The following is a 55,826-nucleotide window of genomic DNA, read 5'->3' as shown; positions in this document are numbered from 1 at the left end:
CAGCGCGTCGGCGACCGGGTCGTGGATGCCGGAATAATTCGCCGAACCCTTGGTGCCGGCGGCGGCGGAGCCGAAATAGCCGCGCAACTCAGTGCCGGGCGGGGTGAAGAAGGCGAGGTTGACGATGATCGCGTCGAAATCGAACTCGTCCAGCCGGGCCTGATACTGGGCGGTGTCGACAAGGCGCAAGGACGCGTCGATGCCGACGCGGCGCAGCGTCTCGACATAGGGCTGGATGACGCGGGTCAGCGCCCCGGTGCCGTCGAGGAACTCAATGGCCATCGCCTCGCCGGTCTTCACATTGGTCAGCTTGCCGTTGCGGACCTCCCAGCCGGCCGCTTTGAACAGGCGCGTCGCCTCGCGCACCTGGGCGCGGTTGTTGCCGCTGCCGTCGCTGGTGGGTAGCGTGAAGGGCTGGGTCAGCAACCGCTCGGACAGCTGCGCCTTGTAGGGGTCCAGCAGCGCCAGCTCCGCCGGGCCGGGTGGTCCCTTCGCCCCGAAATCGGAGTTGGGGAAGTTGCTGAGCGTACGCTTGTACTGGCCGTACAGGATGTTCTTCTGGATCCAGTCGAAGTCGAACAGCAGGGTCAGCGCCTCGCGCACCTGCGGATCGGCGAACTTGGCGCGCCGGGTGTTCAGGCGGAATCCCTGGGCGCCGAGCGGCAGTTCGCTCGGCACCTCCAGCGTCTTCACCCGGCCGTCCTTGACGGCGGGGAAGTCGTAGCCGGTGGTCCAGCGCTGCGCCCGGTATTCGCCGCGGAAATCATAGGCGCCGGCCTTGAACGCCTCGAACATCACGTCGTCGTCGCGGTAGAAGTCGTCCTTCACCGTGTCGAAATTGTAGAAGCCGCGGGCGGTCGGTTGATCCTTCGCCCACCAGTCGGCGACCCGTTCGTAGGTGATGGAGCGGCCGGGATCGACGGTCTTGATCCGGTAGGGGCCGCTGCCCAGCACCGGTTCCAGCGTCGTCTTGGAGATGTCGCGGCCATTGGCGGTCCACCAATGCTTGGGCTGCGGCGAGAAGGTCGTGGCGAAGTCGATGATCGGCTTGATCTCGCCCGTGCCGGTCAGGGTGATCTTGAAGCGGCGGTCGTCCAGCGCCTCCACCTTGGCGATGTGGTCGAGGAAGGACTTGATGAAGGGCGCGCCGTGGGCCTGGATCGCATCCCAGGTGAAGACCACGTCGGCGCTGGTGATCGGCGTGCCGTCATGCCAGTGGGCACCCTGGCGCAGCGTGAAGGTGGCCCAACCATAGTCGTCCGGCACCTCGACGCTTTCCGCCAGATGGGCATAGGCGGCGTCCAGTTCCCAGCCGGACCCGACCATCAGCGTGTCGGAGATCAGCCCCAGCGTGCGCGGCCGCACCCCGCGTAGGATCAGCGTGTTCAGGCTGTCGTAGGTGCCCGGCTGCGATTCGGCCAGCCCGATCGACCCGCCCTTGGGCACATCGGGATTGACGTGGGGGAAATGGGTGAAGCCGGGCTTGAACTGCGGCTCCCCGAACTGCTTCAGCGCGGTGACGGTCCTGGTGGTTGCCTGCGTCGCGGCCTGCGCCGGGGTCAGGGCGGCCGGCGCGGCAAGGGTCAGGATCGTGGCGGCAACGGCGAGAAGGCGGCGCATCGGCGGTCCTGTGTGGGGAGCGGACGTTCTGGTTAGATTGCCACGCCCGCGCCCCCGTCAAGCGCAAATCCAAGCGCAATTCCGGTTCAGCGTCAGCGGCTTTGCGAGCTTCGCCAGTGGTCGGCCATGCGGTCCATCAACTGGCGATAGCGGCGGTCGTCCCGCATCAGCCGGCGCACCGACTTCCCGTTGCGCGGGTCGGCCAGCATCCAGGCTTCCGCCGCCGCCTGATGCTCGGGATGGATCGACAGCAGGTAGATGGCCGCCTGTTCCGGGGACGCAATGGCCGTTTCCTTCAGCCCTTCCAGGATGGCGCCGACATAGAGCGGCAGGACCTTGCGGAAATCCTCCGGCCCGCCCTCCGCGTCGGCGGCATCGGACGGGACGCCGTCATCGGCCATCAGCGCGCGGCGTTCGGCCGCCGGCAGGGCGAAGAAGGCGTCCAGCCCCAGCAGCAGGTCGCAGACGGTCTTCTTGCGCACCATCCAATTCGACCCGCCCGACACCCGCGCGGCCAGGCCTTCCAGAAAGGGCCGCAGCTTTTCAGGGGACGTTTCGAAGACGGAACGGGCAGGCGGTTCGATGGAGGTCATCGTCGGGGCGGTCATCTCGGTGTCCTTAGCCGGCCAGCGCCTTCATGGCCTCCCGGTGGGTCAGAGGGTCGCCGGCGGCGATTACCCGGCCGCTGGACTTGGCATCGAGCGGCTTGCCCTCCCAATCCGTCATCAGCCCGCTGGCCCCGGTCACCACCGGCACCAGCGCCGCGAAGTCGTAAAGCTTCAGCCCCGACTCGACGACGAGGTCGTAATAGCCGGACGCCAGCAGGCCGTAGGTGTAGCAGTCGCCGCCATAGGCCGCCGTCTTCACCTTGGCGGCGACGCGGCGATAGGCGTCGTAATCGCTGCCGGGGAACAGGTCGGGCGAGGTGGTGCCGAACATGGCGGCGGCCAGCCCGCCGGGGCAGGGGCGGACGCGCACCGGCTGGCCGTTGTGGGTTGTCGGCCGGCCCTCCACGCCGATCCAGCGGTCGCCGACGATGGGCTGGTCGATGATGCCCATCACCGGGCGGCCATTGTGCAGCAAGGCGATCAGCGTGCCGAAGATCGGCCGGCCGGTGATGAAGGATTTGGTGCCGTCGATGGGGTCGATCACCCACACCCATTCGGCGTCCAGGTTCTTGGTGCCGTGCTCCTCGCCATAGATGCCGTCGTCGGGGCGCTGGCTTTCGATGATGGTGCGGATGACATGCTCCGCCTCGCGGTCGGCGATGGTGACCGGCGACGCGTCGGCCTTGTCGTCGATGGTGACGGGGGTGCGGAAATAGCGGCGGACGACGCTGCCGCTGGAGTCGGCCAACCGCTGGGCGAGCGCCACCATCGGGGCGGGGCAGGGTTCGGTCATGGTCGCTCCTTGAATCTGTCAGACTGGTTGCCGCATCCTACCGGTGCCCGCCCGCCCCGGAAACCCGAAAGCGCCCTGTGCAGGCTTTAGGCTTCGGGCTTCGTGTGGGGCGGTGCCTGCCGTCGCAGGACAGCCAAGCCACCGGGAGGGCTTTTCGCCCGGCACGGCTTGTGGCAGCCTCCATCAGCCATGACGAACCGACCCAACATCTATGCCGCCGCGCCGGTCGACCGCGCCTCCCTCCGCCGCAAGGACGAGGATTGGCTGACGGAGGCCTGGCTCGCCCCCGCATCCCGCGTCCTGCCGGTCTGGCAGACCAAGAGTTTCGTTGCCGGTCCACTGGATGCGCCGCGCGCCGTCCTGTTGCCGGCGGAAGGGCTGGATGCGGTGCCGATCTTCCTCGGGCTGATGGAGGATGGCGCCCCGCTCTTCACCGTCGACCTGTCGATGGTGGAGGAGCCGGACGTACTGCCGGCATTGCAAGGCCACGGCCGGTTCGAGGATCTGCGCGTGACCGGACCGCTGATGCCGGAAGGGGAGGCGGCGCTGTGCGCCTATGCCCGCGGCATGGTGTGGTGGAACGCCCGCCACCGCTTCTGCGGGGTCTGCGGCTCCCCGGCCGCGTCGGCGGAAGGCGGCCATGTGCGGCTCTGCACCAATCCCGACTGCGCCACCCACCATTTCCCGCGCACCGACCCGGCCGTCATCATGCTGGTCCATGACGGCGGCGACCGCATCGTGCTGGGCCGCCAGAGCCGTTTCCCGCCGGGCATGCATTCGGTGCTGGCTGGCTTCCTCGAACCGGGCGAAAGCCTGGAGGACACAGTCGCCCGCGAGGTGTTCGAGGAGGTCGGGCTGACGGTGACCGACATCCAATACCGCTCGTCGCAGCCCTGGCCCTTCCCGTCGTCGCTGATGCTGGGCTTCACGGCGCGGGCCACCAGCATCGACATCGACACCGGCAACGACGAGCTGGAAAGCGCCCGCTGGTTCGACCGCGACTTCCTGCGCACCCACACCCCGGACGAGACCTTCCGCCTCGCCCGCGCCGACTCGATCGCCCACCGCCTGATCCGGGAGTGGTTGGCGGAGGGGTGAAGGACCCGAGTTTGAGGCGAGTATAAGAAAAGGCCGGCATTGGGTGGGCCTTTTCATCTTCTCTGCCGTTGAACCTGTTCCGCGCTGCAATCCAAAGAATGAGTTCGGCGAGTGCCGGTTGCTGATGCAGCTCTGATTCCTGCCGTTTACAGCGCCAGTCTGTTTTCCCCGATCCAATTCTGATCGCTGCTGAGCTGTGAAATACAGATACAGAAAGCGGCCAAGGCGGAAAATATTGTATTTTGCGCAAATGTTTTTATTCGCAACCCCTTGAGTAATGGGAAGTCACGTCAATTCATATGTACAGAAATGAAGCGCGTTTAAAAGTAATACGTATGAATGAAGCGATGTGCTCAATGTTTATTTTGTTGATGGCGGGTATGTTGCCGATTAAATTGGTGCAAATCCAATTACTGCCGACAAGCAGTCCTATTCGAATTTGTTTTGATGGAGAAATAGAATGGCCTCTATTCTCGGTGTTCATAGCAATGTCTCTGGCGATAAGAATGGGTTAATCGCTGGTCACGCCTGGATTTCGGTGACAATAGACAAGAAAACAACAAATTATGGACTGTGGCCGGACGATAACGGTGAAGTTATGAAGAGAAAAGAAGGAGATCCAAATAAATCAGATGTTCGTGTGGGATACGAAGACTCTTATGTTGCGGTGTCGAGCAGATACTATCAGCTTTCTGTCCAGCAAGAAGCAAAGCTTAGCCTTATACTTTCTAAAGCGTCAACCTGGGCCACAACGAATAACTGTTCTTCTTGGGCGCATGATGTAATAATGGAGGTTGTAAAAGAAGATGTCGATGCCGATGATTGGCTTGGTATCGAAACGCCTCGTGAGCTCGGCAGAAATATTGATATTCTTGAATTGAAAGATCCGACATCAATCAGCAAGCCGAAAATATCTTTCCGATACACCAACATGGAGGTTTATGTACACCAGTCCGGTTATATGAGAGGATATAACCATGCGAAAGGTAAAGCGTTCGTTTCGTGAGGTAAAAGCAAATGGTTAAAATGCTGCTTCTTCACATTTTGTTTGATGGTTGGAAGTTAGCTCTGTCGCTGCTGTTGTGGATTATCGCTTCATATATAAGAGATGAGATTGGAATGCGCCTGCCGAGCGGCGGGCAGCAGAATTCCTTTCCATATGTCTCTGTGATTATTACGCTAACCAATGTCATTATAGCATGGATTCTGGTGTCTTTCTTTCTAGAGCTGATTTACGACATTTACACAAAGAGGTAGGATTATTCGCCGCGCAAGTTTTTTGCGTGGACCGTTGATGAAAACACCCTGACCAATTAAGATGCCGGTCAGTTGGAAATGTCGCTGCACATGATCGTTGGCACCCGCGATGTCTTTATCAGGGGTGCCAACGACCAACAATCCAACGGTGGTTTGTTTGGGAGCCGCCGGATTCGACGGTGTTAACCTTCCGGTGCAATGTTCCCTCAATGCCGCCGTTGCGACCCTGCCGCGCGGGCTGGGGAGCAGCGGCGGTCGAAGGGGTTGGGGTGGCGGGTGCAGGTGTCGTTGTAGAGCGTCATCAGCGAGGCCGCTTCTGCCGGACGGCGTCGATCGGCGCTGCAAAGATTGTCCCACACCATCTGGCGGACGGCGGCGTCGCCCCAGGGCTCGTGCAGAAGCGAGGCGCCCTTTTCCAGGGCGGTCATGAAGGGGAGATGTTCGTGGGCGGCGATCTGCGCCACTTCCTCCGCCTCCAGATTAGCCAATCCCAGGCAATCGTCCATCGTGAGCATGGCAACCTCCATCCGTGGCGCCATGGCCGTCGGCGGGGTTTCACCCGTCAGCCGCCGTGGTGTCTTGTTGTATTCGTAGGCTTATGACTCCGGTCCTTGCCGGTCTTTACTGTATAACAACTTTCGCTAATCATGCCCAGCACCTGCCGGACGCGGCCACGGCTAAGTCACGTCACTGCGGCGGAATGACGCGCGACTTGACCGCGGTTGCGAAAAGACTTGCGGCGTTGCGGGAGAGAGACGCGGCGAGGGTATCAGTCCTCGCCGACGCGCTGGCTTTCCTGATAGCGGAACGGGTTGGCCGGATAGACGCCGAGGATCTTCACCTCGCGGGCGAAGAAATCCAGCTCCTCCAGGGCGAGGCGCAGCGGGCGCTCGTCGGGATGGCCCTCCACGTCGGCATAGAACTGGGTCTGGGTGAAATGGCCGCCGACCATGTAGCTTTCCAGCTTGGTCATGTTGACGCCGTTGGTGGCGAAGCCGCCCAGCGCCTTGTACAGCGCGGCCGGCACGCTGCGGACGCGGAAGACGAAGGTGGTGATCGTCTTGCAGGAGCCCAGCGCCGGCAGCTTCGGCTCGCGCGCCAGGATCAGGAAGCGGGTGGTGTTGTGGGCGGCGTCCTCGATCCCGCTCTTCAGGATGTCCAGCCCGTAGATTTCCGCGGCCAGTGACGAGGCGATGGCGGCATGGCGCGGGTCGTTCATCGCCGCGATCTCTTTCGCCGCCCCCGCCGTGTCGGCATGGTTGATCGCCTGCAGCCCCAGCTCGCGGATGGCGGTCTGGCACTGGGACAGCGCCTGGATGTGGCTGCGCACGGTCTGGATGCTGTCCAGCGTGGCGCCCTTCGGCGCCAGCAGCTGGTGGTTCACCCGCTGGAAATGCTCGCCGATGATGTGCAGTCCGCCTTCCGGCAGCAGGTAATGGTTGTCGGCGACGCGGCCGGCGATGGAGTTCTCCACCGGAATCATCGCAAGCGAGGCCCGACCCTCGCGCACCGCCGAGAAGGCGTCCTCGAAGGTGGCGCAGGGCATCGTCGTCATGGTCGGCCGCGCATTGCGGCAGGCCAGATCGGAATAGGCGCCGGGGAAGCCCTGGAAGGCGATGATGTTGGACGTGGGCATGGACGAAGTTCCCCCGGCGAATCTTTATTGAGGCTGGTTGGTCAGGCTATCGGCCAGCCTTGCGGCCGGAAACATCAGGTTTCAGCCGCCCTTGCGGGCGGAGAGGAGGGCGCAGGCGCGCTCCAGGTCGGCGGGAGTATCGACACCCAGCGGAACCGCGTCAACGACCGCCGCGTCGATGCGCATGCCGTTCGACAGGGCGCGCAGCTGCTCCAGCCGCTCGCGCTGTTCCAGCACCGAGGGCGGCAGCGACACGAAACGTTCCAGCGCCGCCCGGCGATAGGCGTAGAGGCCGATGTGGTGATAGAGCGGCCCGTCGCCGGTCGGCGCGGTGGCGCGGGTGAAATAGAGCGCGCGGCCCTGGCGGGCGCCGGGCGGCAGTTCCAGCACCGCCTTGACCACGTTGGGGTCGCTGATCTCCTCCTCCCGCGTGATCTCGACGACCAGCGTGGCAATGTCGACCTCCGGATCGGCCAGCGGGGCGAAGGCGGCGCGCACGCTCTCCGGCTCGATGGTCGGCAGGTCGCCCTGCACATTGACCACTGCGTCGTGCCGCCCCTCCGGGTCGATCAGCCGCAGCGCCTCGAAGATGCGGTCGGAGCCCGAGGGATGATCGGGGCGCGTCAGCACGGCGGTGCCGCCGGCGGCCTCGACGGCGCGGGCGATCTCCGGCTCGGCACAGGCGACCACCACCGGGCCGATGGCGGCCTCCATGGCGCGGCGCAGCACATGGACGATCATCGGCGCCCCCAGGATGTCGGCCAGCGGCTTGCCGGGCAGCCGGGTGGAGGCCATGCGCGCCGGGATCACCACGATCGGGTTGACGGGACGGGTGGGGCTGGAAGCGGTCGGCATGGCGCGGAAGCTCCGGTGGTAAAGGCATCAGGTCCGCCAGAGCGGGCCAGAGGGCATTGGCGCGGGTGAAACATGGACGCCGGTGCGGCGTCAAGTGCCGGTATGACCCGAATGGAGGGCGTTTTGCAGTGCAGCGTGATGCGCAAGCAAATTAAGAGGTTGGTGACTGCGACAAATTTGTATGCGACCTTTTTTCGCGGTCCGCCGGGCTATGACAAGCTTCGGACCGCGGGCTATGGTAACCGCGGCGCGTTCGGCCGCGGGCGGGAGAAACGCCGAGTGTACTGAAATAGGGAAAAAAGGGGCTCTCAATGAGCATGGAGTGGAACAAGGTTTTCGGCGCCGTGCTGCTGGCCGGGCTGATCGCGATGCTGGCCGGATTCGCGTCCAAGGTGCTGGTTCATTCGAAGCCGCTCGAACAGAGCGTCTATGTCATCGCGACGCCCGAGGGGGCCAGCGCGCCCGCCGACAAGGGTGCCGCTCCCACCGGTCCGGCGCCGATCGCGCCGCTGCTCGCCGCCGCCAGCCCGGAAGCCGGCCAGAAGGTCGCCAAGGCCTGCGCCGCCTGCCACGGCTTCGACAAGGGCGGTTCGGCCAAGGTCGGCCCGAACCTGTACGGCGTCGTCGGCGGTCCGAAGGGCCACATGCAGGGCTTCAGCTATTCCGATGCCCTGGTCAAGACCGGCGGCACCTGGACCTATGACGAGCTGAACAAGTTCCTCTACGACCCGAAGGCCTATGCTCCGGGCACCAAGATGACCTTCGCCGGCCTGAAGAAGGACGACGACCGCGCCGCCGTCATCGCCTACCTGCGCTCGCTGGCCGACAGCCCGCAGCCGCTGCCGCAATAAGGCTGCCGCAGTCAGGGTAAAGACACCGGGCGCCGCCGCGGCCGGAAGAAAACGGCCCCGCTCTCGCAAGAGGGCGGGGCCTTTTGTTCGACCGGAGTCGGGCCTATCGCCGCAGGCCGCAGGCGATCTCCAGATAGTCGGGGTCGTTCTCCGGGGTCAGCCAGCCGTGGCGGACCAGGAAATCGATCACCACGAGGTTGACGTTGAACTTCCAGTCGCCGGTGCCGCGCACCGAGTCGGCCACCTTGTCCAGCGGCCAGAGTTCGAAGCACTCCACCTCGCCGTCGGTGTTGACCGGGGTGACGCCGGGCGGAAGCTCCAGGTCGTAGACGAACAGGCGGTCGCGCTTCAGACCGGCCGGCGTCTCCATGGTGTAGCTGATGGCGCCGACCGGCACGGCGCGCCGCGCGGTCTCGGCGTCGAGCCCGGCCTCCTCCGCCGCCTCCTTCTCCAGATTCTCGGCCAGCGTCAGGCCGATGGGCTGGCCGCCGGCGATCAGGTTGTCGAACTGGCCCGGCGCCACCTCGCGGTCGCGGGCGCGGCGGCCGACCCACAGCAGCAGGCCGCCGGCCCCATTCCCGCCGGCCTCGTCGCGGACAAAGCCGTTGATGTGCAGGCCATAGGCCTCGATGCCGAAGGCGCCGACCGCGGCGCGGTCCAGTCGGGCCAGCGGCTCCGCCCCCCAGCGCGGCAGGATGGGGTAATATTCGCCGCGCAACGCCTTGACCGTACCCCGCTCCACCAGATAGGCGGCGGCATGGTCGAGCAGGGTGGAGCGCGCTTCGAAGTCCCGGATCTCGGGCGCGATGGTCAACCGGTCGGCGGTGACGACGAATCCGGGATCGACGCCGGGCAGCGCGTCGGCCAGGGCGTGGCGCACCCAGCCCACGGTGTGGCCGTCCAGCTCGAAGGGGCGGAAGCCGGACAGGTCGTGCGCGTTGCACGCGCGGATGTGATCGAGGAAGCTCATGTGTCCCATCTAAGCGGGGCCGGTGGACCGGCGCAACCGCTCATCCAGGGCAGTCCGCCCCTCTTGTTTTTGGATATCTTGCGCGGCCCTGGTTGCCATCGTACACAGGTTCAGTCACGAAATGACCCCCGGTGCCAGTCCGCCGCGGGTGGTTCAAGCGAAAGGGCGGGCGTGGTGGCTGACCGATCGGCTGAGGATGCTGCTGAAGGCGCTGGGGCAGGCGGGACGGAGACGCCGTTCGGCGCCCTGTCGGTCCTGGTGATCGAGGACGAGTCCTTCACCCGCATGGTGTTGGCGAAGATGCTGGGCACGCTGGGCGTCAAGGCGGTGCACCAGGCCGCCGACGGCGAGTCGGGCCTCGCCGCCGTTGCCGCCCACTCTCCCGATCTGGTGCTGTGCGACGTGGAAATGCAGCCGATGGACGGCCTCGGTTTCGTCCGCGCGCTCCGCGCCGGCGGCGAGCCGTACCGGCAGGCCCTGCCGGTGGTGTTGATGAGCGGCCGTGTCGACGGCGACCGCGAGGCCCAGGCGCGCGACGGCGGCGCCGACGCGGTGCTGGCCAAGCCGGTCACCCCCGCCAGCCTGCGCGAGGTCCTGGCCATGGGGCTGGGGACCAGCCTTCCGGCCTGAGCGGGCCTTGGCCGAAAGTCTCGTCTACCGCCTGTGATTGTCGCTCCCCACGGCGGCGGCCGGCCGGGCGCGACCCCCTCCGTAAAATTTCCCACCCCGTGGCAAGCTTGCCAAGTTGTTGAAACAATTCGGTAATCCAGCGGTAGTCCCCCACCGCGCCGCATGGGCGCCGCATCCTCACCCAATTTCCGCCTTGTTGATGGGGACGATTGGGACGCAACATGATCTCAAAGAGGTATTGGGGCGAAGTGCTGCGGAGCACCGGCCATGCGATACGGCCAGCCGCAATGTCGCTTGCGAGATTTTGTTAAGGTTTGGAGTTCAGCATCGACGGTAAATCCCTGCGCCGTGCTTGGTCGAGGCGGCGCGCTTGCTTGAGGAGGCCGATGGCGTGATCAAGAGGGCCCGATCGAACCGCAATGGATCGACCAGCACTGGGCAACTCTCCCCGACCGGACGGGCAACGACGACTGCCGCCGGATACACGCCGTCTCTCTTCAATACCGTCACAGTCCAATCGCCGAACCTTCCGCCGCACGCGCGGCCAACACGCGCGTTGGTTGAGCAGGTGCGCTCGTCGCACCCACACTGGCCGTGGGACCTAGGTCCTATGGCTGAGGACGGCTTCACGGCGGGCTTTCCGGCTATGGAGCCTGAGTGCCTGGAAAGCTCTAGGTGGAGCATTACATTCAAAAATGACTCGTTCGGGGGTTGCCGCGTCGCAGGACGGACGGCTCCCGGCCTTCACAGGACCGTTCCTTACACCAGACCGCTGGCTTCTACCGCTGAGCGGGGAGGCTGTGGACCCGACGAGGTCCGCGTCTTCCCTGGAGTGCCCCATGGATCGCGGCATGCGCCGCGGCCTGCCGCCGCAGCCACCGGCGGCGCCCCGGCGCATCGGACCAGATAAGACGGAGCGACGAATGTTCCCGGCCGACGAACTGTTCACGCGCTACACGCAGAATTACGAGACCCGCCGCGAGACCGAGATGTCCCTGATGGACTATCTCCAGCTGTGCCGCGACGACCCCATGTCCTACGCCTCGGCCTCCGAACGCATCCTGGCCGCCATCGGCGAACCGGAGGTGGTCGACACGGCCCGCGACCCGCGGCTTGGCCGCATCTTCATGAACCGGACCATCAAGGTCTATCCCGCCTTCTCCGAGTTCTACGGCATGGAAGAGACGATCGAACGGATCGTCGGATTCTTCCGGCACGCAGCCCAGGGCCTGGAAGAGCGCAAGCAGATCCTCTACCTGCTGGGCCCGGTCGGCGGCGGCAAGTCGTCGCTGGCGGAGCGGCTGAAATCGCTGGTGGAGAAGTGCCCGATCTATGTCCTGAAGGCCGGCAAGGAGATCAGCCCGATCTTCGAAAGCCCGCTCGGCCTGTTCAACCCGGACGAGATCGGCGACGAACTCGAGGAACGCTTCGGCATCCCGAAGCGCCGCCTGACCGGGCTGATGAGCCCGTGGGCGGTCAAGCGCCTCGACGAATTCGGCGGCGACATCAACCGCTTCAAGGTGGTGAAGCTGCATCCCAGCAAGCTGCGCCAGATCGGCGTGACCAAGACCGAGCCGGGCGACGAGAACAACCAGGACATCTCGTCGCTGGTCGGCAAGGTCGACATCCGCAAGCTGGAGATCTACAGCCAGAACGATCCCGACGCCTACAGCTTCTCCGGCGGCCTGAACCGGGCGACCCAGGGCATGCTGGAATTCGTCGAGATGTTCAAGGCCCCGATCAAGATGCTGCACCCCCTGCTGACCGCGACGCAGGAGAGCAATTATGTCGGGTCCGAGAATATCGGCGCCATCCCCTTCCAGGGCGTGATCCTGGCCCACTCCAACGAGGCGGAGTGGCAGACCTTCAAGAACAACAAGAACAACGAAGCCTTCATCGACCGCATCTGCGTCATCAAGGTCCCCTACTGCCTGCGGGTGGCGGAGGAGCAGAAGATCTACGAGAAGCTGGTCCGCAGTTCCGATCTGGCGACGGCCCCCTGCGCCCCGGCGACGCTGGAGATGCTGGCCCGCTTCTCGGTGCTGTCGCGCCTGCGCGAGCATCCGAACAGCAGCTTCTACAGCAAGATGCGGGTCTATGACGGCGAAAGCGTCAAGGAAACCGATCCCAAAGCCAAGTCGATGCAGGAGTACAAGGATCAGGCCGGCGTCGACGAGGGCATGGGCGGCATTTCCACCCGCTTCGCCTTCAAGGTGCTGGCTTCGACCTTCAACTACGACTCCACCGAGATCTCGGCCGATCCGGTCCATCTGATGTATGTGCTGGAACAGGCGATCCGGCGCGAACAGTTCCCGGAGGAGACGGAGAAGAAGTACGTCGAGTTCATCAAGGCCGAACTCGCCCCGCGCTATGCCGAGTTCATCGGCAACGAGATCCAGAAGGCCTATCTGGAATCCTACTCCGACTACGGCCAGAACCTGTTCGACCGCTACGTGGACTATGCCGACGCCTGGATCGAGGATCAGGACTTCAAGGATCCCGACACCGGCCAGCTGATGAACCGGGAGCTGCTGAACCAGGAGCTGACCAAGATCGAGAAGCCGGCGGGCATCGCCAACCCGAAGGACTTCCGCAACGAGGTGGTGAAGTTCGCCCTGCGCGCCCGGGCGGCGAATGCCGGACGCAACCCGTCCTGGACCTCTTACGAGAAGATCCGCGAGGTCATCGAGAAGCGGATGTTCAGCCAGGTCGAGGACCTGCTGCCGGTCATCAGCTTCGGCTCGAAGAAGGACGGCGAGACCGAGAAGAAGCACACCGAGTTCGTCTCGCGCATGATGACGCGCGGCTACACCGAGCGGCAGGTCCGCCGGCTGGTCGAGTGGTACATGCGGGTGAAGCAGGCGGGCTGAGTTCAGTAGACTGCGGGGGTGCATAATTGCCGCGGGGCGGGGTGTTGCAACGCCCTGCGGCGACCCCACTGTCATAGAATGCTGTCAGAGTTCGAAGGCCGCGTGACGAAACGGGTGGGAGGGCCAGCCCCTTGATGAACATCATCGACCGTCGCCTGAACCCGCAGGGCAAGAGCCTGGCCAACCGCCAGCGCTTCCTTCGCCGTGCCAAGGAACAGGTGGTCAAGGCGGTCCGCGACGCCTCGGGCAAACGGGGCATCCAGGATATCGAGAACGGCGAGAAGGTGACGATCGCTGCCGGCGGGGTGCGCGAACCGTCCTTCCACCGCGCTGCCCAAGGCGGGGTGCGCGACTATGTCGTGCCCGGCAACAAGGAATATGTGGAAGGCGACACCATCCAGCGCCCGGACGGCGGCGGTGGCGGCCGTGGAAGCGAAGGCAGCGCCGACGGCGAGGGCGAGGACGAGTTCCGCTTCGTCCTGTCGCGCGACGAATTCCTCGACATCTTCCTGGAGGATCTGGAGCTTCCCGATCTGGTGAAGCAGAAGGTCAAGCAGTCCGAATCGCACACGCTGACGCGGGCCGGCTATTCGGTGTCGGGATCGCCCGCCAACCTCAATCTTGTCCGCACCATGCGGAACAGCCTGTCGCGCCGCATCGCGCTGAAGCGCCCCAAGCGCGACGAGATCCGCGAGCTGGAGGAGATGCTGCGCGAGGCCGAGGAGGCCGGCGAGGATGCCGACCAGATCCAGGCGCTGCGCGAACAGCTGGAACACATCGTCCTGCGATCCAAGCGCATTCCCTTCATCGATCCGATCGACGTCCGCTACAACCGGTTCGAATCGGTGCCGAAGCCGATCGCCCAGGCGGTGATGTTCTGCCTGATGGACGTGTCCGGTTCGATGACCGAGCACATGAAGGATCTGGCCAAGCGCTTCTTCATGCTGCTGTACCTGTTCCTGCGGCGGCGCTACCGCGCGGTCGACATCGTCTTCATCCGCCACACCCACGAGGCCAAGGAGGTCGACGAGGAAACCTTCTTCTACTCCACCGAAACCGGCGGCACCGTGGTCTCGACCGCGCTGGAGGAGATGCAGAAGGTCGTGCAGGACCGCTATCCGCACAATGAATGGAACATCTACGCCGCCCAGGCGTCGGACGGCGACAACATGTCGTCGGACAACGCCAAGTCGTCGACCCTGCTGCGCGACGTGATCCTGCCGATGTGCCAGTATTTCGCCTATATCGAGGTGGCGGCGGAACACAACATGGGCCTGTCGGCGCTGGGCCGCGAAACCGAGTTGTGGCGTACCTACAAGCAGGTGCAGAGCCCGGAACGCCCGCTGGCGATGCGCCGTGTCCGCTCCCGCCGGGAGATCTTCCCGGTCTTCCGCGAGCTGTTCGCCCGCGAAAAGGCGGGGGCGTAAGGGGACAAAGGGAAATCACCGCCCCATCCCGTTTTGGGGGGCCGGGGCGGTAGGGGGAGATCGAGAATGACGGCTGTGATCACCAGACCCGACGCGCTGCTGTATGACGGCGTCGAGTGGGATTACGACAAGATCAAGCGCGTCTACGACGCCGTCGAGCACATCGCGCTGAAGGAGATGGGCCTCGACGTCTATCCCAACCAGATCGAGGTCATCACCGCCGAGCAGATGCTCGACGCCTATTCGTCGATCGGCATGCCGCTGATGTACCGGCACTGGTCCTTCGGCAAGCATTTCGCCCGCGACGAGATGATGTACCGCAAGGGCTACCGCGGCCTGGCCTACGAGATCGTTATCAACTCCAGCCCCTGCATCAGCTACATCATGGAAGAAAACACCATGACGATGCAGACGCTGGTGATCGCCCACGCCGCCTTCGGCCACAACCATTTCTTCAAGAACAACCAGCTGTTCCAGCAATGGACCGATGCCCAGGGCATCCTGGACTATCTGGAATTCGCCAAGACCTACATCACCCATTGCGAGGAACGCTACGGCCACGCCGCGGTGGAGCGGGTGCTGGACGCCGCCCATGCGCTGATGAGCCAGGGCGTGCACAAGTATCCGAAGAAGCGCTCCGACCTGCGGACCGAGCAGCGGCGCGAGCGCGAGCGGCAGGAATACCAGGACCAGACCTTCAACGATCTGTGGCGCACGGTGCCGAAGCCGGCCGCCGGCCAGCGTCCGGCCAAGTCGGTGTCGGAGCGCAAGAAGCTGCTCGGCCTGCCGGAAGAGAACATCCTCTATTTCCTGGAGAAGAAGGCGCCGCGGCTGGAGCATTGGCAGCGCGAGATCCTGCGCATCGTCCGCCACATCTCCCAGTATTTCTACCCGCAGAAACAGACGAAGGTGATGAACGAGGGCTGCGCCACCTACGTCCATTACCAGATCATGAGCCGCCTGCACGAGACCGGCCAGATCAGCGAAGGCGCCTTCCTGGAGTTCCTGCACTCGCATACGTCGGTGGTGTTCCAGCCGGAGTTCGACGACAAGCGCTTCTCCGGCCTGAACCCCTATGCGATCGGCTTCGCCATGATGCAGGACATCGCCCGCATCGCCGAGAAGCCGACCGACGAGGACCGCCAGTGGTTCCCCGACCTCGCCGGCCGCGGCGACGGCATGGCGGCGGTGCGCGAGGCCTGGGCCAACTTCCGCGACGAAAGCTTCATCCTGCAATATCTCAGCCCGCATCTGATGCGGAAGCTGAAGCTGTTCAGCGTGCGCGACGACGCGGAGGACCCCTATCTGCTGGTCGATCACATCCACAACGAGCGCGGCTATCGCGACATCCGCAAGAAGCTGGCCCGCCAGTACGACCTGGGCTACCTGGAACCGGACATCCAGATCGTCGACGTCGACCTTGCCGGCGACCGCAAGCTGATCCTGCAGCACCGCGTCACCAACGGCGTGCTGCTGGACGAGAGCGACGCCAAGGCGGTGCTGCGCCACATCGCCAACCTGTGGGGCTACGAGGTGCAACTGATCGAGGTGTCGGCGATCTCCGAAGCGATCCTGAAGGAACATGCCGTGACGGCGCCCAGCGGGATCGGCGTGATGTGACGTGTGGGACCGGCTCCGCTACACTTCCGCCGGCAATGCAGCCAATGGGCAATGCAGGGGGGAGCGATGGCGGAGGATCTGTTGGGCGGTGCGGGGCCGGTCGGGCTGGTCAGGGCGAGGCATGGCCTGATGATGTACCGGCGCACCGACAGCGTCGTCGGCCGGTCGCTGGACTATTACGGCGAGTATTTCGAGCAGGAGGTCGCGCTGTTCCGCCAGTGCGTCCGGGCGGGGGACCGGGTGATCGACGTCGGCGCCAACATCGGCGCCCACACGGTGGCGCTGGCCCGTCTGGTCGGCCCCACCGGCCGGGTCCTGGCGCTGGAGCCCATCGACGCCAACCATCGGCTGCTGTGCGGCAATCTGGCGCTGAACGGGCTGGACTGGGCGGACGGCATGTTGGCCGCCGCCGGGGCCGCCGACGGGGTGCTGCATCTTGCCGGCGTGGCGATGGATGCGGAGGGCAATTACGGCGCGCTGTCGCTGGATGCCCTGCACGGCGACCGGCCGGTGCCGGTTCACCGATTGGATGGTCTGGCTCCTGACGGGGCAGGCCGCATCCGTCTGATCAAGATCGATGTCGAGGGGATGGAGGCCGAGGTTCTGGCGGGCGCGCGCGGCCTGATCGCCCGCGACCGTCCGGTCCTCTATGTGGAGAATGACCGGCCGGACAAGTCGGCGGCCCTGATCCGCCTGCTGGGGGAACTGGGCTATGCCTGTTATTGGTATCTGCCCGCCTTCCACAATCCCGCCAACTTCGCCGGCCGGTCCGAGGCGATCTTCGGCCATGGGCTGGTCGACAACGGCACGGAGATCCACGGGCTTGGCATGGGGATCAACCTGTTCTGCCTGCCGGCCGAGGCGGGCGCGCGCATCAGCGGCCTGCTCCCCGTCGCCGATCCGGACGAACATCCGCTGCGCCGTGGCCATAACGGGCGCTTTATTGGTGGTTGAGGGCGGTGGTTGAGGGCAGCGGTGGACGGCGCGGTGCAGGCCTGAGGACGTCAGCGCTCCGGTTCGGGCTTGATGCCGGCCTCCTTCATGGCGTGTATCAGGTCCAGCATCACGGTGCTGATGTCGGGGAAGGACAGGGCCACCGCGCGGCGGTCGGGGTCGAGGCGCACCACATGGGCGATCTGCCGGCCGCCGACGCGATGGCTGATCTTATCGGGACCGACGGTCTCCGGAATCTCGGGGCAATACAGCTCCAGCCGCAGCTTGCCGCCGACGGCGTGGGCGAACTCCTCCGGCGGCAGATCGACCAGCAGGCCGCGGGTCGACCAGTTGATCGTGGTGCAGCGCCGCCCCTCCGCCTCCACCGCCAGGACCGGATCCATGTAGCGGATGGCGCGGCGGCGCTCGAAGCCGTTGGGCGGCTTGGCGCCGACGTCGTGCTGGTCCAGCTTGTGCTTGGCCGCCTGCTTGGTGCGGTCGTCCACACCGTCCTTGCTGGTCATCAGCGTCGCCTGCACGCGCCGCTCGACACCGTGGCGGAATTCGTCGTCGGCGCCGAAGCGCAGGGCCTTGGCGAAATGGTCCTTGGCCTGGGTCAGCAGCGCGTTGCGTCCCTTTTCGTCGCCCCGATGGCCGCAGCGTTCGGCCTGGATCAGCAGCGAATCGACGCTGCGCTGATAGGCGCCGCGCTGGATGGCGCGGGTCAGCTCGCGGAACTCGGCGGCGCGCAGACTGGGGAATTCCCGGGTCTTCAGCAGCCCGGCCATTCCCTCCGCCAAGGAGTCGACGCGGGCGGGGTCGCCGGTCTCCGCCTCCCGGCGCAGGGTCCGTATCGCTTCCTCCGCCTTGCGAAGCAGCTGGTCTTCCAGTTTGCGGCGCTGGTCGGCGTCCATCACAGGCATGGCACGGCCCTCCATGGGGGCGGTTTCATAAGGATACAGCAGGCCGGCATCGGGTGACAGCTGACAGTTGTGGTTAACGGCCCACCTGCGGGGCGCCCCAGTAGGAGCGGACCCGATTTTCCTTTGCCTTGTGAGTGCCTTCTTATCTGTGGTGACAAACAGGACGGGTAGCGGGAGTGGGCGAGCAATGGACAAGAACAAAATGGCGGGCGCGGATACCGAACTGGGCCTGCTGACCGCCGCCCTGACCGGCCTGCTGGGGGAAGAGGGCGCAAGCCCCGCTCCGGCCGCGACCGCCATTGTCGCCTTCGTCCGTGGCCGGGGGGCCGATGCGGAGCCGGTCCGCACGCTGGTGCTGCGGCGGAAGCCCGTGCGCGGTGCGTCGGCGGCTGATCCGGCCGACCGGCGCGCCCTGGTCTACAGCCTGACCAAGACCATTCTTGCCGCCGCCGTGCTGCGGCTGGCCGCGCGCGGCGTGGTCGATCTCGACGGGCCGGCGGAGCGCTGGCTGCCGGAACTGGCCGGGCGGCCCGTGTCGGTCAGCGTGGCGCAGATCCTGACCCACCGCGCCGGCCTGCCCGAGTATGGCGGCCGGGCCGACTACCATGCCGCCGTCGCGGCCGGCGCGGAGCCCTGGAGCGGCGACGAGTTCCTGGCGCGCTGCGGGGTGGCGCAGGGCGAAGGACCGCCGGTCGGCGGCTTCGCCTATTCCAACATCGGCTATCTGCTGATCGGCCGGCTGTTGGAGCGGGCGGGCGGCGCCCCGCTGGCGGAGTTGCTGGCGCGCGAGGTCTTCGGCCCGCTCGGCCTGTCCAGCGCGTCGCTTCTGCGCGACCGGTCCGACCTTGACGGGCTGTTCTTCGGACCGAGCCCGAACTTCGGCGGGGCTCCGGTGGCGGAGGCCTATCATCCCGGCTGGGTGTCGCATGGGGTGGCGGCGATGACGGCGGCGGATGCCTGCCGCCTCATCCACGGCCTGACGGAGGACTATCTGCCTGACGCGCTGCTGCGGCGGATGCGGGACGGGCTTCCGGTCGGCGGGCCGATGGGCGGGCGGCCCTGGGTCGAGCCGTCCTATGGGCTCGGCATGATGGTGGAGCTGGACCCGGTGGCCGGACCCTATTGGGGCCACACCGGCGGTGGGCCGGGGGTCACGCCCGCGGCCTTCCATGCGCCGGGGCCGGTCCCGGTCTCCGTCGCGGTCTTCCTGGATGGCGAGGACGGAAACCTCGCCGAATGGATGGCGGTGGAGGTGCTGCACCGGCTGCGCGGCGTGCGATAGGGCAGCACACCTCCTGCTTGTGCAAGATGGCTGCTTGTTCCGGATGGCGGCGATCCCATCTCCTCTCCAGGGGACAATCCCCCGCTTCCCGGCGTAGACTCAGGGCGGCGGCGGTGCCGGGCGAAACCGGCCACCGGGACCAGGAATTCAGGGGAGGAACCGCGCATGGGAGACGCTGCCCGCAAGCTGCCCGATTATCCATGGCTGGCCTCATACCCGCCGACGGTGGATTGGGCGATGCCCATCCCGGCCCGGCCGCTGACCGAGTTGCTGGAAGGCGCGGTTGACCGCCACGGCGACAAGCCCTGCCTGAACTTCCTGGGCAAGCGCACCAGCTATCGCGAGCTTGGGCGGCTGGTCGATCGCGCCGCCCGCGGCTTCCAGGCGATCGGGGTGGGGAAGGGCACGCGGGTCGGGCTGTTCCTGCCCAACACGCCCTATTACGTCATCGCCTTCTTCGCCATCCTGAAGGCCGGCGGCACGGTGGTGAACTTCAACCCCCTCTATGCCGAGCGCGAACTGGTCCACCAGATCGGCGACAGCGACATCGACCTGATGGTCACACTGGACCTGAAGCTGCTCTACGGCAAGATGGCGCGGATGCTGGAGGAGACCGGGCTGAAGCGGCTGGTCATCTGCCGCATGGCCGACATCCTGCCCTTCCCGAAGAACTGGCTGTTCCCCATCGCCAAGAAGGCGGAGATCGCGGCGATCCCGCGCGACGACTGCCACATCCCCTTCGCCAGACTGATCGCCAACGACGGCCGGCCGACTCCGGTCGCCCTCGATGCGCAGGAGGATGTCGCGGTGCTGCAATATACCGGCGGCACCACCGGCGTGCCGAAGGGCGCGATGCTGACCCACGCCAACCTCTACGCCAACACCATCCAGTGCGCGACCTGGTACGCGGCGAAGGAGCGCAAGCCGGGGGAGGGCGGAACCGAGGATGCGCAGGAGCGCATGCTTGGCGTGCTGCCGCTGTTCCACGTTTTCGCCATGACCGCGGTGATGAATTTCGGCCTGCATCTGGGGGCGGAGATCGTCTTGCTGCCGCGCTTCGAGCTGGAGCAGGTGATGCGCACCCTGCAGAAGGAACGCATCACCCTGTTCCCCGCCGTGCCGACCATCTACACCGCGATCAACCACCATAAACATCTGGAGAAGTTCGATCTTTCGTCGATCCGCTTCTGCATGTCGGGCGGGGCGCCGCTGCCGCTGGAGGTAAAGGAGGCGTTCGAGCGCACCACCGGCTGCACGCTGGTGGAGGGCTATGGCCTGTCGGAATGCTCGCCCGTCGCCACCGTCAATCCGGCGGTGCTGCATTCGGACAAGAAGGGCTCCATCGGCCTGCCGCTGCCCGGCACCGTCGTCGAGATCGTCAGCCTGGAGGAACCGCGCCGGGTCCTGCCGCCGGGCGAGAAGGGCGAGGTCTGCATCCGCGGGCCGCAGGTGATGAAGGGCTATTGGCGCCGCCCGGCCGAGACGGCGCAGACGCTGGTCGACGGCCGCCTGCACACCGGCGATGTCGGGGTGATGGACGAGGACGGCTACACCACCATCGTCGACCGCATCAAGGACATGATCCTGTGCAGCGGCTTCAACGTCTATCCCCGCAATGTGGAGGAGGCGATCTACCTGCACCCGGCGGTCGCCGAATGCGTGGTGGCCGGCTTGCCGGACGAGTATCGCGGCCAGACGGTGAAGGCCTATGTCCGGCTGGACGACGGCAAGAGCCTGACCGCGGAGGAACTGATCGCCTTCCTGAAGGACAAGCTGTCGCCCATCGAGATGCCGAAAGTCGTCGAATTCCGCCAGGAGCTGCCCAAGACCATGATCGGAAAGCTGTCCCGCAAGGCCCTGCTGGACGAGGAACAGGGCAAACGGAGCGCCGCATGACCGCCGTTGATCGCAAGGCGGTGCGCGTCCGCATCCAGGGCAGGGTGCAGGGGGTGTGGTATCGCGGCTGGACCGTCGATCAGGCGGGGGCTCTCGGCCTGACCGGCTGGGTGCGCAACCGCAGCGACGGCACGGTGGAGGCGCTGTTCGCCGGCCCCGCCGACGCCGTCGACCGCATGCTGGACGCCTGCCGCCGCGGCCCGCCCTCGGCCATCGTCCGCGACGTGGTGTCCGAACCGGAGCAGGACCCCGGCATGGTCGGTTTCGAGCAGCGGCCGACGGCGTAAGGTCGCGCATTAGCGTTCCGCTAACCATGACGGCGGCATGCTGGCCCCTGAGAGGTTCGGGGCGAAATGGTTTGGGGACGGTGGCTGGATGACCGCCAGAAAGCCGGATGTGGCCGACATGAAGGCCATGCTCACCGGCGTCTTCGCCAAGGCGGCGGAGGCGAAGGGCAAGGCTGTCCGCGCGCCCGTGGCTTCACCGCCGCCAAAAACTCCCTCCGCGCCGGGACGCGGCGACCCCGCCGTTCGCCTCAGCCTGGGGCCGGATGCGGCGGAGGATGTGTCGGCGCGGCCGTCCGAACCGCCGGTTGCCGACTTTGCCGACCGGCTGGGGCCGGCGATCCAGGCGCTGGCACGCGATTTGGCTCGGCTGCTGACCGCCTTCGGCATGGACCGGAGCGATGCCGCTGCTGCCGAAGCCGCGCTCGTTGCCCGCTTCGGCACCGCGGAGCGCGGGGCTGCCGTGATGGCGCTGGATGGACCGGCCGGCGAGTTGCGGCCACTGGCAACGGATGCCCGGCAGGACGTGGCGGTCGAGCTGCGGGGGATCGGCCTCACCCTTGCTGACGGGCATGTGGAAGTGAGGCTGGACGAGACGGCCCTGGTACTGGCGCGGGTGCCGGCCGAAGAGAAGGGGGAGGGGCTGGCCGCCATGCTCGGCGCCCTGCGCTCCGCCATCCGTCCGGGCAAGGGGCTGACGGTCGAGACCGACCGGGTCGCCATCGACGATCTCGGCCGCGTCATGGAGATGCTGACCGGGGCGATGTCCGGGCCGCCGCAGGGTCTGGAAGGCACGGTGACGCTGTCGCCGCTGGGGGGGCCGGAGGCAGGCGGAGCGCTGGACCTGTCGCTGTCGCTCTCCGGACGGCTGGGGGAAGTGATGCACCCCATGCCTTCAAAACACATGCCGGCAACGGAGAAGCCGGTCGGCGAGGTCAAGGAGCGTGGGTTCGATGTCCGGATTTGATGCGCCGATCAAGGCAGCCCTCTGGCTGTGCGGGCTGACGCTGCTGGGTGCCGCCCCGGCGCTGGCCGGTGCGCTGGAGCGGACGGAGCAGGGCCACATGGCGCCGCCGCAGCCGGGGGCCAGCCTGCCCATCTCGCCGCCGATCGTGCAGTACGCGCTGCCGTCGCAGTGGATGACGATCCGCTCCAAGGACGACTGGCGCAAGGCCGGCAAGTTCGAGAAGGAACTGAGCAAGGAGTGCGCCGCCCTGCGGTTCAACGAGATCGAACCGATGCGTTTCCGCGCCTACTACAAGGGCGAGGTGCTGGGCGTCGCCTTCGGCCATGGGCTGAACCTGAACGATCCCGGCAAGAAGGCCGACCGCAAGAAGATCTACCTGTTCCGCAACGGCGATTCGACCGGCTGCACCGTGCAGTCGATGGACAACCAGGACCCGCGCGTGAATCCCGCCGGCAACCAGGCGGCCACTCCGGCCGCCGGCGGGTTCAAGAAGTACTAGCCTTACCCCTCGCCGTCCGCCTCCCCCCGCATCGGGCCGCCGAACACCTCCGGCCATGCGGCGATCAGGGCGGAATCGATGTCCTCCATGGTCACCAGCTGGCCCAGTGCCACGATGGAGGTGACGCCATGCTCGGCGATGCCGCAGGGGACGATGCCGCCGAAATGGGACAGGTCCGGCTCCACGTTCAGAGCGATGCCGTGGAAGCTGACCCAGCGCCGCACCCGCACGCCGATGGCGGCGATCTTGTCCTCCTGGCCCTTCAGCCCGCCATAGGGCTGCTTGTCGACCCAGATGCCGACGCGCCCCTCGCGCCGCTCGCCCTTGATGTTGAAGGCGGCGAGCGTGCGGATGATCCATTCCTCCAGATCGCGGACGAAGCCGCGGATGTCGGCGCCACGCTTCTTCAGGTCCAGCATGACGTAGGCCACGCGCTGTCCCGGCCCATGATAGGTGTACTGGCCGCCGCGACCGCTGCGGTAGACGGGGAAGCGGTCGGCCTCCAGCAGATCCTCGTCGCGCGCGCTGGTGCCGGCGGTGTAGAGCGGCGGATGCTCCAGCAGCCAGACCAGCTCCGGCGCGGTGCCGGCGCGGATCGCCTCGACGCGCGCCTCCATCTCGGCGATGGCGTCGGGGTAGGGCACCGGCTCGTCGGAGATGCGCCACTCCATCGCTTGCGGGGCGGGCATGTCGGACTGGGGGTGACTGGCGGTCAGGCTGGTCGGGACGGTCATTCGATCTGGTCTCTAACGATGTCGGCTTGCGGTGTGGGCGGAGCGGCCGGAGGGCCGTTCCGAATTTTTCTTCGCAGACGATGATTGTAACGCTTGATCGGCCATCGGGAAGCTGATATCTACCCGCTCCACCCGATGAGGCGCGCGAGCGAGCGTCGGGGACTACCAGCCTGATGCGGTCGTGGCGGAATTGGTAGACGCGCAGCGTTGAGGTCGCTGTGGGGCAACCCGTGGAAGTTCGAGTCTTCTCGACCGCACCACTCCCAAGTAGTTGGGAACTAACGAAAGGCCCGCAGGTCATTGACCGAGCGGGCTTTTTCGTGCCACAAACCATCACACAAAACGTCACACAGTGGGGCGGTGGATGGCTGGCAAGAAGAGCGGAACGGGGATTCCCAACGTCATCTGGAAGGGGAACCGTCTGCACTACAAGCGACGCTGGCCGACGGATGTCAGGCGACTCCATCCGGAGATGAAGGAGTTTTGGGAGGAAGCTCTCGGGACATCCGATCTCAAAGTCGCGCTCTCAAAGGCATCTGAGCTAAACCTGCGCTTCGATGCCCAAGCGGAGCGGCTGCGTGGTCCCTCCCCCGTCGAGCAGGCGAAGCAGCGGCTACGGCAACGCTCGTTCAATGAGCGTGACCGATTCAAGTATGGGGTCGAGAGCGTTCTCGGACCGGAATTGAAGGTGCCGGCGGAACTGCTGGATGGCGGGGCGTTCCTGCTCAGCAATCCATCTGACTATCGGATCCGTCCCAATGAGGCGCGTTCGATTGAGCGTGTGGTGGAAAGGTTCGGCATGCTGGCCAAGGACCTCGCCATCCCCGTGCCAGAAGGCGCGAAGGCCAATCGGGTGCAGGAATTTGAGGCATGGAAAGCCAAGTGCATTGCCGATGCTAAGCAACTCGTAGAGCTATTGAGAGCTGTCGAGATTGAGCCTGAGTCGCTCGGTGTTGAACTGCCCGAGAAGCTAACTGAAAAAAAGAAGTCGTTCACATTGCTTCAAGTTGCTGAAAAATGGGGTGCGGCAAATGCGGCGCCTCAGCAGCATATCGACCAATACAAATATGCATGTAAATTGTTCACCGACCTCTATGGTGCCAAGGACGTAGACTCTATAACGGCTCTGCAGATCAGCGAGTTCAGAGAAAAGTTGGTCGACATGCCGAATTCAACTCGGAAGGAAATTCGGAGCGCTGACATGGCGACTGCTATTGAGAGAGGCCGAGAGCTGAACTTACCAAAGATTAGCCCAACCACTGTGAACAAGCACATGTCTGCGGTAAAGACAATAATAAAATGGGGTTGGGAACATGGATACGTGGAGAATAATGTCGGAGAGCGTATCCGTGTGAAGCGGTTGCGGGTTAAACAAGCAAGAAGGGACTTCAAAAAGGATGAGCTGCAGGCACTCATTTCTAAAGTTTCCGAAGTGCTGTCACCGAATTCCGATGACTTTTGGATTCCAATTGTTGCGCTTCTGCATGGTGCGCGGCGGGAGGAGGTATGTCAGCTTGAGAAGGCAGATGTCCAAAACGTCGATGGCATATGGTGTATGAACATTCGTGTTCTCTCGGACTCGGACGATGAGGATGCTGAAGAGAAGTCCCTGAAGACTGCGAACAGTAGGCGTCTGATGCCAATCCATGATTGCGCGCTGCGCATGGGATTTGTTGCGTATGCACATTCCTCTAAATCCAGCCGGGTGTTTCATTCTCTGTCTCAAGACAGTCGCGGGGATTTTGGGGGTGCGTATGGAAAGAGATTTGCTCGGCTTCTACGCGAAAAGGTTAAGATCACTGACAAAAAGGTGGTATTCCATTCTCTTCGCCACTCTTTTATTACGGCCTGCCGAAATGCAGACATGCCAGAGACTATGGAGCACACTCTCTCGGGTCATTCTGGTTCGAGCGTCGTTCATGACGGCTATGGCTCAAAGCAAGAAGTGCCCAATCGTAAGCGGTGGCTCGACAAGGTTGACTTTGCGGTTCCCGCTCTGTCCGAGTTGGTGGAACTGATGGAGAAAACGCGGAAGTCGAGCGCAGCGTGAGTTACAACGCGATATGTCAGAACTTCACTGCGTCGATTGCCTCCTTCGCGAAGTTGGGGGCGTGATGTCCATAGACGCGCTCGATCATCTCAATCGACGTATTGGTGAACTTGGCGATGCGGGGGTAGGGCACTCCCGCCTGTACCATCCAAGAGATGGCGGTGTGCTTCAGCATGTGGCTGCTGATGTGGGGGATGCCCGCACGGCGGCCGGCGGCGGCAAGGGCTACCTTGACGTCCCTGACGGGCTTCCTGCGCCATTCGATGACATAGGGGGTGACGGCGCATTCTCGAGCGGAGCGGAGAGCGTCAATCAGGGGCGTATGCCCGGCGATGGGGGTCGTTCCGCGTAGCTTCTTGCCTACGTCGTCTCCGAAGTCGATGAACTCATGGCCAGGGCGTTTAAGGTCGACCCTGTCCCAAGTCAGTTCAAGGATGGCACCGCGGCGCTTCCCGGTTGCCAATGCGATACGGACAAAGAGCGCTATGTGCGGAGAGCAAGCGGCGACAAGGCGTGCGGCTTCGGCCTTGGTGATCCACGTGTCCCGTGCCTTGCCGGCAGACAGTTCCACCCGGAACTTTGGAGGGCGGTCGATGAGGCCTTCGGCGGTTGCCCAGTTCAGCGCGGCACGAACCATCCGTAACTCTTTGCTGATCGTTGCTTCGCTGACCGGGGCGCCGCGGTGGCGGGCGGGATAGCGCCCTTGTGTGGGTTCCGCGGCGCGGCGGATGATGTAATCGTTGATGATGGTTTGTGTTAGCTGCTCATGGTGTAGGTTGCCCAAGAGACGAAGCGGAGCGGCGAAAACATAGGGGAGTGTTTCCGGACGCGCTATGAGTAGGCCCCTATACCGACAATAAGATCCGATGATATCGGAAATAAGAGCGTTCGGCAAAGCGCTGGGCATTTTGTAATTTGCTATGAACTGGTCAAGAAAGATATGAGCGCGGCGTTTGTCATGCGTGCCTGTTGACTTCGTCTTGGACCGGCCGTTCTCATTGTATCGGATGAGATAGTAGCCGTTCTGTGCGGGGCGCATGTGGAAATTTGGGAAGTCGAGTTTCTTCCGTGGCATGGCTCCAATTGCCTCCCTGCTGTGGCGAGGTCCGCTGAGTGTCGGAGGAGCATAGAGAGCAAGGTGAAGCTAAATGAAGATGTTTAGTGCGCTAAACAAACGGCTATGTGGTGACAAAAAAGGCGCCCCGAGTAGGGCGCCTCTCTGCTAAATTGACTTAATGATCCCAGGTTGCGTGCTTGCTGAGCGTTGGGAATTGCTCAGCATAGTATTTCATTTTATCGGCTGGGTCCTGCCATTCGATCAGACAGGAATCGAAAGCCAGAAGTGCCAGTTCGTTCTTTGCTGCAGCGTCCTCCTTGATCGCGTCCCAGATAACAGGGGTAAGGAAATCCGTCAGGAATTCGGTAGCCACAATTTCGGCGTTGACCTTCTCGCTGTGGCTGGCGTTGGGGTCTTGTTCGGCACCGCGCTCAACTACAAAGCTTGCGCATGCAGTGATGAGGTCGAGACGGTCAACGTCGGTCTGGTCGGCATCGTAGATCATGGAGTACATGCGCTCGAGATGGATTGCATAGCGCCGCTCAATAAGGTCTGAGGGCACGCCTAGGAAGTAATCTCGGCTCCATGCCAGGGTGATGTTAGCGCGGAGTTCCTGTGCCTGTGGATTGTCCTTCATTTTTTCCCAGCGCTGGGGAGTGATAATCGACTTTCCGGTGTTCGCTACATCGCGGAGGAAGGCGTTTCGCTTGCCCAGCGGCAGGAAGTCCGGATGGGTGGCGTAAGCCTTGGCCTTGCGGTTGACGTAGCCAAGGAATTGAAGGCGCGTTGCGGCGCCGGTGAAGGCTTCCGGAGCCTTCCCGTTGTTGGTGTTCATAGGTTTGTTCTTCTGTGTTAGGTGGGTGCGTTAGGAGAAGAGGGCTTCTTCCATCATCTTAGAGAATGCGCCGGCCGCTTCTGCCATGTGGTCCATAGTTCCATTTACGGACTTATCTACGAATTCAGTGCGGAGACGTTCGAGATTGTGTCTGGATTGACGCTCGAACCTCTCGATCTTCTTGTGAATGCCGATTCTGTTGCATTGGGACCGGTTCAGCCGATGTTCGGCGATTAAGCTGCGGGTTTTGGAGATCAGGTAGTCGAGCACTTCGGCGAAGGTCGAGACGTAGAGTTCCGCGGCTTTGGTGGCACCTTCGCGCGTAGGGTCGGCTTCAAAGATCGCGTAGGCGTCGGCGAATAGAGCGGCGTTGTCGATGTTTACATCATCGAAGATGCCCTTCATGTCCTCAAGGAAGCACCGCACATTGTAGTCCATGCGCGGCGCTCGGTTACCATAGTTCACTTGCTTACTTCCTCACGAAAGCGTCTGACTTCTTCCGCGTTGGGACAGCCGAAAGCGGCTGCATGGTTGTCATAGTCCGGATAGGTGCCGACGATCCTTTGCATGATGCGGTCGGCGGTGATCTCGGTGGTGTGCATGACGCCACCGATGCACATGTTCGCTCCCAGCTTCTGGGCTGTGGCGTGCTGGGCCAAGGCGACCTTGACCATTCGTGCGTCATCCATGTCCGGGGGCATGGGTGGGGAGGAGGTCAGGAAGGAGGGGCCGAGATACATGCCGCGGGGAAGCTCGCGGAAGGTCACGCGGTCTTGGCCGCGGGGCATCTCCCAGCGATAGGCGACCAAGTCGCCCTTCTCATCCGACCATCCCATGATGGTCGTTTCCACGGCCATGGTGGGGGCTTCGGTCCGCTTGTGGTCGAGAATCAACTCATGCACGTCGTGTCCGATGCGGAGCACGCTGTCGATGGTGCTGTAGTCTTCCATGGCAGATTTGACGGCACGACAGGCAGGGACGTTACCCCGCGCGACGACAGCGAATCGGCCGAATATGTAAGTCTTGCGGTCGGTGAGATATGCCGGCCGGTCTTCCTCTCCGTACTCATAGGTCAGAGTATCGGAAAGGCAGAGGATACGGTCAGGCATGAAGAAGATGTTTGCTACGCTCATTGCAGGGCCTCCTTGATCTGAGAATCAAAAAAGGCCTCAGCATCATCGTTCGCGGGGAAATGCTCGGCGCTGGTCGCGAAGCTCTTGAACGCTTTCGCCATCACGTCATTGGCGGACAGGGCTTCCGTCTTGGCGCGCTCAAAGGCGGTCTCGATTTCCTTGGGGATCGGCTTACCGGCCCTGACAAGTTCATCGTAGTTCCGCTGCAGTTCGGCCATCCGCTGAGCGGCGCGTTCCGTCGGCGTGGCGGTCTCGGTAACGAGATTGCGAGCGAAGGCGGCTGCATCGTTGTAGCGCTGAGCCGCGTCGGCCGCGTCCAGCTTGGCCTTTGCTTCGCGCTGGTCGAGGTCGATACCCGCTTCCTTGGCTTGGCGGTTCAGCTCGCGGAGACGCGACTCGGTCTCGATCTGCCGGGATACCTCAGCGTAGGCGTTGGCGCCCTTGAGGTTGGCATCGGCAAGACGGACGAGGGTGGCGGCTTCGAAGTCGAGATCGGCAAGCCGGCGGTTCTGGGCCTTCTGCCCGCGTTCGGCGGTGCGCTCTTCGCGGGAGAGGGCATTCTCACGCTTGTTGATGCGGTCGATAGCCTCGTCGTACTCAGTGTTCACCGCGGCAACGGCCTTGGCGTACTGGGTCTCATCGACACCCGCGACATGGGCGGCGGTGAGCTTGCTGAGCTTGTCGTCCCGTTCCTTCGCAGCCTTGGCGACAGGGTCCGTCTTGGTCAGGACATCGGCAATGGTCTGCTGCCCCTTCTGCCGGATGTTCAGTTCCTGCTGTAGGGCGGCTTGGAGGTCGGATTCCCGTTCCTTCTGAGCGGCGTCGGCTTGGCGCTTTCGGATGCCGGCGAGTTCGCGCTCAGCCTGTTCCATGTACTGGCGGTCCTGTGCGTCGAAGGCCGGGCTTTTCCAGAAGGAGTTGTTCCGGTCCTCAATGTTTTTCCGTCGCTTGGCGATCTCAGCTTCAAGGTCGGTCGCGCGCTGGTCATCCGACGGCGCGACCATGGCGCGGGCGCCCTTCACGGCGTCACGGAAGAAGCCGTAGACGTTCTTGACCAGGGTGGAGCCACCAAACACGGTATCCAGGTCGGCAAGGAGAAGCGTCCATTCGTTCTGGATCTCCGTCGCCATGGCGGAAGCGGTACGCGGCAACTGGGCGAACTGGGCGTCGACGTCCTTCGCGGCGTTGGTGAGGGCGTTGGTCATCACGTCCGCAGTGATCTTGCCCTCGCTCGCCATGGTCTTCAGGGCGCCCGTGCTGGTGCCCAGTTCCTTGGCGATGGCGGAGAGGATGAGGGGCATGTTCTCGGTCATGGACCGGAACTCATCGCCCTGTAGCTTGCCTGATGCGAGAGCCTGTCCGAACTGGATCAGACCGGATTGCAGTTCGGAAGTGGTTGATCCGCCGATTCGGCCCAGCTTGAGGAAGGTGTCGGCAAGGCCGGTGGCTTCCTTGGTCGTGATGCCGATCTCGCGGCCGGCGAGGATGAAGCGGTTGAAGGCCTGTGCGCCGTCCTCGAGCCCGATACCCATCTGGTTGGCACTGGTGACCAGCGACGCGAAAGCGGTTTGCCCGGCTTCGGCGGAACCGGCCAGGACGGTGAAGCGCTGGGTGAGCTGCGACACGCGGTCATGTGCTTCGGTGGTGGCGCTTGCAACGGTCCAGATACCGGCGGCAACCGCGGCAACACCCGCGACCGTCAGCGCGGTGGTGGAGGTTAGGGCGCGAAGGGAACCGGCCAAAAAGGAAGCCCCCTCAGCGCCCGCAGAAGCGCGCTGGGCGAGGTTTGCGAGTCCGGACACTGCAACGCCTACGCCTGCGCCCGCGCCTCTGTACGAGGCTCCTAGGGCGTTGATGGCGCCAATGGTTCCGCTGAAGCCGCGCGACAGGTTCGGAAGGAGTCCGTTGGTTCGCGCGAGTTCGCTGTTCAGCGTGCCCATCTCGCGAGCGAAGGTGCCGTGAGCGCGGGCGGTCTCGAGGCTGCGCGTACCGGTGTTGCGAAGCGTGGTCGTGTAGGCGTCGAGCGCTGAGCGAGCGCGGCCGATCATCTGGGCGTTGCCGTCGCCTTGCCGGCCGATTCGCTGGATCATGGAATCGGTGCGACTGAGGGCGGCTTGGTACCGGCGTTCCTGCGCGACAAGCTGATTGTAGGCGTCGACGGCTGCGGTACGGCCAGTGGGGGAAGTGGGAGTGGTGGAGGAAGTGCCGGGCCGGGAGTTGGAACCGCCGGGTGCGTTTGAAGCGGCCTTGATGGCGGAGAGGGACTTCGCGATCTTGGTGGTCGCATCGTCGATCTTCTTTGTGATGCCCTTGGCGAGTTGCGCACCAATCTTTTCGCCAGCGCTCTCGGCCTGCTTTTCGATAGGCGAGAAATCTACGGAAGCTGTGAGTTGAATGTCTGACATGAGAACAAAAAGGCCTTGGGAAATCTGTTCGTCTGGAATGGCGTCGCGGCGTGTCGGAGGTTCAGCGGCGCTTAAAGTACTTTAAGGGGAGAGTGCCCCCGTCCTTGGTGGGACGGGGGCGGTACAGTCGCCGCGCCCCAGCTGGAGGTGCAGCATCGCGGCGGCTGTTGAGCACTGGGACAGTGACGGGGTGCGTCCTGTCCCGAGGGAGGGAATTAGACCGGATCAGGAATCGGGTCGCCGAAGGTCCAGCCGTCATTGCGCAAGGCGTTGTATTCGGCCTGGGAGAGGGCCTCGAAGCGCTGGGCGTATTCCGTCGCCTGTGCGGCTTCGGCCTCCTCCTCGGTCTTCTCAGCGTCGCTGAGAGGGACTGCGACAGGATTCCAGCCGGCTTCGCGGAATAGCCGATACCATGCGTCGGGCACGTTCTCGGGGAAGGTCCGATTGACGATGTCCGCGCCCATCTGAGCGGCGGCGTAGAGATCGGAGGGGCAGAGTACCGACATTACGCGGTCTCCTTCGTCTCGGCGTTCGTCGGGGTGTAGCGGTTGCTGCCCTTCATCCGATTAAACCGGAACTGTGCTGTGGCAGAGGCAACCGAACACGGCGCCACAAAGGCATTGCTGGGGAGCAGGGTGCGCTCCTTGATCGCGTGCATTACCGCACTGCGCCAAGCGCCTGGATGGGAGAGCGAATTTTCATTCAGTTGGTAACTCGCTGCATCTTCTGCCGTGTTCGCGACAGCGTTTGCTTCCGCGATCAGGGTAAATAGGCGGCTGATAGTGGCGTCGATCTCGTCTGCCATACCGCCCAACTTCCGGAATGCAGCTTGGATGGTGTCGGAAGCTTCGCGGTGCTGAGCGTCCGCAAGAGCCTGTTCAAGGGTGGTGACGTTCTGCCGGGCGGCGTCGACGGTCAGGGAGGCGTAATCGCGCTTAGCGATGGCGTCACGTTCAGCGGCGCCAGTTTCCTCAAGCCGCTGTTTCGTCTCAGCGGTGGGAGCCATGAGGTTAGCCGCGATGGCGTTCCTGAGATCGTTGACGGCGGCGGCGTGGGCATCTTCCGCGGTGGAGGCTTCGGCGATGGATGATTGCAGAATGAGGGTGGCGCGGCTCAGCGCGTCGTGTGCAGCCTGCACGGGGGTAATTTCGTTCATTGCTTCATTATGTCTGGTGTCAGTTGGACGAGCGAGCGTCCAGCAAGGATTGGAAATGGCTGAGTGGTGCGGCGATGTAGATTTCGCTGCTGCCTTCGAACCAAAAAATGAAAGGCTCTTGTGGGCCGCTGGGCGCCTGATGCTTGATCTTACTGGAACGGAAGCGGCGACGGCTTTCGTAGGGAGCCTTGCTTGGGAGTGATGCTTGGTAAACGGGTGTCATTGTTTCGAGGGTGCTGGGCGCTTGATGCGCGGCGACGGGATGAGATTTGCGAGGAGGGCCGCTTCGATCTGCGAGCGGTGGAGATATCGCTCTCCCCCTTGGCCACGTCCGCGACGGACGATTTCGCCAGGGAAGGCACCGCGACGGATGGCGCGATTCATGGTGCGGATACTGATACCAAGGATATCGGCAACGGAAGGGACAGGGATGAATCCATCTTCTGCGAACGGCAGTAGTTCTAAAGTGGGCTGAAAAGAAGGCATGCTGTAGGATCCAAAAGGGGTGGGGAACAGAGTTCACCCACCCGCGTAATGTGCTTAATTGAGGAGATGGCGATGTGTCTAATCATCGTCAACTGTCATTATTATAGGACAATTTGTCCTTTAACGCAAGAGTGACTCCTGTATTTATATTGCGCCGCTTCCTAATAGATAAGTGCCTGTGCTATAATAGTGCATTGCAAGAGATTATTTTTATTAACGTAGTCATTGTTTACTTGCTTCGTCTGTGTTGGTGGTGTCAAAGAAAACGCGCCTGAGCTATTCTGCTCGGCGCGTCTTTTTGTTTCAGATGGTGCGCCAGCCGCGTGTGGTGATGCCGGCTTTCTTCAAGATTCGAGATACGGTTGATACAGAGACCCGAAAGGTATGGGCGATGGCTGTTGCGGTGTATCGCTCCCGTCCCATGCGAATGACTTCCTCGCGCTGGGCGTGGGACAGCTTGGCGTTCGGGTTGTTGGCGCCTCTGTTGAAGTTGTTGGCGTGGAGCTGCCGTTGGATGTTGGTCGTTCTTGTTTCCCAGGCCAGATTATCGGGCGCGCAGTTCGTTGCGTCGCCGTCCAAGTGACTGCATTGCAGGTTGCTGGACTTCGGGGGGCCTTGCGTCGCGCGCAACACGGCTTCGGCGAGTTGTATTTTTTCCCGCTTCCATCTGCCGGTGACCGGGTGCCGGATATCCGTGTAGATGTTCACGTATTGTCGGTCGCCGCCCTTTTCCTTGAACGGCAGCACGCCGCGCGCAGTCGAAACATTGATGACGCTGATTTCTGCGCCACCAAAGTTTGTTATTACGCCATACTTCGAATAAGGGTGCGGGAGACGGTGAAAATTCTCGTTTCTCTGAAGAATTTCTAAGACAGTTTCCAAGTTTATCCTCTGATGTTGGTATCGGATCTCCTTGAGTTTCGTTAATGACGGAGAGCCAAAAAATGGAGGGATTAATGTTGCAAAGTAGGTTGTGCTGAATGACGCAAATACGCTGGGTTGACTGGACTAAAAAGTCAGTATTTTAGCCGGATCATGAAGCGCGACCAATGATGCAATAATGTAAATATGACAGTTACTGTCCAGACGCAAACGGAGTATTTTTTAAAAGTGCATCCCTTATAATAGGCGTATAGAGAGGTGCTTTATTTCCACTACCCCCGCTAAGCTGGAGGCAACCAAGCGCTTGGTTGCCTCTCCCCATGCAGGACGGCGCTTAAAGTACTTCAAGCCGGCTGAAGGGTGCCGCTGCGGAGTGTGGGTGTGGGGATGGCGCCGGCCATGGTGCCGGTGCGCGGCAGAAGGATCGGCAGGAGATCGCGTATGACCGCGGCAAGGGTGCGGCCTTCCGGTGTGTCCTGATTTAGGTCGGGATGGGTGTAGTGAAGGACAAGCAAGCGCTCGAGCGCTGTCTCAGGTCCGGTTAGGTCATGCGCCTGGGAGGCGATTGAATCCATCCGGTCGAGGAAGTCGCGGTCTGTCGGAATGGAGTTGTCATGTTCCAGCGCCATGAGCTGGGCATAGACGGGCATTCCAAGCGAGCGGGCGAGAGCTTCGGCCGGGGCTGTGTTGTCTTGGACGAAAGCGCAAGCGTGGGCGTTGACAGCAGCGGTCTGTGTCACTAGATAAACTCCAAGTGTGTGTGACGTAGTTATGCACGGCCAGCGGAGTTGCCGCTTCGCTGGCCATCTACGAAGGTCATTTGACCTACTGGCGATGTAAGGCGTATGCCTTACGCATGTCAACGCACTTTTACGCCATTGCATAAAATTTGACAGGCATTCTGGCTGCTAGGCCGGCTTGCCGAGATCTTCCCATCCTTCTAAGATCTCAGAAAACCAACGAGATTTTAGAGCGATGCAGCAAGCACGTGCAAAGCGGATTCTGGCGCTTCTGGGGTGGGGGCATGCGGAAGCTGCCCGGCAGTACAACAAGGTTGCCCGCACGCGGCTGCAACGGCAGGACGTCTATACGCAGCTGAACAGCAAGAAGCGCGGCGTCTCGGATGGGTTCGCGGTCTTCCTGCGGATGGCGGTCCATGTGGCGCGGATGGAGCGGCGATACAGGCCGGAGGCATGCGGACGTAGCGTAGAGCGGTGAGTAAACATGGGATTTGCCAGTCAAGATGGCAAATTATTATCGGACCTCGACGCTACAAATGAACGCATCTAGCGCGCCAAATCGTTGCATTTGTGATAATGGTATCTTTGACCATGCAGTCATCATGCTAACGTCTTTTTAATTGACCAATCAGAAGAGGTTATGAATGTCAATTGCAATTCATGACAGCAAATGTCCTCTCAATGCAGTTGATAGAAGGTTGAGCGACCTTCATAGACAGTGGCACCAAGCGGAGCAATCTTACTTTGATCCGGAAGCGTTTCGTGTTGCCATTCAGACGGCTATTCAGACGGCTAGGACAGTTTCGTTCATCCTTCAAAGCAACAAAGCGCTAATTCCAGGATTTAACCCGTGGTACGAAGGATGGCAGGAGCGTTTGAAAGCAATTCCCCTGATGCGTTGGATGGTTGAGGCCAGGAATCGGATCGAGAAGCAGGGCGACCTTGAAAGCCATAGCTGGGTTCGTGCTGAAATACTTGCTTCACACCTTGACGAGGGGCCTCGCGAGGACGTTCGCGCAGACCTATTCGAAGACCCAAAGCAAATCCTTAAGCGTATCCCGAAAGGCGCGCTGAAGTCGCACATTCTTAAGCATGGAATTTTGCGTCTAGAGAGAAGATGGGTTGAAAATACACTTCCAGATTATGAACTGTTAGACGCAGTCGCTATCGCATACGGACACCTATCCCAGCTTGTAGTCGATGCGCATCGCCAGTCAGGTTTGCCGGAACCGACCGCCGTGACTGACCATGGGGAACTAACTTATGATCACGACATGGCAGGCGGGCGATTGCCTTGCATGATTGGGCATAATGAGAATAAGATCCTGGATATTTGGATTGCGACTGGAGAGCCACTAAAATTTTCAACAGAGTCGGTTAAGTTTGATATTGAAAAAGCTGAAATGGCATCTGAGCGGTACGGTATTGAAAAGACAAGTGTTGTATCGGATGGCGCTGACACCCGCGAACATGCACGGCGTCTATTTGACGCGGCTCGGCAGATATATTTGCGCGACGGATATCACGTCTTTATAATCATGATTTTCCAAGAAGGAAAAACCATTGACATCCGGCAGGTGGAGATCGAAGAGCACGGGCAGAAGTATGCGTACATGCGGAGTCTTGCAAACGACGTGTTACGTTTGGGAGGGGACGCAGTCCTAACAATCAGCGAGATCTGGCACGCAAAGAAGACTGAGAACTACGCCTATCAGAGGGTAGTAGATATGCCGGATCGTGAAGAAGCATTAGCCGCCACGATGGTGATGAGGGAGGGAGAGCCCTTGCATCTAATGGCAAAAATATTGCGGTCTGAAGAAGGTGTTCAACTAGGTGAGACCGTTGAAATCGAAGGTGGATTTCCTTATGTACTTGCACCTGTATATGCTGCCTGGGGACGCGAAATTCCAGAATCATCGCAAACCACCGGAATGAACAGAATGCAGCTTCGGAAACCAAGAATGTCGTGGCTGCGTCGTACATTGCTCTCGACTACATCGTTGTCGGCGGTCAATCCTTAAGCCTTGGAAGCTCTCTTCTTGAGGGAGGGAATTGACGGGGCAGGGTCCTCGCGCGCGCGGGTTAAAGCACTTTAAAGGTTTCCGAGCACTTTGAGCTATGGCGTCACTGATGCGTATCATGGCTCCGTACTCTGGTAGCATGACGCTCGACCGCTACCAGAGTGCGGAGCGGGCTTGATCCCCTCTGATACGGCGTCCGCGTCTGGCCTGCTTTGGGACAGTCCCAAAATAACATTGAGCATGTAACCGCCGTCTGCGGTGCGATGCCATCTGGCTGGCTGAGGTGTGGTCTGCTGTCCACGTCGTGGACAGTAACATCAGCTACCCCATCTATATCCGCACCACCTGTCACAAGAATCAGAGCGCTGCTGAGGCACTAACCGCGTATCCTCCGTCGTTCACCAATGACGACGCAGTGTATGCGTTGAAGCTGGCGGCGGTTGTGGAGCGCGGGGGTAGCGAGTACGAGTGTGAGAGGGTGTCTAGGTAAAAAAGAAACGGAAAGCGAGGCTGCAAATCAAGCTTTCCGTTTCTTACACCTGAAGATGGGGAACGTCGCGTGAGCGGCGCCTCTCACCGTCCCAATCCTAAGAAGCTGAGCGGCAGCTGTCTACATCTACTTGCCAGCTTTACTGCGCGCTATTGACAGCACCTGTTGCGGTTTCTGAACACACCCCTCCCCCCGGTCCTGGGAACCCTTGAAGGAGGGGGCGGGGGGCTTTCCGAAGATGTGGGAAAGCTTTAGCTAAAGCTTTGCAGGGCTTTGCGGATTAGGCTGTTTCCCGAGGCGGAGCTTTGCGAGAATTTGCGGTAAAGGAGGCTGAACAACGCGGAAACGTTGGCTTTCTGGGCTTTGCAAAGCTTTTGGAACGGCTTTGCGGGGCTTTGGTCCTTTAGGTACGGAAAGGGATCTTTTCGTACCTAACAGGCCTCTCAGCCGTCTCAATGAGGCCTGCGGGCTTGGGATGTCTCACGCTGACGGCAAAGCCTAGGTTTGCCTGTCTCACACAAATGGGTTTGAATTTCTGAGACCTAAAGGGTAGAACGTCTAAGAACTCTGTGAGACAGAAAACGGGGCAGGCGCATGTTGATCGGTTACGCGCGCACCAGCACGGCGGAACAAGAGGCAGGGCTTGAAGCTCAGCACCGCGACCTTTCGGCCGCGGGGGTGGAGAAGCTGTTCAGCGAGCAAGTGTCCTCGGTTGACGCAGCGAAGCGCGCCCAGTTGGAGGCAGCTTTAGATTACCTGCGCGAGGGCGACTGTTTGGTCGTTACGCGCCTAGATCGACTCGCGCGGTCTGTGGCGCATCTGCTAACGCTGGTCGAGCGAATCGAGGCCAAGGGCGCTGGGCTGCGCATCCTCAACATGGGAGTTGATACCAGCACGCCCACGGGCAAGCTCATGCTGACGATGCTAGGCGGCGTGGCCGAGTTCGAGCGAGCGATCATGTTGGAACGCCAGCGCGAAGGCATCGCGAAAGCCAAAGCCGAAGGGAAGTACAAGGGGCGGAAGCCGACGGCGCAGGCTCACGGCGATAATGTGCGGGAACTGAAAGCCGCTGGGAGGTCTGTCCCCGAGATTATTGAGGAAACGGGTGTATCGCGCGCAAGCGTCTACCGGCTGCTACGCAGCGATAGATAACTACCTAAGCCTGTAGAGTATGTGGTTTCTATCCGTTTTTGTTGCGCCCTTGGCGTGACAGATGCTCCCCGTGTCAGTCCAGCTACGGTCAGCGCATTAGAAGACCTGTCAAGTTTGTTCCCTGACTCCTCCCGAAGGCTGGGCCGGGGATCAGAAGCTGTCCACTGGAGAACTTCATAGTATCGACGGTGGGTTATCAATATCACTTGAAGAAGAATTTCGCGGACTCCATAGTAAATAACTCCGGACTCCATCTGGAGTCCGCCATGACTCCACAGTGATTCCCGAGGAGTCTGACGGTAATCACGCAAATAAGTCTTGGTGAGATTTAAGTGGTGTGGCGGTATTATCTTCGCCGTGCTCGGCATCGACGTCGCTGGATGGTGTATGCTGGGCATCACGTGCAATAGTCCAAGTCCTATCATTGAGTCTAAGCTCTCCAGCTGCTTTGAGGCGGCTTAACTGAGGCGACATACTGGTACGCGGAACGTCGACTGCAAATCGGTCTCTGATCCAGGCCGTAATATCCCCGCTCTCCCCGCCCTCTGGATGTTCTGTCAGAACCAACTTTATCATGTCTTTGATGGTGAGGCTGGTAAGTGGGGTAGGTTTAGCCTCACTAGGTAGCAGATCATCAGCTTCAATAGGCTGCTGCAAGGCGCTTTCTAATTGAGAGGGGCTATCATTCTCATAGCCTTGAATTGCCGCTTCTGCGACAGCCAGTTGACGCAATTCGGCTTCTAGAGCTGCGATTGAAGCCATAATCTCAGTACGTCGTGTCGCGATAAAGTCTCTGAGTTTGTTGCTCATGGCTGAGGCAGATCTCCAGTAGCATAGCAGGTGTTGCACCTTACGACGTGCAGGTTGATCTGTCCACAGATGTCAATGGTTTTCCGCAGGCGGTGGCTTGCGCCTGTGGAAAAAAAGTTGAGGTGCGCAACGTGGAAACGTTGACAGCGTCGCGCCATCCGGTATTTTGGTCTTAAGGCAACCGTCGCTCTTCTTGAGTGTCGCCGTCCATCCTCAAGCCCCCAAAGCCCTGATGCGGCCCGGGGCGCATGGGGCGCTCCGAGAGCTGGGCATTGCGCCCAGCACCCGTGAGGAGGACATAGACATGAGAGTAGTTTGCACTTGGCCGAAAGCGGTGTCGGTTATTTCCTACATCCGCTTCCGAAAAGGCAGAGTGGAGCATGTTCGCTCCCACTGCCGGTCCTATCCCAACCGCTGAACCCGGATGGATAGGTAGCTGAGACTAGGCGACGGTTGCCCCCTAATCCCCGCCATTGAATCATACCACGTGGTCTATGTCCAGTATCTCTAAGGCGCTGGGTCTTTCCGAGTCGCGGGAGATGGAGCTACACATGCGCAAGAGAGGCGTTGTTATCGAGCGCCTAAATTCGAATATGGCGTAACACCATCACACAAATCTACCCTCTGATCCTCACACACACGTGCTCATGCAAACGCTATGGTCTGATCTATCTATTTGATATAAAACGAGAATTGTAGGTGTGTGGTGGAGAAGTCGAAAATCGAGTCTTCTCGACCGCACCACTCTCCCATGCAGATGGGACCATCCCGGGGATACGGGAACACCGAAAGGCCCGCTGGTCGCAAGACCGAGCGGGCTTTTTCGTATCTGGGATTTGAGTGTCCGGGCCTTACCCCGCCAGTGCGTGCAGCAGCTTAAACGCTCCCCCGGCGGCGCGGCGGGCATCCTCGAACAGCACCATCATCTCGTAGATCACCAGGAAAGCGGCGCTGTAGAACCAGGGGCGCCAGTGTTCCTCGACCCAGGCGACCAGCCGGTGGACGCCGCCCATCGGCAGCAGCCGGGCGACGGCGAAGGCGCTCAGCATGCCGATCAGGGCGCCGCCGATGACGTCGCCCGGATAATGCAGGCCCAGATAGACCCGCGGCAGCGCGATCACCACCGCCGCCCACAGGCAGGCCAGCAGCCCCCACGGACGCGAGGCGCGGAGGAAGGTGGCGGCCAGCGCGAAGCCCAGGGCGGCGTTGTCGCTGGGGAAGGAACTCCAGTTCTTCAGGGCGTCGCGGCTCTGGCCGATCGGCGGGACGAAGGGGAGACCGGCGTCATGCAGCGGGCGCGGCAGGGCCGGCATCACCGCCTGGATCAGGATGGACATGGCCACCGCCAGCACCACTGCGGCGATGGCGTCCACCACCAGCCGGCGCCCGGCCTCCGTCTCCTCCCGCCGGAACCACAGCCACCAGAGGGCGGCGCTGAACAGCCCCAGCTTGATCAGATAGATGTTGGCGATCCCACGCACCGCCATGTCCAACGCCGCGCTGTGTCCTGCGAACTGGTTCAGCCACAACAGCAGCGACTGGTCGAGACGATGCAGGTACTCCACTGCGACTCCTTTGGTGAGCGGGAGGCAAACGTCAGTGTCGCGTTTTCATGACAAGGACGGTCAACGGAGCATCGGAAGTCACCTTCCGGGGCAGGGGCGGGGCGTTTCGAGGTGCCTCTCTCGTCGCATTCAGGGCGTTCGGTGCCGGCCGCAGGTGGCCGGATATTCTCAAGGCACAACAGTATTTGATATCGTATTCGATAATAAAAATGAAAATATTCCACGTTGTATGATGTGGACTGAAAACAATTTCCTGTGAATTCACGTGCGCATCTCTTGTCGCCAATCGAAAGAGGTACTATCCTGGTCTGCGAATGGTGGAATGGGTGGCGTTGTGCCAGACCATTTGACCTGTGGATGCGACGGGGGATTTTATGGCGACTGTTGTGATGATGAAGCACCCGCAGACGGGGCTGCTCAAGAAGGGTCTGGTCGGGTTCAGCTGGACCACCCTGTTCTTCGGCGGTTTCCCGGCCCTGTTCCGCGGCGACTGGGGGATGGGGCTTCTTCTGATGCTGCTGGCTATCTTCACCGGCGGCATTTCCGGCATCATCGCCGCCTTTCTCTACAACAAGCACTACACGTCGAAGCTGATTGAGAAGGGTTATGTCTTCGCCGATACCGAGGCGCTGAACAGCCTCGCCCGCGCCAAGCTCGGCGTCGACGCGGCTTCCGCGGTTCCGAACCCGACCTGATCGGCTTTCAGGGCCAAGCGTGACGAAGGGCGGTGCACGGTGCGGCACCGCCCTTCGTCGTTTCCAGAATTGGCGTTTTCAGCGGAACTCGATGTAGCGGTCCAGCGTGGCGCGGCGCAGCGCGCGGACGATGTGCGGGGCGGCCCCGCTGGCGACGATGTGGCCGCCGGCTTCACGGCAGCGGTTCGCCAGGATGAACATCATGCCGATGGCGGCGGAATCGATGAAGGTGACGAAGCGCAGGTCGATCGGGACCACCGGGCTGGCCGCGAAGTCCCAGTCGCGCAGCATGTCGTGGAAGCGGGTGCCGTCCTCGTAGGTGCAGCGGCCGGACAGCAGGATGCCGTCGCGACCGCCGACGGTGGTGAAGGCATACTCCATCGGCGCGTCCGGTCCCTCTCCCCATCATGCGCCGCCTTGGTTGCGGCGCAGATGCATGGGAGCATGAAGGATCGCGGCGGTGCAAGGATATGGTGGCAAAAGCGGCCGATGCCGCCGGTTCCTGCCGAACCGGGCTGGACAAACGGGGGCGGCGCCTCTATGTCGGGGGCGCTTCCGCCGTCACCGGTCCCGTCCCTTGACGGACGGCTCCCGGCACCGGCCGGAAGGCTTCCACAACCCGCAAACCCCGAACGCCGGCCCCAAACGCCGTCGGCCCCGTCCGATGTCGCGGAGCCGTCCCGCCGTTCCCATGCCGTCGGAGTCCCGAGGGTATCCGGGTCCGGCATTCGGGGTTGCATCGTCGAAGGGAGGGTGCCGGCATGCACACCGATCCCCACACGCCGGATCTGCGGCCGGACGTCGCCGCCCGCGCTCACGGCCAAGCCCACGCCCACGGCCGTCCCCATGCGGGTCCCGAGGCGGAGGACGAACGTCCCTACGGCGTCGAGCCCGATTTCGTGGAGGAGATCGTCGGCCTGCTGCGCGCCCGTGAACGTGAGGCCGTGCTGGCGCGGCTGGACGGGCTGCATGCCGCCGACATCGCCGATCTGATCGAACAGGCGGAGCCGACCGAGCGCGCCGACCTGATCGACCTGCTCCCCGCCGAACTGGACGGCGAGGTGCTGTCCTACCTGAACCCCGATCTCCGCGAAGCGCTGATCGAACGGTTCGAGCCGCAGGAGCTGGCCGACGCCGTCGCCGACCTCGACACCGACGACGCGGTGGAACTGATCGAGGATCTGGACGCGGAGACGCGGGCGCAGATCCTGGCGAAGCTGCCCGACGCCGAACGCGCCCTGGTGCAGGAGAACCTGACCTACGACGAGGACAGCGCCGGCCGCATGATGCAGCGCGAGCTGGTCGCGGTGCCGGAATTCTGGACGGTCGGCAAGACCATCGACTTCGTCCGTGCGGCGACCGACACGCTGCCGGAGGATTTCTACGACATCTTCATCGTCGACCCGATGCACCGGGTGGTGGGTGCGGTGCCGCTGTCGCGCCTGCTGCGCCAGCGCCGGGCCGTGCGCATCGCCGATCTGGTGACCGGCGAGGTCGACGCCATCCCCGCCACCATGGAGCGGGCGGAGGTGGCGAACCTGTTCCGGCAATACGCCCTGGTCTCCGCACCCGTCATCGACCCCGCCGGCCGGCTGATCGGCGTCATCACCGTCGACGACGTCGTCCGCATCATCGACGAGGAGGCGGAGGACGACCTGCGCAAGCTGAGCGGGTCGGGCGACACCGGCGTGTTCAGCGGCATCGCCGACATCGCCCGCAGCCGCGTCGGCTGGCTGACCATCAACCTCGCCACCGCCTTCCTGGCGTCGGGCGTCATCTCGCTGTTCGAGGCGACCATCGAGCAGATCGTGGCGCTGGCGGTGCTGATGCCGATCGTCGCCTCGATGGGCGGCAATGCCGGCACCCAGACGCTGGCCGTCGTCGTCCGCGCGCTGGCGACGCACGACCTGTCGTCGGCCAACGCGCTGCGCGTGGTGGGGAAGGAGCTGCTGGTCGGCCTCATCAACGGCGGCATCTTCGCCGTGATGGTCGGTCTGATCGCGCTGGTCTGGTACGGCCCGCTGATCGGCATCGTCATCGGGCTCGCCATGATCATCAATCTGGTGGTGGCGGGCCTGAGCGGCGCCCTGATCCCGCTGGGGCTGGAAAAGCTGGGGGTCGATCCGGCGGTGTCGAGCGCGGTGTTCCTGACGACGGTGACGGACGTCGTCGGCTTCCTGGCCTTCCTGGGGCTGGCGTCGGTGTTCCTGCTGTAGGGGGGTGCGGCGGGTGGGGGCACCCGCCGCGCGTGCTCTCACCCCGCCCGGTCGAGCTGCTTCAGGAAGCCGATGTAATGGTTGATGTCCTCCATGCGGCGGGCATGGTCGTTCATGTCGGACAGGCGGCCTTCGATGGCCTTCTGTGCCCCTTCCACCTCGTCGATCACCGCGTGGATGTCGGTCTGCAGCTCCTGCGAAGCGGAGGCGGCCTCATCCATGCGGGCGCTGGTGTCGTCGAGCTGGCCGCCGACGGAGCGGACGGAGGTCACCACCTGATCGATGGCGCGGCGGGTGTCGCCCAGCGTCTGCTTGGTGTCGTTGGCCAGCTTGCGCACTTCCGCCGCCACCACGGCAAAACCCTTGCCCGCCTCTCCGGCACGGGCCGCCTCGATGGTGGCGTTCAGCGCCAGCAGATTGGTCTGGCTGGCGATGCCGTCGATCACCGCCAGCACCTTCTCGATGCTCTTCACCACAGTGTTGAGCTGGGTGAACTCGCGCACCAGTGCCTCCTTGCGGTCGGCGTGGCCGTCGAACAGGGTGGCGTGGCGGTTCAGCGTCGCCTCGATCGCCGACATCGAACCGCCGATGCGCGCGGCATAGCTGGCGGTCTCCTGCACGCCGCTGTTCAGCGTCACCAGCGCGTCGAGATAGCTGTGCATCCGCTCGATCACCGCGTTGCGGATGCGGCTGAGCAGTTCAAGCCGGTTGTAGCGGGTGGCGATGAAGTAGCTCTGGAAGCGGGCGTAATGCACCGGGAAGCGGTCGACCATGTCGTCGGCAAAGGCGGTACCGGGCGGCACCTCGAAGAACATCAGCGCCGACAGGGTCTGGTTGATGTTGATGCCCAGCAGTTCGCCGAAGGTGGAGAAGCCGGCGGCGGCCAGCCCGTCGAAGGCATGGACCCGCGACAGCTGGTCCGGGTTGTTCAGCCGGCGCAGGATGCAGTCGTTCAGGATGGCGCCCACCGGTCGCGGCTTGCCGCGCAGATAGGCCGCGAGGTCGTCCTCCGTCTGGCGGACGAAGTCGGTCGCCTCCACCAGACACAGCGAATCGCCGGGATTGACGTCGCAGTAGAAGCCGACCTCGCCCTTCTCGAAATCGAAGCCGGAGATGGAGCGGACGAACAGCTCCCCCTCCATCTCGACGGCGAAGGTGTTGTTGGCGAGTTTGCCCGGCAGGTCCTGCGGCTTGCAGCGCAGGGATTTGGCCAGCGCGTCGATGAAGCTCACCACCTCGAAGCTGTCGCGGTCGATCACGCTGCGCACGATGCGGCGCATCGGGTCGGCATCGACCACGGCGAAGCGCGTCTGGGTCGGGCGGAAATTCTGCGATTTGAAGATGCCGTAGCGGATGCCGGGCGCCATCTTCAGGAAGATGGTCACCGCCGAATTCTCCAGCACGCGCTGGCCGTCGAACAGGTGGGTGTTGCGGAAATCAAGCTTGCCGCCGGCCGAGCCGCCGATGAACAGGCAGGGGAAACGGCCGGAGCGGTAGACCGCCTCCATGAACCAGCTTTCGCTGGCCGACAGGCCGTCGATGAAGGTCAGCGCCACCGTGTCGTGGCTGTCGACGGCGAAGGGGACGCGGATGCGGTCAAGCTCGCCGCGGATCGCCTCCACCCTTGCGGCCACGTCGCGGGTCGGGCGGCCGGCGCGCAGGTCGTCACAATGCAGCGGGACCGTGTGGACGCTGACCCCGGCGAACAGGCGCGGGCTGAAGGATTGCAGCACCACACTGTCCCAGCGGTCGCCGGCCTTGCGGTAGAGCGGCTGGCCTTCGGCCGCGCACAGCTCGCCCGAGGTGGAGACCAGCACCAGTTGCGTCGACGGCGGCAGCGCGGAACGCAGGGCGCGGGAGGTGGCGGCGAAATCGACATGCGGCGACACGAAGCCGACGACCAGCGCCGGTGCGCCGGCGGCGAAGCCCAGCCCCTCCAGCGCCGTGGCGCCGATCTGGGCGGCCGGCAGGCACAGGCTGCGGACCGGCGCTTCCGCCGGCGCGGTCGCCGGCGTTGCCGGACCGGATTTGCCAGCCGGGTTGCCGACCGGACTGCCGGAAATGGGGGCGTTCGGAGCGTCCGAGCGGAAGAATGACAGCATGCTGGCGAATCCTCGGTCGTCTTTGTTGTTCGTTCCGCACACCGGCCGCGCCCGTTTGTTGCGGCGAGTGCCCCGGTATGGCTTATTTTACGGATGGTTTAGCTGCCGATTGGTAGCGTTTCTTGTCCGGGAAACTCCTTATAGAGCTGTGGCATGTCGCCGCATCGGCGGCAGTCGGCTGGGTGGAGCGGCGGGATGGATGAGTGTCGATTCCGCTTGTGGGGCCAGCGAAACATTGGCATAAGGCGAGCCATAGGCCTGGGGTGCCGTGCGGTGGTCGCGCGGCTGAGAACACACCCATCGAACCTGTCTGGGTAATTCCAGCGAAGGGAGCCGCCGCATGATCCATGCGCCAGAACCGTATTCCATTTCCGAGTGCGTCTCCGGATTCCGTCCATCCGTCGCCATCATCGGCGCCGGCTGCATCGGCCTCGCCATCGCCTGGAGGCTGGCGTCGGCCGGCTGCCGCGTCGATTTGTTCGAGCGGGGGGAGGCCGGTCGCGGCGCCACCCATGCCGCCGGCGGCATGCTGGCCGCCTGCGTCGAAACCGAACCGGGCGAGGAGGGGCTGCTGCCGCTGACCCGCGCCTCGCAGGCGCAGTGGCCGGACTTCGCCCGCGATCTCGAAGCCGCGAGCGGCATGGCCGTCGATCTGCGCAGCGAAGGCACGATGGTCATCGCGCTCACTGCCGACGATGCCGCCAAGGTCCGCTTCCTGCACGGTTTCCAGCGCGACCTGGGCTTGCCGGTGGAATGGCTGAGCGGGGCCGAGGTGCGGCGGCGCGAGCCTTTCCTGCAGCCCGGCGTCGCCGGTGCGCTGTTCTGTGCCGGCGACCATCAGGTCGACAACCGCAAGGTCGCGGCAGCCCTGCGCCGCGCGGCCGAGGCCGCCGGCGCCCGCCTGCATGAGCGCTGCGGCGAGGTGGCGCTGGCGGTGGAGGGCGGCCGCGCCGCGGGCGTGCGGGTTGCCGAAACCCTGCACCGGGCCGACCGGGTGGTGCTGGCCGCCGGGGCCTGGTCGGCCGGCGTGCCCGGACTGCCGCCCGCCGCCAAGCCGCCGGTGCGGCCGGTGAAGGGGCAGATGGTCTGTCTGAGGATGGACGCGCGGTTGCCGCTGCTGCGCCATGTGGTGTGGACGCCGGGCACCTACCTGATCCCGCGGCTGGATGGCCGGCTGCTGATCGGCGCCACGACGGAGGAGCGCGGCTTCGACGACCGACTGACCGCCGGCGGGCAGTTCGCCCTGCTGGAGGGGGCATGGCGGGCGCTGCCGGGCATCGCCGAACTGCCGATCGAGGAGGCCTGGGTCGGGTTCCGTCCGGGCAGCCGCGACGATGCGCCGATCCTGGGCGAAAGCGGTGTTCCCGGCCTGATCCACGCCACCGGCCACCACCGCAACGGCATCCTGCTGACCCCGGTGACCGCCGACGGCATCGCCCGGCTGGTGCTGACCGGCGAGACCGACCCGCTGTTGCGCCCCTTCGCCGCCGGCCGCTTCGTTGCGGCGGGAGCCGCCGCATGAGCGCCGTCCTCCGCGTCAACGGCCGCGAAGAGCCGCTGTCCGCCGCGTCCGTCGCCGAGTTCCTGGCCGGCCGCGGCATCGCCGAGGGTGCGCCGGGCGTCGCCGTCGCCCTGAACGGCGCCGTCGTTCCCCGCCGCCTCTGGCCCGAAACCCCGCTCCAGCCCGGCGACAGCCTGGAAATCGTCCGCCCGATCCAAGGCGGCTGAGCCTCCTACACCTCCCTCTCCCGTCCCGCGATAAGGGAAGAATCCCCTCTCCCCCCGGGGAGAGGGGGATTTCCCCAGATCGTTCGCTTCGGGAGAAGGCCTTTGCAAAGGCACTCCCCATGTCCCAAACCGACACCCTCATCATCGCCGGGCGCAGCCTCGGTTCCCGCCTCTTCCTCGGCACCGCCGGCTATCCGAATCAGCAGGTGATGCTCGACGCGCTGGCGGCCAGCGGCAGCGAGCTGGTCACGCTGGCGATCCGGCGCATCAGCCTGGACGGCTATTCGGAAAGCCTCGTCGACGTGCTGGCCCGCGCCACCGCCGGGCGCCCCACCGGCCCGGTCGGGCTGCTGCCCAACACCGCCGGCTGCATGACCGCCAAGGAAGCCGTGCTGACCGCCCAGCTGTCGCGCGAGGCGCTCGATACGCCCTGGATCAAGCTGGAGGTGATCGGCGACCGCGAACTGCTCTATCCCGATGTCGAGGAACTGTTGCGGGCGACGGAGGAACTGGTCAATGACGGCTTCGTCGTGCTGCCCTATTGCAACGACGATCCCGTCACCTGCCGCAAGCTGGCCGATCTGGGCGCGGCGGCGGTGATGCCGCTGGGCGCCTTCATCGGCTCGGGCATGGGCATCCGCAACCCGCACGCCATCGAGACGATCTGCGCCCGCAGCCCCGTGCCGGTGGTGCTGGACGCCGGCATCGGCACCGCATCCGACGCGGCGCTGGCGATGGAACTGGGCTGCGCCGCCGTGCTGCTGAACACGGCGGTGTCGAAGGCGCGCGATCCGGTGCGGATGGCGGCGGCGATGCGCGACGCGGTCAGCGCCGGCCGCTCCGCCCATCTGGCCGGCCGCATGCCGATGCGCGCCCAGGCCGAACCGTCCAGCCCGCAGATGGGCCTGATCGGCAGCTGAGATCGGCGGGTGACCTATAGGGATACGGGCTTGATCCGGCGGGGCGGCTGTCGCAGGCTGTCCCGCAACGTTCCCTTCCCGGAGTGCTTCGCCTTGGCCGACACCTTCGTTCCCCGCGACCCCGACTGGAAGGCGCGCTGTCTCGCCTCCTTCGAACAGCAGCCGATCTGCCGGACGCTCGGCATCGAACTGACGGCGGTGGAGCCGGGATTCTGCGAGATGCGGCTGCCGTTCCGCGCCGAGCTGACGCAGCAGCATGGCTTCTTCCATGCCGGCATGGTCAGCACGCTGGCCGACAATGCCGGCGGTTATGCCGCCTACAGCCTGATGCCGGCGGGTGCCGAAGTGCTGGCGGTGGAGTTCAAGATCAACCTGATGGCGCCCGCCAAGGGCGACGTGATGATCGCCCGCGCCCGCGTGGTGAAGCCGGGCCGCACCCTGACGATCACCCAGGTCGAGGTGTCGATGTTGGATGGCGGCGCTGAGAAGGATTGCGCCCTGATGCAGCAGACCGCCATCTGCCTGTTGCCGAAGTGACGGTTCAACCGGTTCGAAAGGGCTCTTCCATGCTGTCTGTACGTCTGATGTCCGTGCCTGCCGCCCTTCTGCTGGCCGGCGGCTTTGCCACGCTGGCCGCCGCCCCGGCGGAGGCCAAGGACCCGCCGTCCTGCGCCGCCATCTCCTTCCGCGCGCTGCCCGGCGGCGCGCCCGACGGCGAACAGGATGCCGGCCTCTACAAGTCGCGCTTCGGCAAGATCGAGGTGAAGGCCGACGTCAAGGGCGGGCAGGCCACCAACTACTATATGGTGCTGAACGGCAAGAAGGTGGACGGCCCGGCCAACCCGCCGAAGATGTCGGACGCCTGCCTGAAGTCCAAGCACGTCAAGCTGCCCTTCGCCAAGCAGCCGCAGGGCACCTGCACCGGCAGTCGTTTCCGCGTCGTCGTCGACCGCTCCAGCGGCAAGCCGGTCGCGGCCTTCTTCGGCTTGCAGGGGGAGGATTGGGCCTATTGCAGCGCGACGACGCTGTAGAAGAAGTGTAGCGGCGGGCGGGGGCCCTGCCCGCCGCTACACCTAACTCTCTGCTACCCTCAGATCGCCAAAGCCTTCACCCGCTCGCGCAGGGTCTGCCGCGCCGCTTCCGCCTCGTTGCGGGCGGTGGTCAGGTCGCGCGCCAGGGCATCCAGGCGGTTTTCCGCCTCCGCCATCTTGGCCAGCGTCCGCTTGTGCAGGTCGCTGCCGGCCGGCAGGGCCTTCAGGTTCTCGCGCAGGCGGTCCTGGTCGGCGATGCGCTCCGCCCGCTCGCGCTCCAGTTCGGCGATGCGACGCTCCTTCTCGGCGACGGCGGCGCGCAGGCCGGCCAGCGTGGTCAGCGCCTGACGAACCTCCGCCGGCAATTCGGGGGCGGTGGCGCGGGCGGCGATCTGGTCGGCGGTCAGGTCGGTCAGGACGATCCGCTCCTGCCGCGGCCGTTCCAGCGTGGCGGTCAGCGTCACCGTCTTGCCGGCCGGCACCGCCAGCGGCAGACGATAGGCGGTGGCGGTCGCTTCCGGCTTGCCGTTCGCCGGTTCGGCCAATTCCCAGCCGGGACGGCGCGGATGCTCGATCACGACATCGCGGTCGGCATCCGGGGCACCGGCCACCGTATAGGTCGTGCTCTGCCGGTCGATCACCGACAGGGTCAGCACGCCGTCGGCGATGGTGGCGCGGGACAGCCGGCGGCTCGGCTTCTCCTCGCGGTCGACGGTGACCGCCTGATCGACGGCGAAGGACAGCAGCCGGCTCTCGCCCGCCGGCAGGGTCGCCATCCGGGCGTCGCCGACGTAAGCGCTGTTCGCCGTGCCCCGGTCATAGAAGGTCAGCAATCCCGGCGGCAGGGCGGTGTCGCCGTCATTGCGCAGCCGCAGGGACGCCAGCGGATGGCGGGCGTCGGCGGCGGGCTGGTAGAGCGCCACCCGCTCCACCGGCAGGGTGCTTGCGGCGATCGGCATCATCAGCGTCCCGCCATTCGGCACGCTGACCGGCTGCGGGTAATGGAACAGCACCTGGGCGCCCTCAGCCGCACCGGCCTCGGCACCGCGCACCTCGGCCATCGCCGGCGTTCCCGCGGCGCTGCCGTAGGGGGTGGTCTTCGCCAGCGCGTCACCCATCGGCGCCGGAGCCGGCGCGCCGGGCATCGGCGGGGGGGCGGCCATGGCGGTGACGGGCGGCGCCCCGGCACGTGAGGCCTCGGATTGCGCACGCATCGCCGAACGGGCGTCGTTCAGCGTCACCGCGCCCTCGTCGGCGCTGGGCAGCACGCGGCCGAGCACCTCCACCGGCACCTCCGGCCGCTCGACGAAATAGGGCGTGTAGAGCGCCTGGCGCAGGGTCACCGGGTTGCCCGACACCACCGTCAGGTCGACGCCGCGCCAATCCTCGCCGCTCAGATTCTCCAGCACCGCCCAGCCCTGCAGCGCGCCCTTGCCCTTATCCGCCTGCCCGTTTTGCCCCTGTCCGTTTTGGCCCTGTCCGTATTGACCGGCCCCGGTGCCGAGGCTGAGCCGGTATGTCGCCTTCCACAGCGGCATCTCCGCGACAAAGCCGACCCGGACCCGCCGCTCGCCGGCCGCCTGTCCATCCTGCGGCGCCCGGCTGTGGACGGTCAGCCGCCGCCGCTCGCGCCTGGCGTTCTCCGCCACCGCCGACAGAGCGCGGTCGATCTGCGCCTGCACCGCCGGATCGGTGAAGCGCAGCGCGTCGGCCTCCTCCAGCACCAGCTGGCGCAGGCCCTCGGCCGTCATCAGCGTCACGCGGTGGCGCGTGGTGGTGGCGCCGTCGTTCCCCGGCAGCCGCGCGGTCTCTTCCGTCACCGACATCAGTCGGCCGGTCAACTGGCGGGAGCCGCCGGTCGTCACCTCCGCCCCGCGCATCGCGTTCAGCAATGCGGCCGGGGAGGTGAGGTCGTCGGCCGAGAAGGGCAGCTCTCGGAAGGCGGTGTCCAGCGGTTCGGCTCCCGGCAGGGCGATGGTGCCGACGCCGCCCTTGTCGTCATAGACGACGATGCTCTTCAGCACGTCGTCGACCTGATCGCGCCGCACCTCCAGCGACAGGTCGGCGTCGCCGCTCACCGTCGCCTCATATTCGAAATAGCCGACGCCGCCGGTGGACAGCAGAACCCGCGTCAGCGCCAGCTGCCCGCCGGCCGGTCCGCCTGTCGCGGCAAACGCCGCCGGGGCCGCCATCAGCAGGGCAGTGGAGGCGAGAAGGATGGCGCGGGTCATGATGGGTCTCTCCGTGTTGTGACTCCCGACTGCCGACATAGGCGCGAAATCGGGCGGGAATAGGGAGAGCGCAACAGGAGGCTGTCCGAAAGTCCGGACAGGTCAGGGGGCTGCGGCCAGCCAGCGTTCCATCATCGTGCGCCACAGCGGCGCACCATTATGGAACGCGACCTGTGCGGCACCGGGCATGCAACCGGAATGATGGGCGCAACGCTCCGTCGCCGGACGGCGGTGGCCGTCGGCGGGCAGCCGCCTCGCCGCCCTGGAATGGGGTTGGCCATGGGACTGGCCATGGGGCGCGGTGCGGTGGGGCGGCATCGGTGTCGCCTGGGCGTTGCAGCCGGACATGATGATGGTCTTGCCGACGGTCCTCAACCCAGCCGCCCGACCGAGCGCGCCGAGTCGAGGTGGCGCCTCGCCTCGCCCAGCAGCAGCCGGTGCTGCGCCAGCGTTTCGCGGATCGAGCCATGCTGTCCGTAGACCCGCACCTCGTTCAGCAGACGGTCGGCGCGGTCGAGCAGGGCCAGGCGCTCCAGGCAATGATCGATGTTCGACATGGCGGTGCTTCCCCATCACGGCATTGGTCCGGCGCCCAGAGGCGGGTCGCCGTCCCCTGTTCGCCACCATCCCCTATTCAATGGTCTGGATTTAAACCGCAGCTTGTTTCTGGTTAATGTCCGCGCAACGGTATTTTTATGTCGCCGGTGCAGGACGCGGTTTCAACCAACTCATGTGGTCGGCGAATCGGCCGCGGCTGTTACGGGGTTGTAACGCATTGCGTGCCGCTCACGCGTGAGATAAGAAGATTTGGGGAGGTAACAGGCATGCACATTCTCGCTGTCGACGACGACGAGCCGATTCGGGAGCTTTTGGCCTCATATCTGGCGGGAGAGGGCTACCGGGTCACGACGGCGCAGGACACCGCATCGGCCCGGCAGGCTCTGGATGGCGACCCTGTCGATCTCGTGGTCTGCGATCTGCGCCTGCCCGACGGCGACGGGCTGGGCCTCGTCCGTCAGATCCGCACCGAATCGCAGATCCCCGTCATCATCCTGTCCTCCAAGGACCAGGACGTCGACCGTATCGTCGGGCTGGAACTGGGTGCCGACGATTACCTGACCAAACCCTTCAACCCGCGCGAACTGCTGGCCCGCATCAAGGCGGTCCTGCGTCGCGTCTCCAACGACGCCCGCCCGGCGCGCAGCGCGGACGAACTGCGTGCCGTGGTGCAGTTCGCCAATTGGGAACTCGACCTCACCGCCCAGCGCCTGCGCGGGCAGGAGGGGCGCGAAGTGGAACTGACCAAGGCGGAGTTCGGCCTGCTGGCGGCCTTCGTCAAGCGGCCGCAGCGGGTGCTGACCCGCGACCAGCTGCTCGACCTCACCCGCGTCGACGGGGCGGAGGTGTTCGACCGGTCCATCGACGTGCTGATCCTGCGCCTGCGCCGCAAGATCGAGGCGAACCCGAAGGAGCCCCGCATCATCAAGACCGAACGCGGCGCCGGCTACGTCTTCGACGCCAAGGTGCGCACGGTCTGACGGGGTGCCGGGCCGTTCGGGGATCGCGCCTTCCCCGGACGCCCCCCGGATGCACTGCTGGACGCTGTCCCGCGCCCGCGTTAGCCTTTCCGGAAAACCTGTCGGAGAGGAAACGCGCGTGCCGGACCCGATCGATTTCTATTTCGACTTCGCCTCGCCCTACGGCTATTTCGCCAGCCTGCGCATCGACGAACTGGCGGCGAAGCATGGCCGCACCGTCACCTGGCGCCCGATCCTTCTCGGGGCGATCTTCAAGGTGACGGGCATGAAGCCCAACCTGCAGCAGCCCTTGCGCGGCGAATATCTGACCCATGACGTCGGCCGCATCGCCCGGCTGACCGGCGCCCCCTTCACCTTCCCCGATTCGGCCCCGGCCAACGGCGTCGCCGCCTCGCGCGCCTTCTATTGGCTGACCGACGACCATCCGGAACAGGCGAAGCTGCTGGCCCATGCGCTTTTCCATGCCCATTTCGGCGAGGGGCGGGACATCGGCCCGGCCGACACGGTGGCGGAGATCGCGGCGAAGACCCTGGGCAGCGTCGGGATCGACCGCGCCGCGGTGGCCGCCGCCATCCAGGACCCGGCGGTCAAGGACCGGCTGCGCACCGAAACCGACGATGCGGTGGACCGTGGCGTCTTCGGTTCGCCCTTCGTCTTCGTCGATGGCGAACCGTTCTGGGGCTGGGACCGCCTCGATATGGTCGACCGCTGGCTCGCCACCGGCGGCTGGTAGGGCAGGGGGCGGAAACCTCGGACAAGGCTGCGGAAAATGCTGACTCCCGGGGCGGGCAAACGGCTATAACTGCGAAATAGGACCTTCGTCCGGGCACCGGGTCTGGTGTCTGTTTCCGTTTCGGTTTGCCGCCCCATGGACCAGATCGTTCCCGACCGCCGCCCTCGGACGACCAGCCCGCCCCCGGCGGTTCCTCCCGGCAATCCACTCGGCGGCGGCCATGGGGGATCTCACGGCAGCCCCCATGGAGCCAAGGGGGCATCCAAGTCCTGGCTGGGCGGGGCCTTGCTGACGGCACTGCTGCTCGGCCTGATCGCGCTGTCGATCCGGTCGGTGTCCGGCAATCTGACCTTCGTTCTGCTGGGGTCGGTCGGCCTCGTGATCGGGGCCTTCCACTATCTGTTTCCGGGCAGCCAGTTCTTCACGCTGGCGCTGACCAACTTCATCGGCGTCTATGCCTGCATCTTTGTTTTCTTCCTGGAAAGCAACTTCCACAACATCAGTCCGCTGATCCAGAGCGTCGCCTTCGTCCTGCCGCTGGTCGCCTTCCTGGGCGGGGCCTGGTGGCGGGCGGAGGATATCCGGCGGATCGTGATGTCGCGGCGATTGCGGGAAGGGGGTCATTTCGACCGCGTCTTCCTGTGGATGGCGCCGGTCTGGGGCATCGGCGCCCTGACCTTCCTGGTGCCCGAACAGGACATGGACACCCAGACGATCGGCGCGATCTTCCTGCTGGCCATGTCGGCCATCGCCGCCATCGTCGCCCTGGTGTCGCGCGACATCGCCATCTTCCTGCTCGACGCCGGCCTGCTGTTCGAAGGATTCTTCCAGCAATCGGCGCGTCTGGTCCTGCCGGCCTTCGCCTTCCTGACCTTCTATTCGCTCTGCATCATCCTGTTCGGCGCCATCTACACCATCATGGACCGCTTCATGGCGGAGCCGAACTTCGTCATCGAAGGCGTCAGGCGCGACCTGACCTTCGCCGAGGGGATCTATTTCTCCATCGTGACCTTCGCCACCGTCGGCTATGGCGACATCCACCCGGTGTCCGGACCTGTCCGTCTGGTCTGCGGCATCGAGATCGTCATGGGCGTGCTGCTGCTGCTGTTCGGCTTCAGCGCCATCATCGGCCATGCCCGGCCAACCAACCGGTCTGACCGCAACGATCCGCTCTGAGGACAGATCCGCCCGGCGGTCTTGGCAGAAGGACAATCCTGCATAGCGCACTATGTCAGGGGGCGCGCTATGTTGGGCGCGGTTCCGTCCTTCACGTCAGAGACTTCAGCGTCCCCATGCCTCTCCATCTCATCAAGCTCGCCGTCGGTGTCCGCGACCTCGACCATCTGGCGGAGTTGCAGGACCGCCGCGCCGTATCGGCTGACGGCCGGACTCGCATCCCCGTCTATACCCGTCGCCTGCCCAAGCGTGGCGACGAGTTGCTGGCCGGCGGCTCGATCTATTGGGTCATCAAGGGCAGCGTCCTAGTGCGCCAGCCCATCCTTGCCATCGATACCGCCACCGACGAGGAGGGGGAGAGCTACTGCACCCTGCAGCTCGCCGCCGACCGGGTGCCGACGGTGCCGACCCCGCATCGCCCCTTCCAGGGCTGGCGCTACCTGACGGCCGAAGCTGCTCCCCAGGATCTTTCCGCGGCCGGCGGGGCAGGGGACGAGTTGCCGGCCGACATGGCGGCGGAACTGCGGGCGCTCGGCCTGCTCTGACGAAAACATCAGTCGGTTCAGCGAACATAAAAATGCAGGAGGCGATGAAAAAAGCGCTTGCGTGGTTTGGGGGCGGGCGCCTATAAACCGCTCCACCGACGGCGGGGCGCTGAACGAAGCGCGGCGACGGCGGCAGAAACGGAAGAGAAAACAGCGACTTAGCGGTTTTGATCTTCCGACTTCGACCGAAATTCTCCGGTCACTCTGACCCGATCCTCCTGAAGAAGGGGGTGCGGAAGAGCGGCCGGTGCGACGCGTCTCAGCGTTGCGGGTTCTTTGACAAGTACATACCGTGTTGTGAGAAGGGATGCGCAGGCGGCGGCAGTTGGTAGCCGTTGCGGCCTTGGGGTGTTGGGTTTCCTGAAGGGGATCGGCA

The 55,826-nt window shown here is 63.9% G+C and carries 54 protein-coding genes and 1 tRNA gene (1 of these 55 running past the window's edge); 30 read left to right on the top strand and 25 right to left on the bottom strand.

Features of this window, described 5'->3' with window-relative positions; translation table 11 throughout:
* The 3 genes from FZ938_RS00275 to hisN form a co-directional block, all read right to left on the bottom strand.
* Positions 1-1,620: the 5' portion of an extracellular solute-binding protein gene (locus FZ938_RS00275; protein WP_149196734.1), read on the bottom strand. Its footprint begins 243 nt before the window's first position; only the first 1,620 of its 1,863 coding nucleotides appear in the window; the start codon lies at positions 1,618-1,620; its stop codon lies off the left edge, out of view.
* Between the two features lie 92 nt (positions 1,621-1,712).
* Positions 1,713-2,228, bottom strand: a complete 516-nt coding sequence (locus FZ938_RS00270) for a hypothetical protein (protein ID WP_246457548.1) — start codon at positions 2,226-2,228, stop codon at positions 1,713-1,715.
* A 10-nt stretch (positions 2,229-2,238) separates the two neighbouring features.
* On the bottom strand, positions 2,239-3,021 hold the full coding sequence (gene hisN / locus FZ938_RS00265) for a histidinol-phosphatase (protein WP_149196733.1): 783 nt from the start codon (positions 3,019-3,021) through the stop codon (positions 2,239-2,241).
* Between the two features lie 189 nt (positions 3,022-3,210).
* Here hisN and nudC point away from each other — a divergent pair, with 189 nt between their 5' ends.
* Both nudC and FZ938_RS00255 read left to right on the top strand, forming a co-directional pair.
* A complete protein-coding gene (gene nudC / locus FZ938_RS00260) occupies positions 3,211-4,119 on the top strand; it encodes an NAD(+) diphosphatase (protein WP_149196732.1) in 909 nt (302 codons plus the stop codon).
* A 460-nt stretch (positions 4,120-4,579) separates the two neighbouring features.
* Positions 4,580-5,125: a hypothetical protein gene (locus FZ938_RS00255; RefSeq protein WP_149196731.1), complete on the top strand. Its 546-nt coding sequence runs from the start codon at positions 4,580-4,582 to the stop codon at positions 5,123-5,125.
* A 457-nt stretch (positions 5,126-5,582) separates the two neighbouring features.
* Here the strand turns inward: FZ938_RS00255 and FZ938_RS00250 are convergent, their stop codons facing one another.
* From FZ938_RS00250 to FZ938_RS00240, 3 genes are all read right to left on the bottom strand, one after another.
* A complete protein-coding gene (locus tag FZ938_RS00250; protein ID WP_149196730.1) occupies positions 5,583-5,891 on the bottom strand; it encodes a hypothetical protein in 309 nt (102 codons plus the stop codon).
* Between the two features lie 254 nt (positions 5,892-6,145).
* Positions 6,146-7,012, bottom strand: a complete 867-nt coding sequence (locus tag FZ938_RS00245; RefSeq protein WP_149196729.1) for a prephenate dehydratase — start codon at positions 7,010-7,012, stop codon at positions 6,146-6,148.
* Positions 7,013-7,093: 81 nt separating this feature from the next.
* Complete coding sequence (locus FZ938_RS00240) at positions 7,094-7,867, bottom strand: 3-deoxy-manno-octulosonate cytidylyltransferase (RefSeq protein WP_149196728.1); 774 nt, start codon at positions 7,865-7,867, stop codon at positions 7,094-7,096.
* A 311-nt stretch (positions 7,868-8,178) separates the two neighbouring features.
* On the opposite strand from FZ938_RS00240, the gene FZ938_RS00235 reads away from it, so the two are divergent.
* Positions 8,179-8,718, top strand: coding sequence for a c-type cytochrome (locus FZ938_RS00235; protein ID WP_149196727.1), 540 nt, complete (start codon positions 8,179-8,181; stop codon positions 8,716-8,718).
* Positions 8,719-8,821: 103 nt separating this feature from the next.
* Here the strand turns inward: FZ938_RS00235 and FZ938_RS00230 are convergent, their stop codons facing one another.
* Entirely contained in the window at positions 8,822-9,688 is an 867-nt protein-coding gene (locus tag FZ938_RS00230; protein WP_149196726.1) for an NUDIX hydrolase, read from the bottom strand.
* Between the two features lie 174 nt (positions 9,689-9,862).
* Here FZ938_RS00230 and FZ938_RS00225 point away from each other — a divergent pair, with 174 nt between their 5' ends.
* The 5 genes from FZ938_RS00225 to FZ938_RS00205 all read left to right on the top strand — a co-directional run bounded on the left by FZ938_RS00225 (position 9,863) and on the right by FZ938_RS00205 (position 17,189).
* A complete protein-coding gene (locus FZ938_RS00225) occupies positions 9,863-10,318 on the top strand; it encodes a response regulator (protein ID WP_246457547.1) in 456 nt (151 codons plus the stop codon).
* Positions 10,319-11,241: 923 nt separating this feature from the next.
* Positions 11,242-13,188, top strand: coding sequence for a PrkA family serine protein kinase (locus FZ938_RS00220; protein WP_149196724.1), 1,947 nt, complete (start codon positions 11,242-11,244; stop codon positions 13,186-13,188).
* A gap of 134 nt (positions 13,189-13,322) precedes the next feature.
* The gene (locus FZ938_RS00215) at positions 13,323-14,615 is read left to right on the top strand and encodes a YeaH/YhbH family protein (protein ID WP_149197631.1); all 1,293 of its coding nucleotides are present in this window, start codon (positions 13,323-13,325) and stop codon (positions 14,613-14,615) included.
* A gap of 66 nt (positions 14,616-14,681) precedes the next feature.
* On the top strand, positions 14,682-16,235 hold the full coding sequence (locus FZ938_RS00210) for a SpoVR family protein (RefSeq protein WP_149196723.1): 1,554 nt from the start codon (positions 14,682-14,684) through the stop codon (positions 16,233-16,235).
* Between the two features lie 66 nt (positions 16,236-16,301).
* A complete protein-coding gene (locus FZ938_RS00205) occupies positions 16,302-17,189 on the top strand; it encodes an FkbM family methyltransferase (protein WP_246457545.1) in 888 nt (295 codons plus the stop codon).
* A 50-nt stretch (positions 17,190-17,239) separates the two neighbouring features.
* Here the strand turns inward: FZ938_RS00205 and FZ938_RS00200 are convergent, their stop codons facing one another.
* Entirely contained in the window at positions 17,240-18,091 is an 852-nt protein-coding gene (locus FZ938_RS00200) for a PilZ domain-containing protein (RefSeq protein WP_149196721.1), read from the bottom strand.
* 187 nt (positions 18,092-18,278) lie between these two features.
* On the opposite strand from FZ938_RS00200, the gene FZ938_RS00195 reads away from it, so the two are divergent.
* From FZ938_RS00195 to FZ938_RS00175, 5 genes are all read left to right on the top strand, one after another.
* Positions 18,279-19,373: a serine hydrolase domain-containing protein gene (locus FZ938_RS00195; RefSeq protein WP_246457543.1), complete on the top strand. Its 1,095-nt coding sequence runs from the start codon at positions 18,279-18,281 to the stop codon at positions 19,371-19,373.
* Positions 19,374-19,538: 165 nt separating this feature from the next.
* Positions 19,539-21,269, top strand: a complete 1,731-nt coding sequence (locus tag FZ938_RS00190; RefSeq protein WP_149196720.1) for a long-chain-fatty-acid--CoA ligase — start codon at positions 19,539-19,541, stop codon at positions 21,267-21,269.
* Positions 21,266-21,556, top strand: a complete 291-nt coding sequence (locus FZ938_RS00185) for an acylphosphatase (protein WP_149196719.1) — start codon at positions 21,266-21,268, stop codon at positions 21,554-21,556. Before FZ938_RS00190 ends, FZ938_RS00185 begins: the two co-directional genes overlap by 4 nt.
* 88 nt (positions 21,557-21,644) lie before the next feature.
* Positions 21,645-22,520, top strand: a complete 876-nt coding sequence (locus tag FZ938_RS00180; RefSeq protein WP_149196718.1) for a hypothetical protein — start codon at positions 21,645-21,647, stop codon at positions 22,518-22,520.
* Positions 22,507-23,019, top strand: coding sequence for a hypothetical protein (locus tag FZ938_RS00175; protein WP_149196717.1), 513 nt, complete (start codon positions 22,507-22,509; stop codon positions 23,017-23,019). Before FZ938_RS00180 ends, FZ938_RS00175 begins: the two co-directional genes overlap by 14 nt.
* Before the next feature lie 2 nt (positions 23,020-23,021).
* Here FZ938_RS00175 and lipB read toward each other — a convergent pair whose 3' ends face one another.
* Positions 23,022-23,708 carry a lipoyl(octanoyl) transferase LipB gene (gene lipB, locus FZ938_RS00170; protein ID WP_149197629.1) on the bottom strand — a complete coding sequence of 229 codons (687 nt, stop codon included), beginning with the start codon at positions 23,706-23,708 and terminating at the stop codon, positions 23,022-23,024.
* Between the two features lie 220 nt (positions 23,709-23,928).
* Between lipB and FZ938_RS00165 the strand changes: the two genes are divergently transcribed.
* Positions 23,929-24,013, top strand: a tRNA-Leu gene (locus tag FZ938_RS00165).
* A 104-nt stretch (positions 24,014-24,117) separates the two neighbouring features.
* Positions 24,118-25,803, top strand: coding sequence for a site-specific integrase (locus FZ938_RS00160; protein WP_149196716.1), 1,686 nt, complete (start codon positions 24,118-24,120; stop codon positions 25,801-25,803).
* Between the two features lie 16 nt (positions 25,804-25,819).
* Here FZ938_RS00160 and FZ938_RS00155 read toward each other — a convergent pair whose 3' ends face one another.
* The 7 genes from FZ938_RS00155 to FZ938_RS00125 all read right to left on the bottom strand — a co-directional run bounded on the left by FZ938_RS00155 (position 25,820) and on the right by FZ938_RS00125 (position 32,389).
* The gene (locus FZ938_RS00155) at positions 25,820-26,878 is read right to left on the bottom strand and encodes a tyrosine-type recombinase/integrase (protein ID WP_149196715.1); all 1,059 of its coding nucleotides are present in this window, start codon (positions 26,876-26,878) and stop codon (positions 25,820-25,822) included.
* A 157-nt stretch (positions 26,879-27,035) separates the two neighbouring features.
* Positions 27,036-27,695 carry a hypothetical protein gene (locus FZ938_RS00150; protein WP_149196714.1) on the bottom strand — a complete coding sequence of 220 codons (660 nt, stop codon included), beginning with the start codon at positions 27,693-27,695 and terminating at the stop codon, positions 27,036-27,038.
* Positions 27,696-27,725: 30 nt separating this feature from the next.
* The gene (locus FZ938_RS00145; protein ID WP_211101024.1) at positions 27,726-28,133 is read right to left on the bottom strand and encodes a hypothetical protein; all 408 of its coding nucleotides are present in this window, start codon (positions 28,131-28,133) and stop codon (positions 27,726-27,728) included.
* Between the two features lie 23 nt (positions 28,134-28,156).
* Positions 28,157-28,828: a hypothetical protein gene (locus tag FZ938_RS00140; RefSeq protein WP_149196712.1), complete on the bottom strand. Its 672-nt coding sequence runs from the start codon at positions 28,826-28,828 to the stop codon at positions 28,157-28,159.
* Entirely contained in the window at positions 28,825-31,233 is a 2,409-nt protein-coding gene (locus FZ938_RS00135) for a tape measure protein (RefSeq protein WP_149196711.1), read from the bottom strand. The genes FZ938_RS00140 and FZ938_RS00135 overlap by 4 nt, the downstream gene beginning before the upstream one ends.
* Positions 31,234-31,448: 215 nt before the next feature.
* Positions 31,449-31,739 (bottom strand): hypothetical protein, encoded by a 291-nt coding sequence (locus tag FZ938_RS00130; RefSeq protein ID WP_149196710.1) that lies wholly within the window; start codon positions 31,737-31,739, stop codon positions 31,449-31,451.
* Positions 31,739-32,389 (bottom strand): hypothetical protein, encoded by a 651-nt coding sequence (locus FZ938_RS00125; RefSeq protein WP_149196709.1) that lies wholly within the window; start codon positions 32,387-32,389, stop codon positions 31,739-31,741. The genes FZ938_RS00130 and FZ938_RS00125 overlap by 1 nt, the downstream gene beginning before the upstream one ends.
* Before the next feature lie 192 nt (positions 32,390-32,581).
* Here FZ938_RS00125 and FZ938_RS30900 point away from each other — a divergent pair, with 192 nt between their 5' ends.
* Positions 32,582-32,848, top strand: coding sequence for a hypothetical protein (locus FZ938_RS30900; RefSeq protein WP_246457542.1), 267 nt, complete (start codon positions 32,582-32,584; stop codon positions 32,846-32,848).
* A gap of 330 nt (positions 32,849-33,178) precedes the next feature.
* Here FZ938_RS30900 and FZ938_RS00115 read toward each other — a convergent pair whose 3' ends face one another.
* Entirely contained in the window at positions 33,179-33,757 is a 579-nt protein-coding gene (locus FZ938_RS00115; RefSeq protein WP_149196707.1) for a helix-turn-helix domain-containing protein, read from the bottom strand.
* A gap of 344 nt (positions 33,758-34,101) precedes the next feature.
* Positions 34,102-34,497, bottom strand: a complete 396-nt coding sequence (locus FZ938_RS00110) for a hypothetical protein (RefSeq protein ID WP_149196706.1) — start codon at positions 34,495-34,497, stop codon at positions 34,102-34,104.
* Between the two features lie 235 nt (positions 34,498-34,732).
* Here FZ938_RS00110 and FZ938_RS00105 point away from each other — a divergent pair, with 235 nt between their 5' ends.
* The 3 genes from FZ938_RS00105 to FZ938_RS00095 all read left to right on the top strand — a co-directional run bounded on the left by FZ938_RS00105 (position 34,733) and on the right by FZ938_RS00095 (position 38,160).
* Entirely contained in the window at positions 34,733-34,975 is a 243-nt protein-coding gene (locus FZ938_RS00105) for a hypothetical protein (protein ID WP_149196705.1), read from the top strand.
* Between the two features lie 166 nt (positions 34,976-35,141).
* Complete coding sequence (locus FZ938_RS00100) at positions 35,142-36,518, top strand: hypothetical protein (protein WP_174757341.1); 1,377 nt, start codon at positions 35,142-35,144, stop codon at positions 36,516-36,518.
* Between the two features lie 1,084 nt (positions 36,519-37,602).
* Entirely contained in the window at positions 37,603-38,160 is a 558-nt protein-coding gene (locus FZ938_RS00095; RefSeq protein WP_149196704.1) for a recombinase family protein, read from the top strand.
* 303 nt (positions 38,161-38,463) lie between these two features.
* Here the strand turns inward: FZ938_RS00095 and FZ938_RS00090 are convergent, their stop codons facing one another.
* The gene (locus FZ938_RS00090) at positions 38,464-38,970 is read right to left on the bottom strand and encodes a hypothetical protein (RefSeq protein ID WP_149196703.1); all 507 of its coding nucleotides are present in this window, start codon (positions 38,968-38,970) and stop codon (positions 38,464-38,466) included.
* An 851-nt stretch (positions 38,971-39,821) separates the two neighbouring features.
* Positions 39,822-40,535 (bottom strand): phosphatase PAP2 family protein, encoded by a 714-nt coding sequence (locus tag FZ938_RS00085; protein WP_149196702.1) that lies wholly within the window; start codon positions 40,533-40,535, stop codon positions 39,822-39,824.
* Positions 40,536-40,909: 374 nt separating this feature from the next.
* On the opposite strand from FZ938_RS00085, the gene FZ938_RS00080 reads away from it, so the two are divergent.
* Positions 40,910-41,230 (top strand): hypothetical protein, encoded by a 321-nt coding sequence (locus FZ938_RS00080; RefSeq protein WP_149196701.1) that lies wholly within the window; start codon positions 40,910-40,912, stop codon positions 41,228-41,230.
* 78 nt (positions 41,231-41,308) lie between these two features.
* On the opposite strand, the gene FZ938_RS00075 is transcribed toward FZ938_RS00080, so the two are convergent.
* Positions 41,309-41,611: an STAS domain-containing protein gene (locus tag FZ938_RS00075; RefSeq protein ID WP_085087879.1), complete on the bottom strand. Its 303-nt coding sequence runs from the start codon at positions 41,609-41,611 to the stop codon at positions 41,309-41,311.
* Positions 41,612-41,991: 380 nt separating this feature from the next.
* Between FZ938_RS00075 and mgtE the strand changes: the two genes are divergently transcribed.
* The gene (gene mgtE, locus FZ938_RS00070; protein WP_149196700.1) at positions 41,992-43,446 is read left to right on the top strand and encodes a magnesium transporter; all 1,455 of its coding nucleotides are present in this window, start codon (positions 41,992-41,994) and stop codon (positions 43,444-43,446) included.
* A gap of 38 nt (positions 43,447-43,484) precedes the next feature.
* Here the strand turns inward: mgtE and FZ938_RS00065 are convergent, their stop codons facing one another.
* Positions 43,485-45,548: a methyl-accepting chemotaxis protein gene (locus tag FZ938_RS00065; RefSeq protein WP_149196699.1), complete on the bottom strand. Its 2,064-nt coding sequence runs from the start codon at positions 45,546-45,548 to the stop codon at positions 43,485-43,487.
* 340 nt (positions 45,549-45,888) lie between these two features.
* Here FZ938_RS00065 and thiO point away from each other — a divergent pair, with 340 nt between their 5' ends.
* The 5 genes from thiO to FZ938_RS00040 all read left to right on the top strand — a co-directional run bounded on the left by thiO (position 45,889) and on the right by FZ938_RS00040 (position 49,227).
* A complete protein-coding gene (gene thiO, locus FZ938_RS00060) occupies positions 45,889-47,070 on the top strand; it encodes a glycine oxidase ThiO (protein ID WP_149196698.1) in 1,182 nt (393 codons plus the stop codon).
* Positions 47,067-47,276 (top strand): sulfur carrier protein ThiS, encoded by a 210-nt coding sequence (thiS, locus tag FZ938_RS00055; protein ID WP_149196697.1) that lies wholly within the window; start codon positions 47,067-47,069, stop codon positions 47,274-47,276. The genes thiO and thiS overlap by 4 nt, the downstream gene beginning before the upstream one ends.
* A gap of 119 nt (positions 47,277-47,395) precedes the next feature.
* Positions 47,396-48,196, top strand: a complete 801-nt coding sequence (gene thiG, locus FZ938_RS00050) for a thiazole synthase (RefSeq protein WP_149196696.1) — start codon at positions 47,396-47,398, stop codon at positions 48,194-48,196.
* 93 nt (positions 48,197-48,289) lie between these two features.
* The gene (locus FZ938_RS00045) at positions 48,290-48,733 is read left to right on the top strand and encodes a PaaI family thioesterase (protein ID WP_149196695.1); all 444 of its coding nucleotides are present in this window, start codon (positions 48,290-48,292) and stop codon (positions 48,731-48,733) included.
* A gap of 29 nt (positions 48,734-48,762) precedes the next feature.
* Entirely contained in the window at positions 48,763-49,227 is a 465-nt protein-coding gene (locus FZ938_RS00040; RefSeq protein ID WP_174757339.1) for a hypothetical protein, read from the top strand.
* A 59-nt stretch (positions 49,228-49,286) separates the two neighbouring features.
* Here the strand turns inward: FZ938_RS00040 and FZ938_RS00035 are convergent, their stop codons facing one another.
* The 3 genes from FZ938_RS00035 to FZ938_RS00025 all read right to left on the bottom strand — a co-directional run bounded on the left by FZ938_RS00035 (position 49,287) and on the right by FZ938_RS00025 (position 52,015).
* Positions 49,287-51,458 carry a hypothetical protein gene (locus FZ938_RS00035; RefSeq protein ID WP_149196693.1) on the bottom strand — a complete coding sequence of 724 codons (2,172 nt, stop codon included), beginning with the start codon at positions 51,456-51,458 and terminating at the stop codon, positions 49,287-49,289.
* A gap of 102 nt (positions 51,459-51,560) precedes the next feature.
* On the bottom strand, positions 51,561-51,806 hold the full coding sequence (locus FZ938_RS00030) for a hypothetical protein (RefSeq protein ID WP_211101023.1): 246 nt from the start codon (positions 51,804-51,806) through the stop codon (positions 51,561-51,563).
* 23 nt (positions 51,807-51,829) lie between these two features.
* Positions 51,830-52,015, bottom strand: a complete 186-nt coding sequence (locus tag FZ938_RS00025) for a hypothetical protein (protein ID WP_109151646.1) — start codon at positions 52,013-52,015, stop codon at positions 51,830-51,832.
* A 267-nt stretch (positions 52,016-52,282) separates the two neighbouring features.
* On the opposite strand from FZ938_RS00025, the gene FZ938_RS00020 reads away from it, so the two are divergent.
* From FZ938_RS00020 to FZ938_RS00005, 4 genes are all read left to right on the top strand, one after another.
* A complete protein-coding gene (locus FZ938_RS00020; protein WP_085087905.1) occupies positions 52,283-52,996 on the top strand; it encodes a response regulator in 714 nt (237 codons plus the stop codon).
* A gap of 118 nt (positions 52,997-53,114) precedes the next feature.
* Positions 53,115-53,729 (top strand): 2-hydroxychromene-2-carboxylate isomerase, encoded by a 615-nt coding sequence (locus FZ938_RS00015; protein ID WP_149196691.1) that lies wholly within the window; start codon positions 53,115-53,117, stop codon positions 53,727-53,729.
* A gap of 135 nt (positions 53,730-53,864) precedes the next feature.
* Positions 53,865-54,905: a potassium channel family protein gene (locus tag FZ938_RS00010; protein ID WP_149196690.1), complete on the top strand. Its 1,041-nt coding sequence runs from the start codon at positions 53,865-53,867 to the stop codon at positions 54,903-54,905.
* A gap of 116 nt (positions 54,906-55,021) precedes the next feature.
* A complete protein-coding gene (locus tag FZ938_RS00005; protein ID WP_149196689.1) occupies positions 55,022-55,450 on the top strand; it encodes a DUF1489 family protein in 429 nt (142 codons plus the stop codon).
* The last annotated feature ends 376 nt before the right edge of the window (positions 55,451-55,826 follow it).

The sequence above is a fragment of the Azospirillum oryzae genome (assembly GCF_008364795.1).
In the GTDB taxonomy this organism is placed as follows: Bacteria; Pseudomonadota; Alphaproteobacteria; order Azospirillales; family Azospirillaceae; genus Azospirillum; species Azospirillum oryzae.
This window is presented reverse-complemented; position numbering and strand designations above follow the sequence as displayed.

Excerpts from the sequence above, each read along its gene's own strand:
- FZ938_RS00270 (WP_246457548.1), bottom strand. The coding sequence starts at position 2,228 with ATGACCGCCCCGACGATGACCTCCATCGAACCGCCTGCCCGTTCCGTC.
- hisN (WP_149196733.1), bottom strand. The coding sequence starts at position 3,021 with ATGACCGAACCCTGCCCCGCCCCGATGGTGGCGCTCGCCCAGCGGTTG.
- nudC (WP_149196732.1), top strand. The coding sequence starts at position 3,211 with ATGACGAACCGACCCAACATCTATGCCGCCGCGCCGGTCGACCGCGCC.
- FZ938_RS00255 (WP_149196731.1), top strand. The coding sequence starts at position 4,580 with ATGGCCTCTATTCTCGGTGTTCATAGCAATGTCTCTGGCGATAAGAAT.
- FZ938_RS00250 (WP_149196730.1), bottom strand. The coding sequence starts at position 5,891 with ATGCTCACGATGGACGATTGCCTGGGATTGGCTAATCTGGAGGCGGAG.
- FZ938_RS00245 (WP_149196729.1), bottom strand. The coding sequence starts at position 7,012 with ATGCCCACGTCCAACATCATCGCCTTCCAGGGCTTCCCCGGCGCCTAT.
- FZ938_RS00240 (WP_149196728.1), bottom strand. The coding sequence starts at position 7,867 with ATGCCGACCGCTTCCAGCCCCACCCGTCCCGTCAACCCGATCGTGGTG.
- FZ938_RS00235 (WP_149196727.1), top strand. The coding sequence starts at position 8,179 with ATGAGCATGGAGTGGAACAAGGTTTTCGGCGCCGTGCTGCTGGCCGGG.
- FZ938_RS00230 (WP_149196726.1), bottom strand. The coding sequence starts at position 9,688 with ATGAGCTTCCTCGATCACATCCGCGCGTGCAACGCGCACGACCTGTCC.
- FZ938_RS00220 (WP_149196724.1), top strand. The coding sequence starts at position 11,242 with ATGTTCCCGGCCGACGAACTGTTCACGCGCTACACGCAGAATTACGAG.
- FZ938_RS00215 (WP_149197631.1), top strand. The coding sequence starts at position 13,323 with ATGAACATCATCGACCGTCGCCTGAACCCGCAGGGCAAGAGCCTGGCC.
- FZ938_RS00210 (WP_149196723.1), top strand. The coding sequence starts at position 14,682 with ATGACGGCTGTGATCACCAGACCCGACGCGCTGCTGTATGACGGCGTC.
- FZ938_RS00205 (WP_246457545.1), top strand. The coding sequence starts at position 16,302 with ATGGCGGAGGATCTGTTGGGCGGTGCGGGGCCGGTCGGGCTGGTCAGG.
- FZ938_RS00200 (WP_149196721.1), bottom strand. The coding sequence starts at position 18,091 with ATGCCTGTGATGGACGCCGACCAGCGCCGCAAACTGGAAGACCAGCTG.
- FZ938_RS00195 (WP_246457543.1), top strand. The coding sequence starts at position 18,279 with ATGGACAAGAACAAAATGGCGGGCGCGGATACCGAACTGGGCCTGCTG.
- FZ938_RS00190 (WP_149196720.1), top strand. The coding sequence starts at position 19,539 with ATGGGAGACGCTGCCCGCAAGCTGCCCGATTATCCATGGCTGGCCTCA.
- FZ938_RS00185 (WP_149196719.1), top strand. The coding sequence starts at position 21,266 with ATGACCGCCGTTGATCGCAAGGCGGTGCGCGTCCGCATCCAGGGCAGG.
- FZ938_RS00180 (WP_149196718.1), top strand. The coding sequence starts at position 21,645 with ATGACCGCCAGAAAGCCGGATGTGGCCGACATGAAGGCCATGCTCACC.
- FZ938_RS00175 (WP_149196717.1), top strand. The coding sequence starts at position 22,507 with ATGTCCGGATTTGATGCGCCGATCAAGGCAGCCCTCTGGCTGTGCGGG.
- lipB (WP_149197629.1), bottom strand. The coding sequence starts at position 23,708 with ATGCCCGCCCCGCAAGCGATGGAGTGGCGCATCTCCGACGAGCCGGTG.
- FZ938_RS00160 (WP_149196716.1), top strand. The coding sequence starts at position 24,118 with ATGGCTGGCAAGAAGAGCGGAACGGGGATTCCCAACGTCATCTGGAAG.
- FZ938_RS00155 (WP_149196715.1), bottom strand. The coding sequence starts at position 26,878 with ATGCCACGGAAGAAACTCGACTTCCCAAATTTCCACATGCGCCCCGCA.
- FZ938_RS00150 (WP_149196714.1), bottom strand. The coding sequence starts at position 27,695 with ATGAACACCAACAACGGGAAGGCTCCGGAAGCCTTCACCGGCGCCGCA.
- FZ938_RS00145 (WP_211101024.1), bottom strand. The coding sequence starts at position 28,133 with ATGGACTACAATGTGCGGTGCTTCCTTGAGGACATGAAGGGCATCTTC.
- FZ938_RS00140 (WP_149196712.1), bottom strand. The coding sequence starts at position 28,828 with ATGAGCGTAGCAAACATCTTCTTCATGCCTGACCGTATCCTCTGCCTT.
- FZ938_RS00135 (WP_149196711.1), bottom strand. The coding sequence starts at position 31,233 with ATGTCAGACATTCAACTCACAGCTTCCGTAGATTTCTCGCCTATCGAA.
- FZ938_RS00130 (WP_149196710.1), bottom strand. The coding sequence starts at position 31,739 with ATGTCGGTACTCTGCCCCTCCGATCTCTACGCCGCCGCTCAGATGGGC.
- FZ938_RS00125 (WP_149196709.1), bottom strand. The coding sequence starts at position 32,389 with ATGAACGAAATTACCCCCGTGCAGGCTGCACACGACGCGCTGAGCCGC.
- FZ938_RS00105 (WP_149196705.1), top strand. The coding sequence starts at position 34,733 with ATGCAGCAAGCACGTGCAAAGCGGATTCTGGCGCTTCTGGGGTGGGGG.
- FZ938_RS00100 (WP_174757341.1), top strand. The coding sequence starts at position 35,142 with ATGTCAATTGCAATTCATGACAGCAAATGTCCTCTCAATGCAGTTGAT.
- FZ938_RS00095 (WP_149196704.1), top strand. The coding sequence starts at position 37,603 with ATGTTGATCGGTTACGCGCGCACCAGCACGGCGGAACAAGAGGCAGGG.
- FZ938_RS00090 (WP_149196703.1), bottom strand. The coding sequence starts at position 38,970 with ATGAGCAACAAACTCAGAGACTTTATCGCGACACGACGTACTGAGATT.
- FZ938_RS00080 (WP_149196701.1), top strand. The coding sequence starts at position 40,910 with ATGGCGACTGTTGTGATGATGAAGCACCCGCAGACGGGGCTGCTCAAG.
- FZ938_RS00075 (WP_085087879.1), bottom strand. The coding sequence starts at position 41,611 with ATGGAGTATGCCTTCACCACCGTCGGCGGTCGCGACGGCATCCTGCTG.
- mgtE (WP_149196700.1), top strand. The coding sequence starts at position 41,992 with ATGCACACCGATCCCCACACGCCGGATCTGCGGCCGGACGTCGCCGCC.
- FZ938_RS00065 (WP_149196699.1), bottom strand. The coding sequence starts at position 45,548 with ATGCTGTCATTCTTCCGCTCGGACGCTCCGAACGCCCCCATTTCCGGC.
- thiO (WP_149196698.1), top strand. The coding sequence starts at position 45,889 with ATGATCCATGCGCCAGAACCGTATTCCATTTCCGAGTGCGTCTCCGGA.
- thiS (WP_149196697.1), top strand. The coding sequence starts at position 47,067 with ATGAGCGCCGTCCTCCGCGTCAACGGCCGCGAAGAGCCGCTGTCCGCC.
- thiG (WP_149196696.1), top strand. The coding sequence starts at position 47,396 with ATGTCCCAAACCGACACCCTCATCATCGCCGGGCGCAGCCTCGGTTCC.
- FZ938_RS00040 (WP_174757339.1), top strand. The coding sequence starts at position 48,763 with ATGCTGTCTGTACGTCTGATGTCCGTGCCTGCCGCCCTTCTGCTGGCC.
- FZ938_RS00035 (WP_149196693.1), bottom strand. The coding sequence starts at position 51,458 with ATGACCCGCGCCATCCTTCTCGCCTCCACTGCCCTGCTGATGGCGGCC.
- FZ938_RS00030 (WP_211101023.1), bottom strand. The coding sequence starts at position 51,806 with ATGTCCGGCTGCAACGCCCAGGCGACACCGATGCCGCCCCACCGCACC.
- FZ938_RS00025 (WP_109151646.1), bottom strand. The coding sequence starts at position 52,015 with ATGTCGAACATCGATCATTGCCTGGAGCGCCTGGCCCTGCTCGACCGC.
- FZ938_RS00020 (WP_085087905.1), top strand. The coding sequence starts at position 52,283 with ATGCACATTCTCGCTGTCGACGACGACGAGCCGATTCGGGAGCTTTTG.
- FZ938_RS00010 (WP_149196690.1), top strand. The coding sequence starts at position 53,865 with ATGGACCAGATCGTTCCCGACCGCCGCCCTCGGACGACCAGCCCGCCC.
- FZ938_RS00005 (WP_149196689.1), top strand. The coding sequence starts at position 55,022 with ATGCCTCTCCATCTCATCAAGCTCGCCGTCGGTGTCCGCGACCTCGAC.